Here is a 57671-nt window from a genome sequence, read left to right as displayed (position 1 = left end):
CCAGCTGGCGGAGGACGTCGAGGCCGGACCGCAGGCCCCGCACGCTGGGGATGTCCATGCCGCTTACCCACACCACGTCGGTGCACTTTTCCATTGCCGCCAGGCCGATTTCCGGCAGGCCCGGAGCGGTGTCCACCACAACGTATTGGAACTGCTCGGACAGTTGCTCGAGCAGCCGGCTGATCTGGTCCGGGGTGATCTCGTCCGCGTCCACCGGGGTGGGGGGAGCGCAGAGCGCGTAGATGCTCCCCGGGTGGACGGCGAGGAAGGCTTTGAGGACCAGGGAGTCCTGGCTTGCTGCGGGGGATACGGCGTCCGTCACGGTGTGCTCGGGATCCAGGTAAAGCCCGGAAGCGACGTCCCCGAACTGGAGGTCCAGGTCCACGATGACCACGCTCATGGGCGCGATCTTTCCCAGCCCGATGGCGATGTTGGTGGCAATGGTGGTTTTGCCCACCCCTCCCTTGGGTGAGAAGACGCCGATGACCAGGCCCTTGTTACTTTCGGCTGCCTGCTGGGGTGCAGCTGTGCGGTGGCGGCTTGCAAAGGACTGGCTGGCGCGTTCGAGGAGGACCCGCAACTGTGCGGCGTCCGCATCGGGGGAGACGATGTCCTTGATACCGGCCCGCATGGCGTGGAGAAGGAAATCGGGCTCGGGTTCGGCGGTCACAATCACGCTGAGCTCCGGGAAGCTGACGTTCAGCACGGTAGCGAAACGGAGTGCCTCGTCCAGCGGAACTTCAGGTCCCAGGATCAGGACCTCGGGCTGCTCCTGGTCCAGGCTGGCGAAAAGCTGGTGCGGGTCAGCGGGCAGCAGGCTGGTGGAGAAAGTTTGCACGCCGCCTGGCAGCCCGCCGGCGACGGCCTGGCGAAGGCGGGCATCGAAGTGGACGTCCGGGGTGATCAGGACGAAGCGGCTCATTTGTAGAGGTCCGTCCGGGTCATGATCCGGGGGCCGCTGTCCGTTGCGTCGAGGGGTTCGCGGCTTAGCCAGAGGGATGCGTACTCCGCGGCAAACACGATCTTGCCGGCGTTGATGTCATTGACGGCCACGGTGACCATCAGCAGGCCGGTGGGAAGGTTCACGTCGCGGGGATCAGGTTCTGCCGCTGCGCTCGCGGTGGGTGCCGGTTTTGCGGTTGCTCCCTCGGGAGCGCGCTGGACGGCTGTGACCAGGGCTTTGTGAATGGAGAGCTGGACGGTTTCCTTGTCCGCCTTCGCCTCGATGCCGCCGGTGGCCATGGAGATGAATATGCCAACGTTGTCGCCGGGTGCCAGGCGGCCGCCCACAACGCGCTGTGGTTCAAGCTGGAAAGTGACTTCCTGAAGGCCCGCAGGCACAGGCACCGAGCCGGATGTCTTGAGTTCCTCGGGGGAGACGAGGCGCTCGGCCAACAGTTGCTCGCCCGGGACCAGATCTGCAGCAGTGACTTTTCCGGTGGCTCCATCCAAGGTGTTCAGTGCTGTCTTGGCGACGGCGGTACCTGGCAGTTGTTGAACTGCCACGGCCGTCCTGAGCGTGTCAACGGATGAGCCTGCGGGCACAGCCTTGCTGACGACCAGCACTCCAACGGGGTCCAGGCCACTGACCGCCCGCTGGTCAGCGCCCTGGGCGTAGGACACAACAATGACCGCCCCGACGATGGCCAGCAGGACTGCCACCACTCCTGCCAACAAACGTGACTTCACTGAATGCTCCTTTATGTTTCTAAAATCACGGGGTTATTGGGACTGGTGACTGAAACGCGACGACGGTTGCCCCGTCCGGGTTGATGGGCCCCAGCTTGAACCCGTTGGCCAGGGAAACGTATTCGACGAAGGTGCCGATGATGCCGCGGCACGGTTCCTTGCACTCAAAGGCCGCCGGTACGTCCGGGGCCCGGTTGCGGAAGGTGTAGGGAAGTCCCGTGTTTCCGACTTTCCACCCTTCGACATTGAACGCGGCGAAGGTGGTGAGCCCGAAGACGGCATTTGTTCCGGTGCCGGTCACTGTGTTGAAGATGGGCAGCAGGATAATGACGTCCTTGCCTGCATTTATGTCCGCTGCCCACGAGTTCAGCGTGGCCTGGCAGTTTGGCGGGGCATTGTTTCCCGTGTCGCCGCCTGCGGTGCTGGTGGCAATGTTGACGATCGCGCCGCACTGGCCGGAATCCTGTTTGAGTTCGCCGAACCCTCCTTCCACTGCAGCGCCGGACGGCCCGTAGTGACAATCCGGGTTGGCGTTCTTCCCGTGTAATTGGAGGAGCTGCATGATGTCAGTCTTGTTGCGGACCTGACAGACCGAAACTGTGATGGGGAAGGGGGCGGGTCCTTTTTCAGGGCTGCCCCACTGGACGAAGGCCGGCGCGTTGACCTCCGCCGAATTTATTCCCAGGGCACGGGCGAAGAAGAGCGACACTTCATTGGGGCTGTGCCCAGCCTCCTGTGCTCCCGCGGTGACCTTGACCGTGCGGTCTCCCGTGCTGAGGGCAACTGATTTGAGGTTGCTGAGCCCGTCAGTCGCATTCCCATTGGCAAGCCCGGCTGCCAAGGGGGACGTAGCAGAGCAATTGGGATCGGCGGCGCTTACGGCGCAGCGTTGGGCAACTGCCAGCGCGGCGGCGTCGGCGCCGTTGCGGAGCTGGGCACGTTCGGCGTACATCATCCCTACGTCCACGGCGATGGCACCAAAGCCCAGAAGCGCCACGAGCATGAAGGCGACAATGACGCTCACGGCGCCGCGTTCGCCGTCGTTTTTAGCGCTGGTTCGATTCAGCCGCCGCACAGCATGGCCCCTTTCCCCGTCATGGGGAACGGACCTGCAATGCCCGTCATGGAGTTCAGGCTGTAGGTGATGGTGACGGACATGCGGTGGCCGGGGGAACATGCGGCTGTTCCGGAATCGAGGTTCTTGAATGTGATGTTGGAGTCCGCCAGCTGTGGCTGAAGCGAGACCGCTGTGTCCTTGGCTGCCTTGCGTGCCGCAATTACGTCATTGGAGATGGCCAAGACCCGGACGCCTTCGCGGGCGGCGGCCGCGAGGGAAGCCTGCGCGTTGTAGGCCCGGCTGAACTCCATGATCCCCAGTAGAAGCATCACAAGGACGGGCGCCACGATCGCAAACTCGACCGCAACGGCCCCGCGCTCGGATGTCCTGGACATGGTGGCGCCTCTCAGTACCTCAGATCGTGATTGGGAAAGCAGAGTGGCGGCGGCTTAGCCGCCGCCGCCACTCCTTGGCCCTTGTGGCGCGCCGGGTGTCTCTAATGAGATTGCGTGAGGGGACTCACGGGGTGGTGCAAGCGCCGTCTGCTCCGCCGACGCCTGGGACGAAAGCGCCCTTGCCTGCCACCTGGCACTGGATGTTGCTGAAGGCTTCATTAAGCGTGCCGCCCAAAAGACCTACGGCGACGATGATGACGACGGCGATAAGGGCGACCATGATGCCGTATTCGACGGCCGTGGCGCCCTTTTCGTTGCGCTGGAGGCGGACTGAGAGGTTCGTGTAGAGAGAAAGCATTTGAGACTCCTGAGCGAGTGGGGGAAGCTGGCCCTGCACCAGCTCAATCACGAAGTTAGCAAGGCTTGATGCCCTGTTGACGGAATCTTGCAGCACCCTGCGTAAAGGCTCACTTGGCCGTCCATTTCCTGCGCTTTTCCTTTGCTTACCCTTTGCCAGCGCTGTGAATAGGTGCGCCGGGCACACAAACGGACCCCCTCGGTTCTGGGTGCCGAGGGGGTCCGGTATTTGGGGCGCCGGGTGGCGCTGTCAGTGTGTTCTAGGTGAAGGCCTCAAGAATCTTTATGGCGGCGGGGCCGAGGAGGACCATGAACAGGACCGGGAATATGCATAGGAGGAGGGGGAAAAGTACCTTGACTGGCAGTTTCATTGCCTTTTCCTCGGCTCGCTGACGCCGCTTTACCCTGGCCTGTTTGGCCTGCGCTCGGAGTACTCTGGCTATTCCGATTCCGTATTTATCTGCCTGTACCACTGCTCTGACGAAGCTGCGGAGATCTTGAACGGATGAACGATCCGCCATCGCTTGGTATGCTTCTTGGCGCGGGCGACCCACCTGAATATCTTGGAGCGTTCGCACGAGTTCCTGCGCCAGCGGGCCACCACCGTTGCCTCCAGCTCTTGCCATGGCGGCTTCAAAGCCGAGCCCGGCCTCCACCGAGATCAACATCTGATCCAGAGTATTGGGCAGCTCCTGCTCCATCTCTTTTTGGCGCTTAGTCCCTTTGTTGTAGATCAACAGGTCGGGTAGAAAGTATAAGAGTGCTGTGAGGAAGAGTCCCAGGGCAATGTTTTGGGCCGTTGGAGATTTGGAAAAGAGGATCAGGCCGAAAATCACCCCAGCCAGTGCCAGGAGAGGCTTTGCAATGACCACCCTTTCCAGCGGCATCGAAGTCGGCCGCCCGGCCAGTGACAGCCATCTGTCGAGTTTGGCTTCATAACCGGTCGGCGTGAGTCTCTTGGAAAAGTCCAGAAGGAGTGGGGCGCGCCGTGCCGCGACGCTCCCTTCCTGGGCGAATCCTTGGGACAGGTTGTTTTGAACGGCCAGAAGTGCTTTCCGGTCTGAACTAACAAACGCCCAGATGAGATAAGACGAAGGCACTACGACGAGTGAAATGAGTAGCCAGGCAATTGGAGTCATGACGATTCCCTTAGAACTTGATCTTTACGGTGCGGCTCATCCAGAACCCGCCAACCGCGAACATTAGCAGGCCTCCCACGAGCATCAAGAGGCCGATTGGATGCTCCACGAAGACGTTGAGGTAGCCCGGATTGATGATTGCGAGGATGAACGCGACCCCAACTGGCATGGCCATCAATACGTAGGCCGACATCTTTCCTTCGGCACTCAAGGATCGAATCTGGCCCTTAATCTCATTGCGTTCACGAATGGTTCCTGCTACTTGGTCAAGTACTTCAGCGAGATCACCGCCGACTTCGCGGTTGATCTGGATCGCCTGCGAAATCCACCGAAAGTCTTCGCTGTCCATGCGATCGGCAACGTCTTCGAATGCTTGATTTGCGTCTTTGCCGATCCGCGTTTCGTTGACGATGCGCAAGAGTTCCTCTGAAGTAGGGGCATCAGCTTCTTGGGCTGCTGCTTCGACTGATCGCAGAACACTATGCCCGACGCGCAGACCACCAATGAGCATCTGGATCGTGTCTGTCAACTGAGCTTCAAACTTGGCCCGCCGCCTGTCCCTCAGCGCACTGAGCCCGACTTTTACTAGGAATGGCGTCGCGCCGCCTAGCATGATGCCGATTATGGGATGTGTCAGCAAGGCGCCAAAGGCGCCAAAAAGGATGGATGAAACGGCAACAGCTACTGTGAAGTCGGCAGGCGCCATCTTCACGCCCGCATTGTAGAGCACTTCTCGGTTGTATGGTCCTCCGGAATCACCGATGACACTGTCCACTGCCGTGACGGCAGTTTGCGACATTTTCGACATGGTGGACTTGTCCGTTTGCGTAGTCGGGCGCCTGCGCTCGGCGGGAATTGACCCGTACTGGGGCCTGAAGACGACAAAGATGACTAAAACAAGGGCAACGAGGCAAAGCGCAACAGCCACGATAAATACCAGAGGTGTGTCCACCGTTATCGCCTCCCCAAAGACACTGATGCAGCCCCGAATATCGTGGGAGAGACCCCAATCCCAAGCTCAGAGAATCGGTCAAGGAATCGTGGGCGGATGCCCGTGGGAACTGGCTTCCCCAGGAAACGACCCTGAGCGTCCACTCCCGCGGAGTAGTCGAACAGAAACGCATCCTGCAGTGTTACGACCTCGCCTTCCATCCCTTGCACTTCCGTGACATGGGTGACCCGGCGGCTTCCGTCGCGCAGACGGGTGACCTGGACGATCAGGTCCACGGCTGAGGAAACTTGCTCGCGAATGGCGCGAAGCGGCAGGTCCATCCCAGCCATTAGGACGAGGGTTTCCAGACGTGCAATAGCATCTCTGGGCGAGTTGGCGTGGACCGTCGACAACGATCCGTCGTGGCCGGTGTTCATTGCCTGGAGCATGTCCAGACACTCTCCACCACGAACCTCACCGACGATGATCCGGTCCGGCCTCATGCGAAGGGAGTTGCGGACAAGATCGCGTATGGCGATGGCGCCTTTGCCCTCAATATTGGGCGGGCGACTTTCCAAGCGGACCACATGTTCTTGTTGCATCTGCAGTTCGACGGCGTCTTCTATGGTCACAATGCGGTCATCCTCAGGGATGAAGGAGGACAGTACGTTCAGCAGGGTCGTTTTGCCCGTGCCCGTTCCGCCCGAAACGATGACGTTCAGGCGCGCCCGCACACACGCGCTGAGTAACTCGGCCATTTCCGGGGTGAGAGAACCCCAATCAATCAGATTCTGAACAGTCAAGGGCACATGACTGAACTTTCTTATGGTGAGAGAAGGTCCGTTAACAGCAAGCGGGGGAATGATCGCGTTGACGCGAGAACCGTCCTCCAGACGGGCATCCACCAAGGGCGAGCTTTCGTCGATTCGGCGACCCACGCGGGACACAATTCGCTCGATGACGGTCCTGAGGTGATCATCTGAGCTGAACCGCCCGCCGGTCAGTGTGAGACGCCCGTTGCGTTCTACGTAGATTTGATCAAATCTGTTGACCATAATTTCTGTGACGGACGGATCTTCTAGGAGCCGCTGCAGCGGACCATACCCCATTACCTCGTCCGCAATTTCGCGGATAAGCCGCCGGCGTTCTTCCGGTGATAATGGAACTTGTTCCTGGTCGATGACTGTGGAGAGTTCTTCAACGGCAGTGGCGCGGAGACTTTCTTCCGAGGACGCCGTATCACCAAAACGGGTACCCATACGTTCGAACAGGGCTTGAGCAGCCCGCTGCTTGAGCCCTGCAAGGGCGTCGACAGCAGGCGATGCAGGGGCGCTGCCTGAGGACAACGGCGTCGAGAGCACGGCACGAACCGGAGAAGGTGACAGGGGTGCTGCCCCCGGCGGTGCTATCGAAGGCTCCGGGTCGGAGCCCACTTGTGGTGAATCCGCGACCCTGCTGTTTGACCTGGAAAGACGATCTGAAAGTTTCACGAGACAACCACCCGTCGGTGCAGTTTATTGTGCGCGGAAGCAACCCATTGGGGATCGAATCGATCCACCAACTTCTTCAGCCCTTTCGTAGATGAATCTCTCATACCGCTCTGGAGTACAGGGACGCCACGGTTGGTCGAGAAAGGAAGGGTACGAGAACGGGGGATTACTGCGTCAATCGGTACGCCAATTGTTGCCTCAACGTCCTGTACAGAAATCCCGCTCTTGCGATCTGCAAAATTCAGCACGGTGTGACGGCCTTGCGGCAGGAGCTGAAGTTCCCTTAAGACACCGAAACACTTGTGGAGGCCGCGAATAGATGGCACGTCCATTCCGCATACCCAAACTCCGTCAGTAGCCTGCTCCAGGGTGGCCAGACAATGTTCGCCGAGTCCAGGTGCCGTGTCTACGATTACGTACTTGAATTCACTGGCGAGTTGAGTGAGGAGTCGGCTGACGTGGTCCGCAGTTATGTAGTCTGACTCGGCTGGCGTCCTGGGTCCACACAATGCATAGATCCCTGCAGGATGAACCGTAAGGAAAGCCTTCAACACCATGGAGTCCTGTGCCGCAGCGCCGTGGACTGCATCAGTGATCGAGTGCTCTGGCTCCAGCAGGAGACCCGAAGCTACATCCCCGAACTGAAGATCCAAGTCGACGATCACTACGCTCATCGGGGCTACTTTGCCCAAGCCGATGGCCAAGTTCGTCGCTATGGTGGTCTTGCCGACGCCTCCCTTCGGCGACATCACCGCTATCACCCTTCCCCGGTCCTGGCCCCCTTCTGCTGCTGGACTCATTCCGCGGCGCCGGCTCGCAGATGCAAGGCAGGCCCGTTCCAGAAGCACACGAAGGTCGTTAACCCCGATCTCGGACGTGACTACGTCCCTAATTCCCGAATGCATGGCACGTAGCACCAACTCCGGACTAGGCTCTGCTATGAGTAGCAGACTGATCTCGGGATACTGCAGATCGAAAACAGTTGCTAGTTTCAAGGCTTCGTCAGGGGCGACTCCCGGGCCCAGGATAAGTACTTCCGGCGGTGCCCCGCTGAGTTGCTTGAACACATCGTCGGGTCCACCTGACAGTATCTCGGGAGAAAGCGTCTGCAGCTCACCATGAAGCGCCCCCACGACGGCTTGACGAACACGTCCCTCAAAGTCACGTACGGCCGTGATGGCTACGAAGCGGCTCATCAGTACAGCCCACCGAAGGTTGTAACAGGCGGATCACTTTTTGCCGTGGTGTCGGTTTGCTTGGCGAGCCAGAGGGTACCAAACTCAGCGCCAAAGACCATCTTGGCGGCGTCCGCATCACTCCTAGCGACCGTTATAAATGCTGAGCCGTTCGGCATCTCGACGGACTTATCCGTGGAGCTTGAGCCTGAGTTACTTGTTGTTTCAGGGGCAGCCTTCTGGACGGCGGTAACAAGGACGTCGTGGAAAAGCAGTCCGGTGGACTGACTCCAGCCCCTGATCTCGGCGGGTACTGTCGAATCGGCGGGGAGCGCGGCGTCGCTCTCAAATGATGAGTAGACAGTGACGGTATCACCGGCCTCAATCCGGCCTCCCATGATTCGCTCTGGGCTGAGGAGGAACGTTAGCTCTTCCAGGCCGTCCGGTACAGGGACAGTTCCCGGCTGCAGATCGCGCGGATCGACGAGACGGACGGCGAGCAGTTGCTCTCCAGGCTCAAGGCCGGCCGCAGTGACTTTCCCGTCCTGCCCATCCAAACTTTGAAGAGCGCCGTCAGGCACTGCCGACTTCGGCAACGCCTCCGCGCGTACCTTGCCCGCCAGATCCGCGGTCTTTGTCCCTGCAGGAACGCGTTCCGTGACTACAAGAACATTCACGGGTTCGAGCCCAGCCTGAGCGCGGGCTGCCGCGCCTTGTACATAAACGAAGAGGAGAATCGCTCCAACTACTGCTAAGAGTAATGCAGCTAGGCCTCCCAGTAGGCGTGATTTCACTTCAGTTGCTCCTTAGTTAGTGACGGGTGAAGTGGTTACTGCTATTTCGATAGCGACACCGACAGTGCACCGAAGTTGGGGCCTCCCGATGGGGCGACTCCTTCCGCGAGGGAAACGTAACGGACGAAGTGGCCCTGGAGCCCGCGGCAGTTCTTGTCGCAGTCGGGCGCAAGATCATCGTCAATTTCAAGCGAGCCGCCGAACTTATAGCCGGTAACCTGAAATGCTGCGAATCCGACGAGGGTATATATGGTCTTGTCACCATTTCCAACTGCTGTGTCGTAGAGGGGGATAAGCGCAGGTTTCTCGAGGATGCCATCGAGGATGGCGTCGCACTCCGCGGCCGTCGGGAAGTGGTTGCCGGGTTGGCCTTTGACTTCAGCGCTTATGTCTATTTCGGCCGAACAGTCACTCGCGATCTGGAGCCAACCGAAGCCACCTGGCATGTATCCGTTGTCGTCGCCGCAGCCCGGGACTTCAGGCGCCTTCTCCTCGTATCTGAGGAGGATACGCGTCCCACTAGGATCGCCGCTGAAGTCGCCTGTTGTATCTAAGTCATGAAGTTGCGCAGGAGTCAGTGACTGCCTGAAGACACATTCACTGACTGTCCAGGGCAATGTGGAACCTTCATCCGGTGGTCCCCAGATGGCCTCCGCCACAGCACCGACGTCTGCGGTGTCTATGCCCAATGCCCTGGCGAAGAAGAGTGAAAAGTGATCCTTTCCCGATCCAGCCTCTCGGGTTTTCGTCTCAACCCGGACGGTATTTGCGTTCGGGAATGTAATTGATGCGATTCCGGTGGAATTATCGTTTGCGTTGCCATTGGCCAGTCCGTTTCCGGTTGCCAGATAGTCGCCGCAGTCGTCTTTTGCGCAATCGCCGGCGATGGCTAGAGCAGAAAAGTCAGCACCATTTTGCACTTGGGCTTTCTCCGAGTACACGGCGCCGACATCGACCGCCAGAGCTGCCATACCAAGGAGCGCCACCATCAGCACGGCGACCATGATGGTTGCCGCGCCCTCTTGGGAGTCTGCACCCTTGCTTGAAGACACTATGTTCGATAGATAACGCCGGGTCAGCCGCCGCATCTCATCACCCCTACGCCGGTCAATTTCAGTGGGAAGATGCCAGGGGCACCGAAGAAACCGGCGTCAAGAAATCCGGTCATGGAAGGCAACTTGACGGTCGTCGTTACACGGACGTCGGAGCCTGAGGAACAGCTGCTTGCATTGTCCGATACTGCAACACCTAGGCCGGCGAGAGAGGGCGCTGCTCCGAGTGCCGTTCCCGGTACGTCCAGGCCTGATTTGTGGTGGTAGATGGCTGCGTGGCGCGCGCCTTCACGGGCCGCCTGAGTCAGGGAGATCTGGACATTAAAGACCCGGCCGAACTCGATGATTCCCATGAGGATCAGCAACAGTAGCGGGAGAAGAATTGCCATCTCGACCGCTACAGCGCCCTTTTCTTTCATACCTGACTTCACGACGGTCTCCCAAGCATATCCAGTAAGAATTTGAGTAGCCCACTTGTGGCTCCGCAGTCGCTGATGGCCCGAGGCAATGGAAGTGATTGGTCGAAGGTTAAGTCCAGAATGAGGACTTCGCCACAGCGCCGACATCGATTACTCCCCAAACCAGGAGTGAATTAGAACGGCGAGAGCGTTGGTAGCGGATTTTCCGCCACCAACGCTCCCGGTGGATTGGTTAGCCGGCGGCAGGGACGGCCGGCAGTTTAGCGGATACACCAGTGAACAGGGCAGCAATCTGCGGGCCGAGGATGATAACCGCACCCATCACGACAACGGCGATGAAAGCGACCATGATGCCGTACTCCACCATCGTTGCGCCCTTCTCCTCACCCTTGAGGCGGCTCTTTACTCCGGAGACAAATGCGATCATTGAGACCATGAGAGAAGTCATTGTATTTTCCTTAATTCGATGAAAGTGATTTTTGTGATGTTTCAACGAATTTCCAGCTGCCCCCATATTTCTTAGCGGTTGCTGGACTTCGCTAAGAAGAGATTGGCATTGCCGGTTCTAGGCAACAATGCGTAGTTGTACTCGACTTTATTGCTGCCTGGTTCAGTGCGTACTTGGAACCCTGGCCTGAGTACTCAGGCGGATCGACTGAAGCACAAGGGACTACTTGGTTTTGCCATAAAGAGTGTGGCTGAAGGTGGCACTTTCGCGTAGGCAGAGCGCTAAACAAAAAGCAGGACGACGCCAATTGCTGCACCGAGCATCGACGGGCCATGAGCTACTTCAGCCTTGCGGTCCCTGCGTCCTATTGCCAGCACAAGCACTGTGACTACGCCGTTGAGTATGAAACCCAGAAGCCCGCCGTAAAGCAGTTGGCCCCAACCTAAGTACCCCAAGTAGAGGCCCACTGGAGCGGCGAGCTTAGCGTCGCCCATTCCAAGGCCAGCCGGGGAAATTAACGCCAAAATCAGGTAGATGACGAAGAGAATTACGGCGCCGGCGATTGCCCGCAAGAGAGTGGACCACCCTTGCCCGCCGACTGCGGCTGCGAAGAGGCAGGTCAGCCCTCCTGCTAACAGGGACAGAACCAGGGGATTGGGCAATAAATGGAGCAATATGTCAATTCGGGCCAGCTGCACGCTGAGGACGGCCAGGAGTATGAACGCTGGCAGGGAAGGCTCGGCGCCGAACCGGAGTGCGAAGGCGGCGAAGAGAATGGCGGTGACCGCCGCCGTCGTGATTCTGACTCGCATGGTCGGCAACGGACCGACGCGGGGTAGGAGCCTGGCGATGAGGAGCTCGGTTAAGGGTGAAAAAATTACACCCACGAGCCCGACGATAGTTACGAACAGTGGTCCGGCTGAGTCAACGTTGTCCCATGAAGTCACTGCGTCCCCCTGCATCGTCAGGCCGGCTTACCCGCGAAAGACTGTCCGGCTCACCCATTTTGACCCTGGGGCCCGGTTCAAGCTAGCATTGGTAGTCGTTGTGCGTGTCCTTTCTCGATGATGCGTGCCCGCTTGAGAATCCGGTTGCAGGATAACTACTCAACGTGCACATTCGGGACTCTAGGATGACTGGTTACATAGAGCCCTCACCTCTGTTCCGGTAGCGCATAGATAGTAGGTGCACACCTTAAGTGACGCCTAAACAAGAACGCCAGAACAAGAACGAGGCAAAAACCGTGCGTACGTACACCCCGAAGCCCGGCGATATCAACCGCCAGTGGCACGTCATTGACGCCACAGACGTTGTCCTTGGTCGTCTCGCGAGCCAGACCGCAATCCTGCTGCGCGGCAAGCACAAGGCCACCTTTGCGTCCCACATGGACATGGGCGACTTCGTCATCATCATCAACGCCGAGAAGGTAGCCCTGACCGGCGCCAAGCTGGAGCAGAAGCGCGCATACCGCCACTCCGGTTACCCGGGAGGCCTGACCTCCGTCAATTACGCGGAACTCCTGGAATCCAACCCGGTCCGCGCCGTTGAGAAGGCCATCAAGGGCATGCTCCCCAAGAACTCCCTCGCTGCACAGCAACTGGGCAAGCTGAAGGTATACCGCGGTGCAGAGCACCCGCACGCCGCCCAGCAGCCCAAGACTTTCGAAATCACCCAGGTCGCCCAGTAGTCCTGGCCACCAAACAACTTATCTATACAAGGAGAATCGTGGCTCAGAACGAAGAGACCACCGAAGCCGTTGAGGCTGAGGAAACCCTGACCAGCTACACCTCTGAAAGCGGAGCTGCTGAAGCTGCTGCGCCGAAGAAGGAGCGCCCGGCACTGACCGTTGCCGGCGCAGCTGTTGGCCGCCGCAAGGAAGCTGTTGCCCGCGTCCGCGTTGTACCGGGTTCCGGCAAGTGGACCATCAACGGCCGCGCGCTGGACAACTACTTCCCGAACAAACTGCACCAGCAGGACGTCAACGAGCCCTTCAAGATCCTTGATCTTGACGGCGCCTACGACGTCATCGCCCGTATCCACGGTGGCGGCATCTCCGGCCAGGCCGGCGCCCTGCGCCTCGGCATCGCCCGTTCACTGAACGAGATCGACATCGAGAACAACCGTGCCATCCTGAAGAAGGCCGGTTACCTGTCTCGTGACGCCCGCGTCATCGAGCGCAAGAAGGCCGGTCTAAAGAAGGCCCGTAAGGCTCAGCAGTACTCCAAGCGCTAAACCCGCTTACGCAGAAGCCCGTCCCGCCATTGGCGGGACGGGCTTCTGCCTTTAACCGCCCTGTTGCTAGGTAAATGAGTCTCCCGACCGATCCCTGACCAGTCGTTTCAAGTTCATATGGACTCATCCCCTAGACTTGACCGGTGTCTAGATTATTTGGAACTGATGGTGTCCGGGGTCTTGCAAACGGCCTGTTGACGGCGGAACTGGCGATGCAGCTGGCCCAGGCGGCCGCCGTCGTGCTTGGTCACGACCGCAATACGAACGGCACCAGGCCCCGCGCCGTGGTGGCGCGCGACCCCCGCGCGAGCGGGGAATTCATCGCCGCCGCCGTCGAGGCCGGGCTTTCCAGCTCGGGGATCGACGTCTACGACGCCGGCGTCCTCCCGACGCCCGCAGCGGCCTACCTCGTGGCCGACCTCGACGCAGACTTCGGCGTCATGATCTCGGCCTCGCACAACCCCGCTCCGGACAACGGCATCAAGTTCTTTGCCCGCGGTGGCCAGAAACTCCCCGACGACGTGGAGGATGCCATCGAGGCACAGATGGGCGGTGAGCCCGTACGCCCTGTTGGCGCTGACGTCGGCCGCATCCAGCGCTTCTCCGACGCCGAGGACCGCTATGTCGTGCACCTCCTCAGCACGCTCCCGCACCGGCTCGACGGCATCAAGGTGGTCCTGGACTGCGCGCACGGCGCCGCCAGCGGCTGCTCGCCTCAGGTCTTTAATGACGCCGGCGCTGAAGTCATCGTGATTGGCGCCGACCCTGACGGGCACAACATCAATGATGGTGTTGGCTCCACCCACCTTGGTCCGCTCAAGGAGGCCGTCGTCAAGCACGGAGCCGACTTGGGCATCGCCCATGATGGAGACGCCGATCGCTGCCTCGCCGTGGACCACGAGGGCAACGAGGTGGACGGCGACCAGATTATGGCCATCCTCGCTGTGGCACTGAAAGCATCCGGCAAGCTGGTCGACGACGTCCTAGTGGCGACCGTCATGAGCAACCTCGGCCTCAAGATCGCCCTCCGCGAAGCGGGCATCAGCATCCGGGAAACGGCCGTGGGGGACCGCTACGTCCTGGAAGGTATGCGTGACGGCGGATTCAACCTCGGTGGCGAACAGTCCGGCCACGTGATCTTCGCCGATTACGCCACCACCGGCGACGGAGTCCTCACCGGCCTCCAGCTCGCAGCGCAGATCGCCAAGACCGGGCGGCCGCTCAAGCAGCTTGCCACTGTGATGACCAAGCTCCCGCAGGTGCTCATCAACGTCAAGGGTGTCGACCGCAGCCGTGTTCACGATTCCGACGTCCTGGCGCAGGCCGTAGCCGTCGCAGAAGCCGAACTGGGGGCGACTGGACGTGTCCTGCTCCGCCCGTCCGGTACAGAGCCCGTGGTGAGGGTCATGGTCGAGGCTGCCTCGTACGAGACCGCTGAGTCCGTCGCGGAACGCCTGGCCCAGGTGGTCCGCACTGAGCTCGCGCTGGAGCTAGTCGCGGACTGACAGCGATAACAGTACAACCAAAAACTCGCGACATCATGCGGGACGAGAGTCGCTTATCGTGTGACCTTACGGGACGAGGCCCGGGCAGCGCCCCTAAGGGAGCGTCCCCGGGGAGGCGGTACTTGCAGCAGCCTGGTCAGAACAGGCCGGGAACGAACCGCTTAGTTCGCAGCTTGTATGCTGCATATTCGGGTAAGTTCTCCTCGAGTAGCAGCTCCTCCTGGGTTGCTCGGTAGGCCTGAATTGCGCCCAGTGCCAAAAGGATTACCCACTTTACCAACGTGGGACTGAAGCACACCGCGCCGGTAAGAGTCACCATCTCTCCGACGTAAAGGGGGTTGCGGATTAGCCGATAGGGACCGTGCTGCACGAGCGTTCTTACTTGGGGTTCCACGCCGAAACTCTTACCGAGCGTCATCAAGGACAAGACAGTGAAGGACATTCCCAATGCCATGAGCCCTACGGCAAAAAGAGCTAATCCCTCGGAAACTTCCGATCCGCCAGCATATGCGAACAGGAAGGGCAGGAATGTGCCCACATAGGCTGCGGCCGTGGGCGCAATCCGTCCGTTCCGGGCACTTGCAGGGTTCCTTGTGAGAAGGAAGTAGACCAGCATGAAATAAAAGACGGTCAGTAACACTTGGTATGTCAGGTGCAACGCTGTGACGAGGACAGAAGCCGACGCGAGATTTCCACCCGTAAATAGTGCGATCATCGTCGACAATAACAATAGTGCCATGACGGGGACCAGAATCACCCGTTCAATGTCAATTGATCTGAGCTGCGCGCGAACCTTCATCTACAAATATCCTTCCAGAGAGTTGCAGACCCATCCAAGAAATCCGCAGTCGCTATTCCGCGCTTCCCCGGTTGAGGTCGCGGTGCAATGAGCCTAATAGGCTTCAGGGAATCATCAGGGGAGACGCGCCTTAGTACAGAGCGCAGGCTGAAGCCGGATTGTCCAAAGATTTCGCGCTGAAAGGTGCTGGACTGGCAGCGCGGTTTGGTGCAGTTCATAAGTTTTTGTATCCCCCATTGCGTAATCATTCGGTGGGGTGGGGGACGATGTCAATGGAAAGCCCGAAATAAACAAGTGTGGCCCGCCTCCGTCAGGAAGCGGGCCACACTGAGTTGGTGCCGGTAGAGCCTAGCGGGAACGGTTCTGCAGCGAGTCGCGGATCTCGGTGAGCAGGGCGATCTGCGGATCTTCGTCCGCTTCTTCCTTGGTATCCGGGTTGATGCCGAGCCGGCGGTTCCGGAGTTCGATCATGTGGTTCATCGGCATGATGACCACGAAGTAGATGGCAGCGGCCACCAGCAGGAACGAAATGATGGAGGAGATGACGGATCCATACATGAATCCCTCCCACTGCATTTCTTCAATGCCCTTGGCATTGAACAGACGGCCGATCAGCGGTGTGAGCAGGCCCTCGACAATTGAGGTCACGACGGCGCCGAAAGCGGCACCCATCACGACGGCGACGGCAAGGTCTACGACGTTGCCCTTCATGATGAAATTCTTGAATCCTGTCAACATAGAACCAAGCTAGCGCACTAAAGTGAGCCGCATATGGCTGTGGTGTAAATTCCTGGGGCGTGTCGGGAACTAAGCAGGCGTAGCTTTCGTTCATTGGTGCAGCCCTAAAGTCACCGGTTTTGCTGGTAACCCCAGTCGAGGGCATCGTGAACGCAACGGGGACTGAAGCCGGGATGGTCCGCCGTCAGCCGTTCCACCTGTTGGTCTGTTTCCGCAGGAGTCCACGCGTACCGGCCACCATCCTGAATGAGCGTCCCTGCCCTGGCTATGGCATCGTCCAGGTCTTCGCGGGAGTACAGGTCGCCGAGTGTTTCGTGGATTGGGATAGCACCCAGAAACTGCGACTTTGAATAGCGCCAGTTGAAGTACAGCAGGGCAAACGTGCCGTCAAGAACGCCAGCGGACCGGGCCGATTCGATGCGTTCCTTGCGACGCCGCTCTTCGCCGTCCCGGAGGCCCTGGATCATCAACGTTCCGTAGGCAAGAGCCTTGCGGTAAGTATCGTGCGAGAAACCCGGAGCATCAGCACTCATTCGGCTGAGGACAGACTCACGTTTTTCGCCATCCGCGTGGGCCCGTCCATAGGTGGACGCATTGAACCCGAGCCTGTCTGCCCGGGTTTCCAGATCCTCCAGCTCAGCCGCCCGCGCCTCCGGGAACAGCTCACGGACAGACAGCTTCATGTGCTGGTGCATCGACAGCGTGGCGCGCCTGCGGTTGTGCAGGACGATGACGAAGACAGCTTCGGGCAGTTCCAGCCCCCAGGAATCCTCTAACGTTTGCCTGCGGATCGATGCCTCAGCCTGCTCTAGCTGGCTGTGATAGTTGGGCAGCCTGGATGCCCCGGGGTAACCGAACGAAGATAGCGTGTATGACTGGTCTTGGCCGCCGGCCAGGTCTTTGACGACAAAAAAGCCGTCGGGGTAAGTCAACCCGTCGTACCACCGGCCGTAGACGAGCAAGGCTTCAGCGGCGAGGCGATGGGCGGGGACAAGCTCCGCTTCCGCCAGCGTTGATGCCTTGAGTTGGCTGTTCGTCGCGAATCTGCTCTCGCCAACTGCCCTGATGTGAACATGGACCTGCTCCAGTCCCGATTCATGGTCCACCGTGTGCTGACTGAACGCCACAATGGGGATCGAACGGTCCTGCCAGGTCAGCAGAAAGAGGTCCTGGCCTGTCTGGGCGGAGCCGTTGACCAGTTGCAGCCGGGCGTCCCGGTCATGATCGATGACGTGGCGCTGCCCGTGATAAGCGCTGTAGCCAGAGTGCTTCTCAACCGTGAACATGTTCCCCCTGATCTGCGGCCGGATCTACCCGCCAATAAATGCATCATAGGGGTAACCGTCACGGATACCCCGGCGCTGCTTCCACCCCGAAGTATTCCTCCACGGTGCTGATGCCGCGGTTCGCCATGTCGGTGGCTGCCTCCACTCCGATGAACCGCAGGTGCCACGGCTCGTAGTAGTAGCCGGTGATCGGGTGGAACATCCACGGGTACCGCACCACGAACCCGAAGCGGTGGCCGTTCGCCTTCGCCCACACCGCTGCCGGCTGGTCGGCGAAGCAGGGCTGGAAGCCGCACGCCCCGCCGCCGTCGCCAATGTCGAAGGCCCACCCCGTCTGGTGCTCCGAGTAGCCGGGCCGGGCGCTGGACGTGTCGGCGTCTGCTTGGCCGCGGGCCGCCACGTAGCCGTTGTACGTGGCCACTTGCGTGCCGTACGAGCGGTAGCCGCTCGCCAGGGTCATGACCACGCCGTCCCGCGCAGCGGCGGCGAACATCGCTTCCGCGGCAGCCGCCGTCGTGCTGTTCAGGAGGGCAGCCTCACCGGACACCGCCAGCCGGACGTTGGGCTGGACCAAATCCGCCGGAACGTACTCACCCGGGACCAGCGGCCGGTGTTTGTTGACCACCAGCCAGGGGCTGGCCGGATCCGTCAGCGAGAACTGCCGCGGCAGCGCTGCCGACGGCGATGCGGGGGCCGGTGCAGGCGGCTCAACTGCCGCCGTCGTACTTTCCACCGGAACCGGCGAGGGGGAGGGAGACGCGGAAGTCACCGCGGGGGATGCGGATAAAGAAGCGGACGACGACGGCGCCACCGCCGGAGGCTCCGCAGGCGTGCACGCCGCCAGCACAGTCAGCCCGGCACCCGCGGCGAGGAAACGGGCGAAGGAGCGGCGGCTCGACCCGGACGGAAGAGGATCCGAAGCGCAGTCGTGGCACATCTGGGTTAAACCTTCCGCAGGAGCATGCGGCGGATGGAGTGGTCCCCGTCCTTGGTCAGCACCAGCTGCGCACGTCCGCGGGTGGGGAGGACGTTCTCCTCCAGGTTGGGCTCGTTGATGCGCTTCCAGATATCCCGGGCGGTGCGCTCGGCCTCGGTGGGGGAAAGCGTGGCGTAGCGGTGGAAGTAGGACTCCGGCTGCGCGAACGCCGTGCTCTGGAGCTTGCGGAACCGCTCCACGTACCACTCCTCAATGTAGGAGGTCTTGGCGTCCACATAGATGGAGAAGTCGAAGAAATCGCTCAGCGCCAGCCCCTGCCGGCCGTCGTGGCGGGGACGCGCGGGAGCCAGCACGTTCAGGCCCTCCACGATCAGCACGTCCGGTCGGCGCACCACCACTTCCTTGTCCGGAACGATGTCGTACGTGACGTGGTCGTACCAGGGCGCCCGGACTTCCTCGGCACCGCCTTTGATTTCGCTCACAAAACGCAGCAGGGCACGCCGGTCATAGGACTCCGGGAAACCCTTGCGTTCCAGCAGCTGGCGGCGTTTGAGCTCGGCCAGGGGGTAGAGGAAGCCGTCGGTGGTGATCAGCTCAACGTTGGGGGTGCCGGGCCAGCGCCGCAGCATCTCCCGGAGCACACGGGCAATGGTGGACTTTCCCACCGCAACTGATCCTGCAACGCCGATCACAAAGGGGGTGCGCTGGGTCTGCTCGCCCAGGAACGTGGTGGTGGCCGAATGGAGCTGACCTGCGGCTTCAACGTAAAGGTGCAGCAGGCGGGACAGCGGAAGGTAGACCTCGCGGATCTCCTTCATGTCCAGGGGATCGCCGAGGCCACGCAGGCGGACGATGTCCTCTTCGTTAAGGGGCTGCTCCATCTGGGCAGCCAGCCGGGACCAGGTTTGCCGGTCCAGCTCCACGAACGGAGAGACGCCCTCGCCGTTCGCGTCGTTGCGTTGCACAGTCACTATAGAGATTCTGCCCCGCCCGCGGCCTAGAGCGAAATGGGGCGCCGCCGGTTTAGATCTCAACCCGGCTGCCGATAAGCTGGAGCGCATGTGTGGAATCGTTGGATATGTGGGCCACGCTGATGGCCGTGTTAATGCCGGTCACAGTGCGCTGGATGTTGTCCTTGAGGGATTGCGCCGCCTGGAGTACCGGGGCTACGACTCTGCGGGGGTGGCGGTGGTATCCCAGGGTGCCATCGAATCCCGGAAGAAGTCAGGGAAGCTGAGCAACCTCCTGGCCGAACTGGAGGAGCGCCCGCTGCCGGATACGGTCACCGGAATCGGGCACACCCGCTGGGCCACGCACGGCGGCCCCACTGACCAGAACGCGCACCCGCACCTGTCCGACGGCGGCAAGCTCGCTCTGATCCACAACGGCATCATCGAGAACTTTGCCGAGCTCAAACTTGAGCTCGTGGAGAAGGGCTACGCCTTCGAGTCCGAGACGGACACCGAGGTTGCAGCCGTGCTGCTCGGCGACATCTTCCGCACCAAACTCAACGGTGACACGTCCGACGGCGGCCTGACCACTGCAATGCAGCTCGCCTGCCAGCGCCTTGAGGGTGCTTTCACCCTCCTCGCTGTGCACGCCGACCAGCCCGATGTTGTGGTTGCCGCCCGCCGCAACTCACCGCTGGTGGTTGGCCTGGGCGAGGGCGAGAACTTCCTCGGCTCCGACGTCTCCGGGTTCATTGACTACACCCGGCGCGCGGTGGAGCTGGGCCAGGACCAGATCGTTACCATCACCGCGGACACCGTGGAGATCACCGACTTCTTCGGCGCCCCAGCCCAGGGCAAGGAATACCACGTTGACTGGGACCCGGAATCCGCTGAGAAGGGCGGCTTCCCGTCCTTCATGGAGAAGGAAATCCACGACCAGCCCGACGCCGTGCTGCAGACCCTCCTGGGCCGCTCCGACGTCAACGGCAAGCTGACCCTGGACGAGCTCCGGATCGACCCGGAACTGCTCAAGCACGTGGACAAGATCATTGTCCTGGCCTGCGGCACGTCAGCGTACGCCGGACAGGTGGCCAAATACGCCATCGAGCGCTGGTGCCGGATCGCCACCGAGGTGGAGCTCTCCCACGAGTTCCGCTACCGGGACCCGATCGTCGACGAGAACACGCTGATCGTTTCCATCTCGCAGTCCGGCGAGACCATGGACACCCTGATGGCCGTCCGCTACGCCAAGGAACAGGGCGCCAAGACGGTCTCCATCTGCAACACCAACGGCTCCACCATCCCGCGTGAATCCGACGCCGTGCTCTACACGCACGCCGGTCCCGAAATAGCCGTCGCCTCCACCAAGGCATTCCTGGCGCAGATCACCGCTGCCTACCTGCTGGGCCTCTACCTGGCACAGCTGCGCGGCAACATCTTCCAGGGCGAGATCAAGGACATCCTGGCGGACCTAAACAAGATCCCGGCCAAGATCCAGACGATCCTCGACAACGAGGACCAGATCAAGGACCTCGGCGTGGCCATGAAGGACGCCAAATCCGTGCTGTTCCTGGGCCGCCATGTCGGCTTCCCGGTGGCCATGGAAGGCGCGCTCAAACTCAAAGAGCTCGCCTACATCCACGCCGAGGGCTTTGCGGCCGGTGAACTCAAGCACGGCCCCATCGCCCTGATCGAGGAAGGCCAGCCCGTCTTCGTGGTGGTCCCCTCACCCCGCGGCCGGGACTCGCTGCACGCCAAGGTTGTCTCCAACATCCAGGAAGTCCGGGCCCGCGGCGCCAAGACCATTGTGATCGCCGAAGAGGGCGACGAAGCGGTCAAGGCCTACGCCGAGCACGTCTTCTACATCCCGGAGACCCCCACCCTGCTGGCCCCGCTGCTCAGCACGGTCCCGCTGCAGATCTTCGCCCTGGCCCTCGCCTCGGCCAAGGGCTACGACGTGGACCAGCCGCGCAACCTCGCCAAGAGCGTCACCGTAGAATAACCAGCCTCGCTGGTCCGCTTTCGCTGCTTCGGCCCGTACCCGACGTTTCCAAACGTCGGGTGCGGGCCGAAGCCGTGTCAACGCTGTTGTGTCACGGGGGATGCAAAGCGTCACCGTAGAATAGCGCCATGATTGTTGGCATTGGCGTAGACGTTGTAGACATCGAGCGGTTCGGCCGCCAGCTTGAGCGCACCCCCGGGCTCCGGGACCGGCTGTTTGTGCCCGCGGAACGTGAGTTGAACATCCGTTCCCTTGCCGCCCGGTTCGCTGCCAAGGAAGCGGTGGCCAAGGTCCTCGGCGCCCCGGCCGGCATGAACTGGCAGGACTGCTGGATCGGGCTGGACCAGAACGGCCCCACCGTCCAGATCAAGGGCACCGTGCTGGCAGTCGCCGAATCAAAGGGCGTCAAGCGCTGGCACCTGTCCATCAGCCACGACGGCGGGATCGCCACGGCCACCGTCCTGGCCGAAGGCTGAGCCTCCCACGCGTAGCAATCCGGAGCCTCCGACGGATCTGACATGATCAGCGCCTACACCGGAACCCAGGTCAGGGCGGCCGAACAGCCGCTCCTGGCCGCCGGCATGGGCGCTGTCCTGATGCAGCGTGCCTCCCACGGCCTCGCCAACGCGGTGGTCCGCGAGCTTCAGGCCCGTGGCCAGCGCACGTACGGCGCCAGCGTTGCTGTCCTCGCCGGCAAAGGCAACAACGGGGGAGACGGCCTCTTCGCCGCGTCCTTTCTGGCCGCCAGGGGAATGCTTACGACGGCGGTACTCACCGGGGACGCGGCCCACCCCGAGGCTCTGGCTGCTTTTGAGCGCGCCGGCGGGCGCGTCCATCACCTCACTGACTCCAACGCCACCCAGCTGGCCGCTGACGTGGCGGGCGCCGGCGTCGTACTGGATGCTGTCCTGGGGACGGGCGCCCAGGGCGGGCTGCGGGGACCGGCTGCCGCCCTGATGACTGCGCTCTCAGCGCATCGCTTGGCTTCCGGCCGGCCGGCGATAGTGGTGGCCTGCGACATCCCCAGCGGTGTTGATGCCGACACCGGCGAAGCCCATGAGCCGGTGTTGTCCGCGGACCTGACAGTGACCTTCGGTGCAGCCAAAGTGGGGCTCCTGGCGGATCCGGGAGCCGATCATGCCGGCCGCGTCATCGTAGTGCCCATCGGCATCGAGGACGAACTGCCGTGGCCCGCCCTGCGCCGGTTAGAACAGCTGGACCTTGCCCGGCTGCTGCCCCGGCCGGGACGGCGCTCCCACAAGTATTCGCGCGGCGTCCTGGGCGTCGTGGCAGGATCGGCTGACTATCCGGGGGCAGCCGTGCTGGCCTGCCGTGGCGCGTTGGCCGCCGGCGTGGGAATGGTCCGCTATCTGGGCCCGCCGGAGGTGGCTGATCTGGTGCGGCAGTCCTGCCCAGAGGTGGTCTGCAGCACCGGCTCGGTTGCGGAGAGCCGCGTCCAGGCTTGGCTGGTGGGTTCGGGCATGGGCCCAGGGGACTACGAACAGCTCAGACGCGCCAACGACGCCGTCGAATCGGGGCTTCCCGTAATTGCGGACGCCGGTGCCATCCCCGCCCTGCCCGACGTCCTGGCCCCGCAGGTGGTGCTCACCCCGCACGCCGGCGAACTGGCGTCCCTGCTGCAGCGACTCGGCTTGTCCCCGGACAGCCCCGACTTCGATCCCGCGCCGGACCGCCCGGGAGTGGAGGCGGCCACGCTGAACTGGGTCCGGCACGCCGCGGTGCAGACCGAAGCCACCGTGCTGTTAAAGGGCGCCACCACCCTGGTGGCTTCGCCCTTCCAGGATTTCTACAGCCAGGCTGACGGCACGCCGTGGCTGGCCACCGCCGGCAGCGGGGACGTCCTGGCCGGGATCATCGGTGCGCTGCTCGCGCAGCTGGGTTCCGACGTCGGGCGCTTCCGTGACGCCGGCATCGATCCGGACGAGCGCTGGGCAGCGATTGCCGCCATGGGAGCCAGTCTCCACGGCCTCGCCGGGGCAGCCGCCTCCCGCGGCGGACCGCTCAGCGCAGGCGGAATTGCGGACGCCATACCAGAGGTCTGGAGTAAAGTCAGCATGCTTAGTAAACAGATGGTTCGGAAACGTAATAGTCACACCCACCCGTTACGGTAGGGATAAGCCCTGAATCGGCAGGGAAGGCCATGCCTTCATGCCTGCCGTTGAACAACAATGAGGAGCACTATGGAAATCTGGCCCGGATCGGCTTATCCGCTTGGCGCCACCTTTGACGGAACCGGCACAAACTTCGCCCTGTTCAGCGAGCACGCTGAAGGAGTCGAGCTGTGCCTCTTCGACGAGGAGGGCGTGGAAACACGGTTCCCGCTCGACGAAGTGGACGGCTATGTATGGCATGGCTACATCCCGCAGGTCCAGCCCGGCCAGAAGTATGGTTACCGGGTCCACGGTCCCTACGATCCTGCTTCCGGAGCCAGGTTCAACCCGAACAAGCTCCTCCTTGACCCGTATGCCAAGGCCGTGCACGGGCAGGTGGACTGGGACCCCTCACTGTTCTCCTACAACCTTGGCGAGCCTGACTCCGTCAACAACGAGGACTCCGCGTCCCACATGATGATGGGCGTGGTCATCAACCCGTTCTTCGACTGGGACGGCGACCACAACCTCCGGGTCCCGTACCACAAGTCGGTTATTTACGAGGCCCACGTCAAGGGCCTCACGGCGCTCCACCCCGAAGTCCCCGAGGAGCAGCGCGGCACCTACGCAGGCGTGGCGCACCCGTCAGTCATCTCTCACCTGCAGAAGCTCGGCGTCACGGCCATCGAACTGATGCCCGTGCACCAGTTCGTCAACGACGGCACGCTGCAGGACCAGGGCCTGAACAACTACTGGGGTTACAACACCATCGGGTTCTTCGCACCGCAGAACACCTACAGCTCCACCGGTGACACCGGCCAGCAGGTCCAGGACTTCAAGGCAATGGTCCGCTCGCTGCACCGTGCCGGCATCGAAGTGATCCTGGACGTGGTCTACAACCACACCGCAGAAGGCAACCACCTGGGTCCCACCCTGTCCTTCAAGGGCATCGACAACGCCTCCTACTACCGGCTGATGGAGGGGGACGAGAAGCACTACATGGACTACACCGGTACGGGCAACTCGCTCAACGTCCGCCAGCCGCACTCCCTGCAGCTGCTCATGGACTCGCTCCGGTACTGGGTCACCGAGATGCACGTGGACGGGTTCCGCTTTGACCTCGCCTCCGCCTTGGCCCGCGAGTTCTACGATGTGGACAAGCTGTCCACCTTCTTCGAACTCATCCAGCAGGACCCGGTAGTGTCCCAGGTCAAGCTGATCGCCGAGCCGTGGGACGTTGGCCCCGGCGGCTACCAGGTGGGCAACTTCCCGCCGCAGTGGACCGAGTGGAACGGCAAGTACCGCGACACAGTCCGCGACTTCTGGCGCGGCGAGCCGGCCACGCTGGGCGAATTCGCCTCACGCATCACCGGCTCTGCAGACTTGTACGAGCACTCAGGCCGCCGCCCCGTGGCGTCCATCAACTTCGTCACCGCCCACGACGGCTTCACGCTGGCGGACCTCGTGTCCTATAACGAGAAGCACAACGACGCCAACGGCGAAGGCAACAACGACGGCGAATCCCACAACCGGTCCTGGAACTGCGGGGAGGAAGGCCCCACCGACGATCCCACCGTCCTTGGCCTGCGTGCCCGCCAGCAGCGCAACTTCATCGCCTCGCTCCTCCTCTCCCAGGGCGTCCCCATGCTCCTGCACGGCGACGAACTGGGCCGCACGCAGCTGGGCAACAACAACGGCTACTGCCAGGACTCGGAGCTCACCTGGATCAACTGGGAGAACATTGACCAGCCCCTGGTTGAGTTCACGGCTGCGGTCAACGCACTCCGCGCCAAGCACCCCACCTTCCGCCGGAGCAGGTTCTTCGACGGGCGCCCCGTCCTGCGAGGCGAGGGCGAGCGGTTGCCGGACATCGTATGGCTCAACCCCGATGGCGAGACCATGAAGCCGGACGCCTGGGACAGCGGCTTCGGCCGGTCCGTCGGAGTGTTCCTCAACGGTGACGGCATCCAGGGCAAGGACACCCGCGGCCGCCGGATCACCGACGTGAACTTCGTGATGTTCTTCAATGCCCACGACGACATGGTGAACTTCACCCTGCCTTCGGACGAGTACGCTCCCGCCTGGGACATCATCATCGACACCGCGGGCCACAATGCGGACACCGAGCCGGTCAAGGCCGGCGAGGCCCTGGCAGTGGACGCGAAGTCGATGGTGGTGCTCCGTGCCCACAGCGTCCCCGATGTTGAGCCCGACCACTCTGTTGCCGCGTCGCTTGCTGCACTGACCCAGACCACCACCAGTGAAACGGAATCACTCAGCTCGCCCATGATCGCGGAACCGGGGCAGACCACCAAAGTGGGACAACGCAAGAAGAAGGACGACGGCAAGTGAGGGTCCCCGCCTCCACGTACCGGCTGCAGATCCGCAGCAGCTTCACGCTCTTTGACGCTGCTGCAAGGGTTCCGTACCTGAAGTCGCTGGGGGCGGACTGGGTGTACCTCTCACCCATCCTGACGGCGGAACAGGGGTCCGATCACGGCTATGACGTCACGGACCCCTCCGCCGTGGACCCGGAGCGCGGCGGGCCTGAGGGCCTGCTCGCGCTGTCCGAGGCCGCCCGCGAACATGGCATGGGCGTGCTGGTGGACATCGTGCCCAACCACGTGGGCGTGGCATCGCCTGCCCAGAACCCGTGGTGGTGGTCGTTGCTCCGCGAAGGGCAGGGCTCGCCGTATGCTGACGCGTTCGACGTCGACTGGGACTTCGGCGGCGGCCGCATCCGTCTGCCCATTCTCGGTTCGGATGAGGACCTGGAGAAGCTGGAGGTCAAGGACGGCGAACTGCACTACTACGACCACCGCTTCCCGCTGGCGGACGGCTCCTACTCGGACGGCGACTCACCGCAGGCCGTGCACAGCCGCCAGCACTACGAGCTGGTCTCGTGGCGCCGCGCTGACAGCGAGCTGAACTACCGGCGGTTCTTCGCCGTCAGCACGCTCGCCGGCATCCGCGTGGAGGACCCCCGGGTCTTTGACGAGGCCCACTCCGAGGTTGCCCGCTGGTTCAGTGAAGGGCTGGTGGACGGCCTGCGTGTGGACCACCCGGATGGCCTGGCTGATCCTGAAGGGTACCTGCGCCGGCTCAAGGAGATCAGCGGCGGAGCCTACGTCCTGGTGGAGAAGATCCTGGAACCGGGGGAGGAGCTTCCGGCCGAGTTCGACTGCGAAGGGACCACCGGTTACGACGCCCTGGCGGACCTCGACCGTGTGCTGGTTGATCCCGCAGGCGAGGCGCCGCTGAGTGCACTGGACGCGGAGCTTCGCGGCACCACCGAACCGGCCGACTATGCGGCAATGATCCTTGGTACCAAACGCGCCATCGCTGACGGGATCCTCCGCGCGGAGGTCCTGCGCCTGGCACGCCTGGTGCCCGCAGACGCCGGCCTGTCCGGAGACGCGGCTGCCGACGCCATCGCCCAGATCATTGCGGCTTTCCCGGTCTACCGCACCTACCTGCCCACGGGCGAAGACATCTTGCGCGAAGCCTGCGTGGTGGCGTCCAAGTCCCGGCCCGATCTTTCCGACACGGTGGACGTGCTGCTGCCGCTGCTGCTCAAGCCCGAGACCGAGCTTGGCCGGCGGTTCCAGCAGACCTCCGGAATGGTCATGGCCAAGGGCGTTGAGGACACGGCGTTCTACCGCTACACCCGGCTGGGAACCCTCACCGAAGTGGGTGCGGATCCGGTGGAGTTCTCGCTGTCCGTGGAGGAATTCCACGGGCGGATGCAGAAACGCCAGGCCGAGATTCCGCTGTCCATGACCACGCTGAGCACCCACGACACCAAGCGCAGCGAGGACGCCCGGGCGCGGATCTCTGTCACCGCCGAGCGCGTCCCGGAATGGACCAGCACGCTGAACGCGCTCCGCGCTGCGGCCCCCATCCCGGACGGCCCGTTCTCCACGCTGCTCTGGCAGGCCGTGGTAGGGGCCTGGCCCGCCAGCCGTGAGCGGTTGCGCGGCTACGCCGAGAAGGCTGCCCGGGAAGCCGGTAACTCCACCACGTGGACGGACCCGGACGAAGAGTTCGAAGCAGCTGTCATGAAGGCCGTGGACGCGGCATTTGATGACCCGGCTGTCAACGCCCTCGTGGTGGACTTTGTGAATGCGGTTTCGCCCTACGGTGCTGCCAACTCGCTGTCTCTGAAGTTGCTCCAGCTGACCATGCCGGGGGTTCCGGACGTCTACCAGGGCACCGAGTTCTGGGAGCGGTCACTGACCGATCCGGACAACCGGCGGCCGTTCGACTTTGGTGCGCGCGAATCTGCCCTGGCCGAGCTGGATAAGGGTGTGCTGCCTGCCGACTTCCAGGATGAGGTCACCAAACTGCTGGTCACCTCCCGTGCCCTGCGCCTCCGCCGGGACCGGCCGGAGCTCTTCCAGGGGTATCACCCGGTGGCGGCATCAGGTGCCGCTGCTGACCATCTCGTGGCTTTCGATCGGGGCGCCGTCAGCGGAACAGGTGCCGTAACTCTCGCAACCCGGCTTCCCTTCGGACTGGAACAGTCCGGCGGCTGGCGGGACACCGCTGTCGAACTTTCCACCGCTTTCCGGGACGAACTCACCGGGCGGACGTATGGCCCGGGACAAGTCCCGGTGGTCGACATTTTGCAGTCTTACCCTGTGGCGCTGCTGGTGCCCGTGAACGGAGAGAACGCGTGAGCCTGACCCACAACGGTTCCGGCCGGTTCGACGTCTGGGCGCCGAACGCCGCGGACGTCACGCTGCTCGCGGACGGGCAGAAGTACGCCATGGTCCAGTCGCCAGCGGCTCCCGGCGCGGACGGCTGGTGGTCCGCCCCGGATGCTCCCGCCGACGCGGAGCTGGACTACGGGTACCTGCTCGACGGCGATTCGCACCCGCTGCCTGACCCACGCTCCCGCCGCGTTCCGGACGGCGTCCACGCACTTTCCCGCACCTACGATCCCGCCTCCTACGCGTGGCAGGACTCCGGCTGGCAGGGCAAGGAGTTGCGCGGCGCGGTCATCTACGAACTCCATGTTGGAACCTTCACCCCCGATGGAACCCTGAACGCGGCTGCAGGCAAGCTCGGCTACCTGGCGGAGCTCGGCGTCGATTTTGTCGAGCTGCTGCCGGTGAACGGGTTCAATGGCACCCATAACTGGGGCTACGACGGCGTCCAGTGGTTCGCGGTCCACGAGGGCTACGGCGGCCCGGCTGCCTACCAGCGGTTTGTGGACGCGGCGCACGCGGCGGGCCTCGGGGTCATCCAGGACGTGGTCTACAACCACCTGGGACCCAGCGGCAACTATCTGTCCAAGTTCGGGCCCTATCTCAAGCAGGGCGACGCCAACACGTGGGGCGATTCAGTCAACCTCGACGGCCCGGCGTCCGACGTCGTCCGGGAGTACATCCTGGACAACGCCGCCCTCTGGCTGCGGGACTACCACGTGGACGGGCTGCGCCTGGATGCCGTCCATGCGCTGAAGGATGAGCGGGCCGTCCATCTCCTGGAGGACCTCGGCGCACTGGGCGACGCCATCGCTGCCGAAACAGGGCTCCCCAAGACCCTGATCGCCGAATCGGACCTGAATAACCCGCGCCTTATTTATCCCCGTGACGTCAACGGTTACGGCCTGGCCGGCCAGTGGAGCGACGACTTCCACCACGCCGTCCACGTCAATGTGAGCGGCGAGACCGAAGGGTATTACGGTGACTTCGCGTCGCTCGGAGTCCTGGCCAAGGTCCTCAAGGACGGCTTCCTGCATGACGGCAGCTACTCCAGCTTCCGCGGCCGCCACCACGGCCGGCCCATCAATACCTCGCTGGTCCACCCCGAAGCCCTGGTGGTGTGCAACCAGAACCACGACCAGATCGGCAACCGGGCCATCGGCGACAGGCTCTCGCAGTCCCTGCCGTTCGGGCCTTTGGCGCTCACCGCCGTGGTGACCCTGACCTCGCCGTTTACGCCCATGCTGTTCATGGGCGAGGAATTCGGTGCATCCACGCCGTGGCAGTTCTTCACCTCGCACCCCGAACCCGAGCTGGGCAAGGCGACGGCGGAGGGCAGGATCCGCGAGTTCGAGCGCATGGGCTGGGATCCCGCCGTCGTACCCGATCCGCAGGATCCGGAAACCTTCCGGCGCTCCAAACTCAACTGGGCGGAAGCTGAGTCCGGTGACCACGCGCGGCTGCTCTCGCTATACCGCTCGCTGACCGCGCTGCGGCGCAGTTACCCGGAACTGGCAGGGCTCGGCTTCGCAGACACTGAAGTGACGTTCAACGACGACGCCGGCTGGCTGCGTTTCCGGCGTGGCTCAGTGGAGGTGCTGCTGAACTTCTCTCCCGGGAAGGTCGCCTTCGGTAATGCCGACGGTACTGTGCTGCTCTCCACCGAGAACGTTGAGCCTGCCGATGGGGCTGCGCTGACACTGGGGCCGTGGAGCGCAGCGGTGGTTCAGTCCCGATAGGACTGCTCTGTGCGCCGCGGGCTGATTGTCAGCCCGCGGCGTAACCCGGCTGCGGAGCGGTGTTGCGCGCATCACAGGTGGCAGGATGGAACGTATGACTTTTTCAGCTGCGGACACCCGCTATGACTCCATGCCCTACCGCCGCGTCGGCCGCAGCGGACTGAAGCTGCCTGCCATTTCGCTGGGCCTGTGGCACAACTTCGGTGACGACAAGCCCTTCGAAGTGCAGCGGGCCATCCTGCGCCGCGCGTTCGATCTGGGCGTTACCCACTTCGACCTCGCCAACAACTACGGCCCGCCCTACGGCGCCGCCGAGACCAACTTCGGCCGCCACTTCAAGGACGACTTCACGCCGTACCGCGACGAACTCATCATCTCCAGCAAGGCCGGCTACGATATGTGGCCCGGGCCGTACGGCAACTTCGGCTCCCGCAAGTACCTGCTGGCCAGCCTTGACCAGTCGCTGGCACGGATGGGCCTGGACTACGTGGACATCTTCTACAGCCACCGCCCGGACCCGGAAACCCCCATGGAAGAGACCATGGGAGCGCTCGACCAGGCTGTGCGTTCCGGCCGCGCGCTCTACGCGGGCATCTCGTCCTACACTCCGGAGCAGACCCTGGAAGCGGGCCGGATCCTGAAGGAACTGGGTACGCCGCTCCTGATCCACCAGCCCAGCTATTCCATGCTGAACCGCTGGACCGAGAACGGCACGCCCAACCTCTACGAGGCGTTGGACCAGGTGGGCGCAGGCTCCATCGCCTTCTCCCCGCTGGCTCAGGGAATGCTCACGGACCGTTACATCAACGGCGTGCCGTCCGATTCGCGGGCAGCCCAGAACAAATCCCTGGACGAAGGCTCGATCGCCGGCGAGAACCTGGACCGGGTCCGCGGACTCCACAAGATTGCCGAGGGCCGCGGCCAGACCCTCGCGCAGATGGCCGTCGCCTGGATCCTCCGTGAGCAGAGCAAGGGCTCCCCGGTGACCTCGGCACTCGTTGGCGCCTCCAGCGTCAAGCAGCTGGAGGACACCCTGACCGCCATCAAGAACCTCGACTTCACGCCCGCGGAACTGCACGCCATCGACGAGTTCGCGGTGGAATCAGACATCAACCTCTGGAAGCAGAAGTAGGCAGGTCGTCACACATTGGCTGGTGGGGGCCGGGAACATTCCCGGCCCCTGCGCAGTTGGGTAAGATGAAAAGGCGCCGAATGGCGCACTGCCTGCCGTCCGCCGTCGTACTTTCCTGTACTTCTTGCCGGGATGGCTGAAGTTGTCTTCAAAGGAGTTCCGTGTCTTCAAATCCGATTCGTGTTGCAATCGTTGGTGTGGGTAACTGCGCCGCCTCGCTGGTCCAGGGTGTGCAGTATTACCGTGACGCCGATCCCCAGGCCACGATCCCCGGCCTGATGCACGTGGAGTTCGGCAAATACCATGTCAACGATGTCCAGTTCGTTGCCGCATTCGACGTTGATGGCAAGAAGGTCGGCGTTGACCTCGCAGATGCCATCCTCGCCAGCGAAAACAACACCATCAAGATCGCCGAAGTACCGCCCACCGGTGTGACCGTGCAGCGCGGCCACACCCTGGACGGACTCGGCAAGTACTACCTCGAGACCATCGAGCAGTCCACCGAAGAGCCCGTTGACGTCGTCGCCGCCCTGCACGAAGCCAAGGTTGACGTCATGGTCTGCTACCTGCCCGTTGGCTCGCAGGAAGCCGCCGAGTTCTACGCCCAGGCAGCGATCGACGCCGGTGTGGCCTTTGTCAACGCGCTTCCCGTGTTCCTGGCCGGCACCAAGAGCTGGGCCGACAAGTTCACCGCCGCCGGTGTCCCGATCGTGGGCGACGACATCAAGTCCCAGATCGGTGCCACCATCACGCACCGCGTCATGGCCAAGCTTTTCGAAGACCGCGGCGTCACGCTGGACCGTACGTACCAGCTGAACGTGGGCGGCAACATGGACTTCAAGAACATGCTGGAGCGCGACCGCCTCGAGTCCAAGAAGATCTCCAAGACTCAGGCTGTCACCTCCAACGTCGAGGCCGAGATTGCACCCCGCGACGTCCACATCGGCCCGTCCGACTACGTCCAGTGGCTGGATGACCGCAAGTGGGCCTTCGTCCGCCTCGAAGGCCGCAACTTCGGTGACGCGCCCGTGTCGCTCGAATACAAGCTGGAAGTCTGGGACTCACCCAACTCCGCCGGCGTGATCATCGATGCCATCCGCGCCGCCAAGATCGGCCTGGACCGCGGCATCGGCGGCCCCCTGCTCTCCGCCTCGAGCTACTTCATGAAGTCCCCGCCGGAGCAGTTCAACGACGACCTCGCCCGGGAAAAGGTTGAGGCCTTCATCCGCGGCGACCTGGAGCGCTAACCCCCTCCCGACGCTCTCTCACTTCCTGCACGTTTTCACGCGACGCTCTCTCACCTTTCGGGTGGGGGAGCGTTGTGCGTTGGGTGCACTCCGGTCCGGCGCTACACTGAACCGACCTCTGTGGTCGCTGACGTGGGGGGCAGCATGAAATGGTGGCTCAAATTTGGCCTGGTGGTGGCCTGCATCTTCGGCATTCTTGGTGCCATCTTCGCGGGGATCCTCTGGGTTGACTACAACAAGAGTGCGGCAGCGGTCCCGCGCGTCAGGGCGGCCGCGGACCAGTTCGTTCCGGGCGGTGGATGGACCTTGACCAAGACCACTTCAAGGGTCCCGGAGCGCATTGCGTCGCGGTACGCTGCCCCGGGATTCAACGGGTCTGGGAGCGCTACGATGCTCCCAAATCCCAAGACGTCATCCGGATGATCACGGCATCCGGCTACCTCCTGAAGTTCTCCGAATGCCTCGACGCCTCTGTCGACGAAGAGAGCGAGGTTGAGAACGGCATCAGGAACTACGGATGCCAGACGACGCCGATGGGGGACTTCCGCACGCGGGTGAGCGTCTACATCAGCCGCGGCTGGAATGCGGCGCCTGGTTCAGGGCTCCCTCCGTATGTGTACAAATTGACTCTCCTGGTCAGCAGGACCAGCTCCACTGACTGAGCTCTTGCGTCCGATTGCACACTGACCGCCTGCAGGTTTCCCGCGAACGCTCCCTCAGCCGACGATGCTGGTGGAGGAGTTACGCGCTCGAGCTTCCCGCTCGTAGCGGCGGATGGCGTGACTTGCCTGTACCAGCGCCCAGAGTCGAAGCAGTAGTTGGCTGTGCACGTGCTCACAGCTGGTTTGACAACGACTGTTAGGCCACAAGCCGTTTCTATTGACGGTAGGGCTCGACGGCGCCTATGATTCAGATCACAGCATTGTCTGAAACGATTCATTACGCATACACCCGGCCCCAAAGATGTGGTTAATATATGCAGCAGATAGACAGCTCCCGGTCCGGTCCCCAAAGCGAAGGACCAGGCCCGGTACTCTCCCTTTCCCACGCTGCCAAGACCTTTGGTCCCGTGGTCGCGCTGGCGGACGGAACGGTTGAGATCCAAGCTGGCGAAATCCATGCACTGGTCGGAGAGAATGGCGCCGGTAAATCTACCCTGGTCAAGATCCTCGCAGGCCTGCACCACCCGGATTCCGGCGACTTCCGGGTGGAAGGCGAGAGCGTCCAGTTCCGCAACGTGGCCGAGAGCAAGGCCGCCGGTATCTCCGTCATATATCAGGAGCCCACGCTCTTTCCCGACCTGAGCGTCGCGGAGAACATCTTTATCGGGCGCCAGCCCAAGGGCCGGTTCGGTTTGATCAGCAGGGCAACCATGGTCCAGGAGGCCAGCAGGCTCTTCGAGCGGCTCGGCGTCCCCATTGATCCGACGCGCATTGCCGAGGGCCTGTCCATCGCTGATCAACAGATCATCGAAATTGCCAAGGCCATTTCCTTGGATGCCAGGGTGCTCGTGATGGATGAGCCCACGGCCGCTCTCAGCGGTGTGGAGGTGGACCGGCTATTCGCCGTTGCCCGAGGCCTCCGGGATAAGGGGACCGGCATCCTGTTCATCTCGCACCGCTTCGACGAAGTCTTTGATCTGTGCGACCGGATCACGGTGATGCGGGACGGCCGGTACATCTCCACCCACAGGACCGCCGACGTGACCGTCGAGCAGATAGTCCGGGAGATGGTGGGGCGGGACATCGGCGCGCTGTATCCCAAGACGCCCACGGAGATCGGGGATGTGGTCCTGAAGGTGGACGGGCTCAGCCGGGCGGGGGTTTTCCGCGGCATCAGTTTCGAGGTCCGCGCAGGGGAGATTGTGGCACTGGCCGGTCTGGTGGGTGCCGGCCGCACCGAGGTGGCCCGTGCCGTCTTCGGAATTGACCCCTACGACGCCGGCGAAATCAACTTCGTGGGCAAAAAGCTCAAGCCGCGGGATCCACAGGCTGCCATTAGCGCGGGCATGGGCTTTGTGCCGGAGGACCGCCGCAAGCAGGGCCTGGTCATGAACCTTTCCGTCGCCAGAAACGTTACCCTCACGTTGCGCAACAAATTTGCGACTGCCGGCCTGATCAACGGCACCGCCGAACGCCGGGCAGCCCAGGACTGGAGCAAGCGGCTCCAAGTCAAAACGGGCTCGCAGGAGCACGCCGTCTCCACTCTTTCCGGCGGCAACCAGCAGAAAGTGGTGCTCGCTAAATGGCTGGCCACCGAGCCTCGGCTGCTGATCATTGACGAACCCACCCGCGGCATCGACGTCGGCACCAAGAGCGAGGTCCACAGACTTATCTCCGATCTCGCCGGCCGGGGGATCGCGATCCTGATGATCTCCTCTGAACTGCCCGAAGTCCTCGGCATGGCAGACAGGGTACTGGTCATGCGCGAAGGGCGGATTACGGCCGAACTTAACCGCGCCGACGCGAACCCCGAATCCGTCATGCACGCAGCGACTTCTTCCGCTGGGGGAACCCCATGAGCTCCACGCTGGACCACAAGGAAACAGGATCGGCGACAGCGCCCGCCGCCGGCAACGCCCGCGGCGTCCTTGCCTCGGTGTTGCGGCTGCGGGAGCTTCCTGTCCTGATCGCGCTGGTCCTCCTGGTACTCATCACCTACCTGAACAACCCGCTGTTCCTCTCGCCCCAGGGCGTGAAGGACCTCCTGCTGAACGCTACGATCATCATGATCCTGGCCGCAGGGCAGACCCTGCTGATCATCACCAGGAACATCGATCTTTCCGTCGGTTCCATGCTGGGCCTGGTTGCCTTCGGCACCGGGTTCATTTTCTCGGCGATGCCCGATCTGCCGATTGTCGCCGTCTTCGCGATCGGAATGGCATCCGGTGCATTGCTGGGGGCCATCAACGGGCTGCTTGTCACTATTGCCAAGGTGCCGGCGCTGGTCATCACCCTCGGAACCCTCTACGTGTTCCGCGGACTGAACAACGCCTGGGCGGGCGGCAAACAGTTCTTCGCGGGTGACCGTCCGGACGCTTTCGGCGCCCTCTCAGTGAACACCGTGCTGGGCTTCCCCATCATCACCCTGCTGGCCATCGTCGTCGTCATCGCCGTGGCCGTCTACATGTCCGGCACGCGTCCTGGCCGGGACCTGTACGCCATCGGCTCCGACCCGGACGCGGCCACGGCCTTCGGCATCAGGGTGTCCAAGCGCGTATTCCTGGCCTTCCTGGCCAACGGGGCGCTGGCCGGCCTGGCCGGTGTGCTCTACGCCAGCCGCTTCAACTCAGTGGGTGCCACCACGGGGACCGGCCTGGAACTGGATGTGGTCGCTGCAGCGGTCGTCGGGGGCGTGGCCATCTTCGGCGGCAGCGGGTCTGTGGCGGGGGCGGCCCTGGGCGCCCTGCTCCTGACAACCATCACCAGTTCCCTGACGGCCCTGCGTGTGGACAAGTTCTGGCAACAGGCCATCGTCGGCGTGCTGATTCTCACCGCTATCATCATCGACCGCGTGGCAAGTCTGCGCACAGCCAGGAAGCTGCGGATAAGCGAGGCGCGGAATGTCTGAGACCACAACACCGAGCAGCGGTGCACCAGCCCCGGCACCTGTTGCTGACATCACCAAACCGCTGGACTCCGAACCCAAGGGCAAAACCGGCGCCGCCAGGATCCTCGGCGGCCGGGACGCCATCACCATCTATGCCTTGGTTGCCTTTCTGATCTACGCTGCCCTTGCCATCCCGCGCTTCGCTTCGCCGGTCACCACCGGTTTCCTCCTGCTTGATGTCATTCCGGTACTGCTGATTGCGATGCCGATGACGCTGATCATCGTCACCGGTGAAATTGACCTCTCGGTGGCGAGTATCGCCGGACTGACCAGCGCCCTGATGGGCGTCCTGTGGGCGGGCGGCATGGACATCTGGCAAGTGTTGGCGATCAGCCTCCTGGCAGGGATCATCGCCGGAATGTTCAACGGCTTTTTGATCGCGGTGCTTGGCTTGCCGTCACTGGCGGTGACGATCGGCACCTTGGCACTCTTCCGTGGCCTGGCCCTGGTGGTCATCGGAGACAACGCTGTGGCCAACTTTCCGAAGGAGCTGACCGCCTTCTTCACCTCCAAACTTGGCGGCACCGGCATCCCGACGGTCATGATCGGCGTCGTCTTGGTGATGATTTTCTTTGCGGTTCTGCTCCACTTCACGCCCTTCGGACGCGGCCTTTTCGCGATGGGATACAGCAAGGAAGCTGCCAGCTTCGTCGGCATCAAAGTGGCGCGCAGTAAATTCTGGCTCTATGTGGGATCCGGCGCCGTGTCAGCGTTGGCCGGTATTTATTGGACGCTGCGCTACACGAGTGCCCGCAGTGACAACGCCTCTGGACTGGAACTGGCTGTCATCGCCGCCGTGCTGCTGGGCGGCGTATCGATCTTCGGCGGCAAAGGATCTATCCCCGGCGTCATCGCCGGCGTCCTCCTGATCGGGACTCTCAATTACGCCCTGCGGCTGGGACGGGTTTCCGATGTGGTCCTCATCACGGTGACCGGTCTGCTGCTGATCGTCTCCGTTGTGGCTCCGAGCATCGGCTCTGCCGTCAAGGAATGGCGGCACACCCGGCGCGTCCGTCGAAGCTTCAGCCAAAGACAGACCCGAACATCCACGCATTAGTCAGTCCGCATGTAACCGGTTGCGTCCAGCGCACGAGGAAAAGGAAAAACAATGAAGTTGAACCGCAAGAACAGCCCGAGTGCGCGTCTGGCGTCGCTGGTCGCAATTACCGCCGTGGCCGCGCTGGCCCTCACCTCCTGCGATAGCGGCTCGGGGTCTGCCGGCGGCGGCAGCCCCGCAGCGGGAGGGGACCAGAAGATCACCTTCATCCCGAAGCAGCTTAACAACCCCTACACGGACGTTGTCCTCGGCGGCGGCGAGAAAGGCGCCAAGGAGGCAGGCTTCGCCGCCTCGCAGGTCGTAGGCCCGCTGGAGGCCTCCGCCTCCAGCCAGGTCTCCTTCATCAACGCCGAGACACAGGCCGGCACGAATGTCATTGTGATCGCTGCCAATGACCCGGATGCGGTCTGCACAGCACTGGGCGAAGCACGTTCAGCGGGCGCCAAGATTGTCGCTTTCGACTCGGACGCCAACCCCGACTGCCGCGATGTGTTCATCAGCCAGGTGGTGGCAAAGGAAGTGGCTCTGATCCAGACGAAGCTCATCTCCGAGCAGATCGGCGGCAGCGGCGAAATCGCCGTTCTCTCCGCAACCGCGAACGCCACCAACCAGAACGAATGGATCAAGTTCATGGAGGAGGAGCTGGCGTCCAACCCGGCGTACAAGGACATCAAGCTTGTAGCCAAGGTCTATGGCGATGACGACGATACCAAGTCCTTCCAGGAGGCGCAGGGTCTCCTGCAGGCGCACCCGAACCTGAAGGGCATCATCTCTCCGACCACAGTGGGCATCGCGGCCACCGGCAGGTACCTTTCCACTTCCGCGTACAAGGGCAAGGTGGCGCTGACGGGGCTCGGCCTGCCCAATGAAATGCGGCCGTTCGTGAAGGACGGCACCGTCAAGGAGTTCGCGCTCTGGGACCCGGCCCAGCTTGGCTACGTTGCGGCCTTCGCTGGAAAGGCGCTGGTAGACGGCAAGATCACCGGAGCCGTCGGGGACAAGTTCACTGCCGGTGAACTCGGCGAACGCACCATCGAGGACGGCGGACTGGTAATCGTCGGCCCGCCGACGGTCTTCAACGCAGAAAACATCGATAAGTACGATTTCTGAGCCGGACCCCGTAGCCGGGCGGGCACTGACAGCCCGCCCGGCTCCTCCGCGAACCAAGAACTGCGATTTTTGTTCACCGTGCCGGAAGGCGCCCTCTCCATGAACCAGAAACAATCGGCTACCCGGCTGTTGAAACAGCACCGGCGGAGATCCACCCGGATCGGATTGGTCGCCGGCGGATTGGGCGCCTACTGGCCCCAGTTTCCCGATCTCCTGCCTCAGTTGCAGGACTCCGTCCGCTACGTCACGGGCCGTTTTGAGGGACTCGACGCCGAAGTGATCGACGCCGGCTTCGTCTCCGACCCGCGCGAAGCCGCCGCGGCCGGCGAAAAGCTGCGTGTCGCAGACTGCGATCTGATCGTCATCTTCCTGGCCACCTACCTGACCTCTTCCATGGTCCTGCCCATCGCCCAGCGGACAAAGACCCCGGTCCTGATTATCGACCTGCAGCCGACCGAAGCGATGGACCATGCCACCTTTGATACCGGCAAGTGGCTGGCCTACTGCGGCCAATGCCCGGTGCCGGAGGTCGCCAACGTCTTCCGACGGGCCGGGATCGACTTCCGCTCCGTCTCCGGGTACCTCAAGCAGGAATCCGCCTGGGAACGGATCACCCAGTGGGTCCACGCTGCCGGCGTCCGCGCCCGGTTGCGCAATGCCCGGCACGGACTCATGGGACACCTCTATCCGGGCATGCTGGATGTCTCAACCGATCTGACCACCGTCTCAACAACCTTCGGCTCCCATGTGGAAGTGCTGGAATTCGACGACCTACGTGAACGTGTGAACGCCGTAACCGAGGCACAGGTAGCCGAACGGCTCAAACTGGCCCGCGACCTTTTTGTGGTGGACAGCTCCGTGAACGACGACGACATCGCCTGGGGTGCCAAAGTATCGGTGGGTCTGGACCGCCTGGTGGAGGACTTCGATCTTGACTCCGTGGCCTATTACCACCGCGGACTGGCTGGGGAACAGCACGAACGGCTGGGGGCCGGGATGATCCTTGGATCCTCCATCCTCACGGCCCGGGGAATTCCGATGGCCGGCGAATTCGAACTGCGGACCTCCATTGCCATGCTCACCGCACAGGCCATCGGCGCCGGCGGTTCGTTCACCGAAATCCAGGCCCTGAACTTTTTCGACAATGTGGTGGAGATGGGCCACGACGGACCGGCACATCTCGCTGTATCGGCGCAGGATCCGCTGCTGCGTGGCCTGGGCGTTTACCACGGCAAACGCGGCTGGGGCGTTTCGGTCGAATTCGATGTAAGACAAGGACCGGTCACTACCCTCGGCCTTGGGCAGGACCCTGACGGCAGCTATTTCTTCGTCACCTCCGAAGGCGAAGTGGTTCCCGGCCCGCTGCTCGCAATCGGCAACACCACCTCCCGCGTCGATTTCGGCGGGGACCCGGGCCTTTGGGTGGACAAATGGAGCCGGACCGGCATTGGCCACCACTGGGCTCTTTGTATCGGGCACCGTGCTGGCGACATCGAGGCAGCAGCATCCCTGTTGGGCATCGAACACCGGCACGTGGCGCTCCCATAACACTGACGCGCCCATCACCGCCCCAAAGCCCCCTAGGTCAGGTGAGGCCTACGGGGTTGCCGGCGTCGTCCACGTCCATGCGCATCGCGGCCGGGGCGGCCGGCAGTCCCGGCATGGTCATCACCGCACCCGTCAGCGCCACGATGAAGCCCGCGCCGGTCTTGGGGATCAGGTCCCGCACGTGGATGGTGAAGCCCTTTGGCGCTCCCAGCCGGGCGGCCTCGTCACTAAACGAGTACTGGGTCTTGGCCATGCAGACGGGCAGTCCGGTCCAGCCGTTCTTTTCGATGTCGGCCAGCCGTTTAAGTGCAGGAACGGAGAAGTCCACGCCGTCGGCGCCGTAGATCTCCTGGGCAATGGTCCTGATCTTCTCCTCCACAGGCAAATCCAACGCATACAGATGCCGGAAACTGTTCGGCGCCGCCACCGCCGCCGCCACCTTGGCTGCCAGCTCGTCGCCGCCGTCCCCGCCGCCACCGCGGCCCCAGACATCGGCCACCGCTGCCTGCACCCCCTCCGCCCCGCACCACTCGAGCAGCCAGTTGAGCTCCTCCTCGGTGTCGGACGAGAACCTGTTGATGGCCACCACCGGCGTCACGCCGAACTTCTCCACGTTGTGGACATGCCGCCTGAGGTTCGCCACCCCGGCCTGCAGTGCTTCAAGGTCCGGTTCGCGGAGCCGGTCCACCGGCACACCGCCATGCATCTTCAGCGCCCGCACCGTTGCAACAACCACGACGGCGGACGGAGCCAGCCCGGCGACGCGCGCCTTGATGTCCATGAACTTTTCCGCCCCGAGGTCGGCCCCGAAGCCGGCCTCGGTGACCACGATGTCCGCGAGCCGCCGGGCCGTCTGGGTGGCGATCAGCGAATTGCAGCCGTGTGCGATGTTGGCGAACGGCCCGCCGTGCACCAGCGCGGGGGTCCCGGCGATGGTCTGCACCAGGTTCGGTTTGATGGCCTCCTTGAGCAGAAGGGTCAGCGCGCCCTGGACGCCCAAGTCCGCCACCGTGACGGGAGCCCGGTCATAGGTGTAGCCGAACGTGATGCGGCCCAGGCGCTCGCGGAGATCGGCCAGGTTCTCGGCCAGGCAAAATACGGCCATGATCTCGGAGGCCACCGTGATGTCGAAGCCGTCCTGCCGGGGGACACCCTGGGTGGGTCCGCCGAGGCCGATGATCACCTCGCGGAGGGCCCGGTCATTCATGTCCAGCACCCGCTTGAACGTCATCCGCCGCGGGTCGATGTTCAGTTGGTTGCCCTGGTAGATGTGATTGTCCACGAGGGCCATGAGCGCGTTGTTGGCCGAGGTGATGGCGTGGAAATCGCCTGTGAAGTGCAGGTTGATCTCGTCCATCGGCAGCACCTGGGAGTAGCCGCCGCCCGTTGCGCCGCCCTTCATGCCCAGGACCGGACCGAGGGAGGGTTCGCGCAGGGCAATCATCACCTTGTGGCCCAACCTGGCGAGCGAATCGGCCAGCCCCACCGTGGTGGTGGACTTCCCCTCACCGGCAGGCGTGGGGGACATCGCCGAGACCAGCACCACCTTCCCCGCCGGGGCGGGCGCCTCCAGCTGCTCGGGGTCGATCTTGGCCTTGTACCGCCCGTACTGTTCCAACGCCGAGGCGTTGATGCCCGCCGCCGCCGCGATCTCCTCGATGGGCCGGATGGTGGCCTGCCGGGCGATCTCGTGGTCGGTGAGCGTATTCCGTTCAGACATCCTTGTCCTTTGGTTGGGTGCAGCGGGCTGGTTTAGAAATCGTTGGGCAAAGGCACCGGAACAGAGGGAGTAGACGGAACACCCGGCAGCGCGGGGCTCAGCCGGCGTCCTAAAGAATCGACGACGGCGGCGCGGTACGTTTCCAGCGTGATGGCGGCGGTGTGCTGCCAGCCGGAGTTCTGTGCCTGGATGGCCGCAGCAAGGCCCATGACCTCGCGGGTTGCGGGATCGTCATACATGGCCTCAAGCGCATCTGCCCAGTCCGAAGCGTGGTGCCCGTCCACCAGGAGCCCGGTGCGGCCGTGGCTGATGGCACGCGAGAGTCCGCCCACCCGGGTCCCCACTACCGGCGTCCCGCAGGCCTGGGCCTCGAGCGCCACCAAGCCAAAGGACTCGCTGTAGGAGGGCATCACCACAACGTCGGCCGCCCTGAACCAGGACGCCAGCTCCGGTGCGCTGACCGGAGGAAGGTGCGTGACGACGTCGTCCATTCCAGCCTCGGTGATCAGCTGATGCAGGTTGAAGTCCTTGTTGCCGCTCAGCGCGCCCAGGATGGTGATCCGGAGTGCGATGTCCGGGCGCCGGGACCGCAGCTTGGCGGCGGCCTTGAGGAGGATCTGCGGTCCTTTCAGGCGCTGGATCCGGCCGGCGAAGAGGATGTGGAAGGTTTCCGGCGGGACGCCACGTTCGGCCCGGGACCGCGTCCGGAACGCGGGGGTGAACGTGCCGAGGTCCACCCCCGGCGGCGCGATGTCGATCCGGTCCGGGTCGGCGCCGTAGTGGGATTCGAGTTCGGTGGCCTCGGCGGTGGTGTTGGCGATCAGGCGGGCGGCGCCGTCGACGATCCGATGCTCGCCCTCCTCCCGCCGCCGCGGCTCGGGCTTCTCGCCGGATTCGAGTAGGAGGTTTTTGACCTTGGCCATGGTGTGCATGGTGTGGACCAGCGGCACGCCCCAGAGCCCGGAGAGTTCCAGGCCGGCGATCCCGGAGACCCAATAGTGCGAATGGATGACGTCATACCTGCCGTGTTTCTGGCGTTGGCGGATCTGCTCGATCTCAGCCACCATGCTGTGCAACAGCTCAGGCAGTTCTTCCTTGGGGATCTTCCGCGACGGCCCGGCCAGCACATTGTGCACGCACACCCCTGGATCCGGATGTTCGACGGCGGGCTGCTTGGCTGACGTGGCACGCGTGAAAATCTCAACCTCCACGCCCGTCTCAGCAAGCGCACGTGCCAGCTCCCGGATGTAGACGTTCATTCCGCCGGCGTCGCCGGAGCCAGGCTGCTCCATGGGGGAGGTGTGGAGGGAGAGTAGTGCGACCCTGCGGATCAGTGTCATCCCTTCCCCTTCCCGCTGCCGGAACGCGCGCCGGCCATGCTGTTGTCCACTCGGTAAAACACTACTCCTGCGGACGCCACAGCTCCCGCAGCGCCGGGAACGCCGCTTCATAGCCGGCAAGCAGGTCCGCCGCCAGTTCGGGCGGGCCCACCAGGGGGTGCCGGGCGAAAGCGTTAACGGCCGCGGCCCGGTCGCCGTGGGTAGCGGCACGGACGGTGAGCCGTTCCACCTCCTTGACCCGGCGCAGCAACGCCAGTTGCTCCGGTGCCGGGGCTGACTGGCGAAGCGGCACTGCGCCGTCGGGCGTTACAGTGCAGGGAACCTCGACGACGGCGTCCGCCGGCAACCCCGGAATGGCCGGTTCGCCAGGGGTACTTTGGGCCGCGGTGCTTTGGGCCGGCCCCAGCGTGTTGGGCGTGTTCAGGATCAGCTGCGCATCGCCCGCGCCTGCCAGGGCGCTCATCACCGCCAGCGCCACGCGTTCGTAGCCGCCACCGGCAAGGTCCGCCTCGTCGCGTTGCTCACCATGGGTCCGGGCCTCGGCGAGGTAGCCTTCCTCGCGTGATCGGCGGGCCGCGTCCCACAGTTGGAATGCCTCGCCGCCCGCCGCCGCGAGGCGCGGATACAGCTGGGCCTGCTGGTGGTGGATGGACTCGCCGCGGGTGGCAGGCATGGCCCGCATGGCCGCGGCGGCGCTGTCCCGCTGGTAGTAGTAATAGAGGTATTCGTTGGGCAAGGCGCCGAGCCCGGCCAGGAACGGCTGCGGGAAGAGCCTGCCCTCCTCGAACGTCTGCAGCGCCTGGGCGTCGGCGAGAAGTTCCGGGAGCACATCCCGCCCGCCGGACTCCAGCCGGTACAGCCAGCCGAGGTGGTTGAGCCCGTAGTAGCCCACGCCGTCGAGCCGTCCGTCCGCCAGCGGGACGCCCGCCGCCCGCGCCGCCCGGTGCACCAGGCCTCCTGCCGAATCGCAGATCCCGATGACCTTCCGGCCCAGGATTGGCACCAGCGCCTCCGTGACCATGCCTGCCGGATTGGTGAAGTTGATCAGCCACGCGTCCGGGCATAGCTCCCGCATCAGATTCGCCAGGTGCAGCATTTCGGGGATGGTCCGCAGGGCGTAGGAGATGCCGCCCGCGCCCGTGGTCTCCTGGCCGAGCAGGCCGAGGCCCTGTGCCACCCGTTCGTCGGCGATGCGGCCGGCCGTGCCGCCGGGCCGGATCGCCGCGAACACGAGGTCGGTTCCGGCCAGGGCCTCGGGCAGGGAGGCGGTGGTCCGGATGACGGGAGGATGGGCACCCGCTTTGGCGGCTCCCACCGGCGCGTTGGCACCCGCATGCCCGCCGCCGTCGGGCACTGGCATGGCCCGCAGCACCGCGGTGATCGCCGCGAGGCGGGCGGGGTCGACGTCGAACAGCACCAGCTCGCTGACCAGGCCCGCGAAGGGGCCGGAAGTGAGGGCCCGGTACACAAGCGGCACGCGGAACCCGCCGCCGCCGGCAATCATGAGACGCATAATCAGCAGTGTAGGCCGCCGGCTGGCCGGCCCCTACCGCCCCGCGGCGCCAGGGCGTAGTCTGCCGGACATGGACGCAATCCCGGACCGCCGCTTCGATCCGCTCTCTTTCGTCCGACAGCCAGCCGATGGGGAGTTCGATCTGATCCTCGCGGGCACGGTCTTCCAGGACATCATCTTCACCGGCCTGCCCCACGCCCCGGAACCGGGCACCGAAATCTGGAGCGAAGGCATGGGCAGCTGCCCCGGCGGCGTGGCGAACCAGGCCATCGCCGCGGCAAGGCTGGGCCTCCGCACGGGACTGGCCGCGGCGTTCGGGGACGACGGCTACGGGGACTACAACTGGAAGATCCTGGCCGGGCAGGAGCACGTGGACCTGAGCCTCTCGCGCCGGGTACCGGGCTGGCACTCGCCGGTGACTGTTTCACTCAGCGTGGCGCAGGACCGGTCCCTGGTGACGCATGGCCACCCCGCGCCTGTGACAGCTTCCGAGCTGATCGGGACGCCGCCGCCGGCGCTCGCCGGGATTGCCGAGCTGGGCCTCGAGATTGAGCCCTGGGCCAAGGAGGCCTACCAGTCCGGCGTGAAACTTTTCGGGGACGTGGGCTGGGACCCCAGCGGGGAGTGGAGTCCGGTCCGGCTTGAAAACCTGCAGTACTTCCACGCGTTCCTGCCCAACCAGCGGGAGGCCATGGCGTTCACGGGGAAGGACAACCCGTGGTCCGCGTTGTATGCGCTGGCGGACCGGGTTCCCGTGGCGGTGGTGACGCTCGGGCCGCAGGGTGCCATGGCCGTGGACTCCGAGACGGGGGAGGAGGAGTGGGTGCCATCCCTGCCGGTCACTGCGTTCGATCCCACCGGCGCCGGCGACTGCTTTGACGCCGCCTTCATCGTGGGCACCCTGGCGGGCTGGCCGCTGGGCAACCGGCTCCGCTTCGCGAACCTCTGCGCTTCCCTGGCGGTGCAGGAGGTGGGCGGATCGCTGGCGGCTCCCGGCTGGGGCGACATTGCCGACTGGTGGCAGAAGGCCAACTCCCGGCCCGAACGCCAGAGCAGCCAATGGCTCCGCCGGTTCGGGTTCCTCGCCGAGATCCTGCACGACGTCCCGATGGGGGCGCAGCGCCGGGCGACGGCTACGATCGCGCACCTGTCTGACGCCTGATTGCGGCGGCGGGACGCCTGGGGGCGGGGCGGGACGGCTGAGCGCAGCCCGTGAAAGCACTGCGATTATCCGGCCGCGAGCGCCAGCACTAGAATCACTAACGTGACTTACCCCGTAGCAACCGGTGACTGCAGCGCGGCCGCAGGAACTGATCCTCTGTACGAGCGGTCCGCCGTCATCGATCTGGACGCCATCCGGCACAACGTGCGGAGGCTGGCGGATGCTGCGTCACCCGCGAAAGTCATGGCAGTGGTCAAAGCCGACGCCTACGGGCACGGCGCGGTCCCCGTGGCGCGGGCGGCCCTCGAAGCCGGTGCTGCGTGGCTGGGAGTGGCGCACATCTCCGAGGCCCTGCAGCTCCGGGCGGCCGGCATCGAAGCGCCCCTCTTGGCCTGGCTGCACACCACGGAAAGCAACTTCGCCGCGGCGGTGGCTGCCGGCGTCGACATCGGCTGTTCGGGCTGGGAGCTCGACCGGATTGTGGCGGCCGCGCGCGACCAGGAACGTCCCGCCCGCATCCACCTGAAGGTGGACACCGGCCTGGGACGGAACGGCGTGACCCTGGAACACTGGGACCAGCTGCTGGGCGAGGCGATGGAGTACCAGGACGAGGGCCTCCTGCGGGTGGTGGGCATTTTCTCGCACCTCTCGGTGGCAGACGAACCCGAACGTCCGGAAACCGACGAGCAGCTGGCAGTGTTCCGCGAAGTGCTGGCAGCAGCCGAGGACGCCGGCGTGGACCCCGAAGTCCGGCACCTGGCAAACACGCCCGCCACGCTGTCACGGCCGGATACCCACTTCGACCTCGTGCGGGTGGGGCTTGGCATTTACGGCCTCTCGCCCTTCGAGGGCCAGACCTCCGCTGAACTGGGACTTCGCCCGGCCATGACGCTGCGGACCGTGGTGTCCCAGTGCAAGGACGTGCCGGATAGGCAAGGCGTTTCCTACGGCCTCCGCTACCGCACCCAGGGACCCAGCACCCTGGCGCTGATCCCGATGGGCTATGCCGACGGCGTGCCCAGGGTGGCTACCGGCGGTCCCGTCCGGATTGCCGGCAGGACGTACCCGGTGGTGGGCAGGATCGCCATGGACCAGATGGTTATCGACCTGGGCAACGTCGGCGCGGCCAGCGCGGGCCTCCTCGGCGCCGAAGCCGTGCTGTTCGGCAGCGGGGACGACGGCGGCCCCACCGCCGACGACTGGGCCGTCGCCGCCGGCACCAACAACTACGAGATCGTGACCCGGATCAGCCCCCGGGTGCCGCGCCGGTTCATCAACGATCATCCCGCCGTCGGCCTTTCCAGCGGCACTCCCAGCGACAGATCCCCGGCTAACGGCCAGGAGACGCCGTGAGTGTGCCGGCCGCCGCGGCGGCGCCGAACTGGGACCTGACACTGAAGGTCACGACGGCGGACCAGACCCATGCGCTCGGCGCGGCATTGGGGGCAGAGCTTGAGCGCGGGGACCTGCTGGTGCTGACCGGCGAGCTGGGTGCCGGTAAAACCACCTTCACGCAGGGGCTCGGCGAGGGCATGGGCGTGCGGGCCGGGGTCATCTCGCCCACGTTCGTCCTGGTGCGCATCCACCCGAACCTGCCTGACGGCCCCCGCCCCGGCGGCCCTGACCTGGTCCACGTGGACGCCTACCGGCTGGGTTCAGCGTCCGAGATCGATGACATTGACCTGGAGAACACCATGGACTCATCGGTGACCGTGGTGGAATGGGGGCGCGGGCGTGTGGAGCACCTGAGCGAGAGCCGGCTTGAGGTGGATCTGCACCGCGCCGTGGGGCTGGAAACGCCCAGGCCCGGTGCCGGCGGGCCACAACCCGACCACCCCGAAACACTGGACTTTGATACTGACGACGACGACGAACCCCGCACCATCGTGCTGCGCGGGTTCGGCCCGCGCTGGAGCGACAGGCCTTTTTGGGCCGACAGCGCCGGCGGCGCCTTCACCGGCAGCAGCGCCATCGAAGGGACCCCCTGATGCTTATCCTTGCCATCGACACCTCGGCCGTGGCCAGTGCCGCCCTGGTCTCGGACGACGCCCTCGAAGGCGTGGTGGCCAGCTTCTCCACCGAGGACACCCGAAGCCATGCGGAGGTGCTGGCCCCCGGGATCCAGGACCTGCTCGCTGGCGCCGGCGTCACGGGAAGCGACATCGACGCGATTGTGACCGGGGTTGGTCCCGGCCCGTTCACCGGCCTGCGCTCCGGGATCGCCACCGCCCGCACCCTGGCGTTCGTCTGGGATAAACCGCTGTACGGCCTCATGAGCCTGGACGCAGTGGCGCTGGAGGTGGCCGAGTCCACTGATGCACCGGCGGAATTCCTGGTGGTCACGGACGCCCGGCGGAAAGAGGTCTACTGGGCCCGGTACAGCCTCGCGGACGGGCAGTTGCCCCGGCTGGAGGACGGCCCGCACGTCAGCTTCGCCGCCGGCCTGCCGGACCTCCCGGCCTACGGGGCCGGCGCGGGACTCTACAGTGACGTCCTGCAGGCAGACCCGGACTTCGCCAATGAACAGCCGGACGCCCTGTACCTCGGCCAGTTCGCCCTGGCCCGGCTGGCAGCCGGCGGAAAGCTGCTGGACTCCACCCCCCTGTACCTGCGCGAATCCGATGCCCAGGTCCCCGGGCCGCGGAAGCGGGCACTGTGATGGCGGCCCAGTCCCCGCAGGCTGACGGCGTCGTCCTCCGTGACATGACCCTGGAGGACGTTCCGGCAGTCAACACCCTCGAACAAAGGCTGTTTCCGGCCGATGCCTGGCCGCTGCAGATGTTCCTGGCCGAACTGTCCCAGCCCGAGACCCGCCGCTACCTGGTGGCCGAAAGCGGCGGCGAGATCGTGGGCTACGCCGGCCTGATGTGCATCGAGCCGATCGCGGATGTCCAGACCATCGCCGTCGTGCCTGAATTCGAAGGGCGCGGGATCGGCTCGGCCCTCCTGACCCGGCTGATCGACGAGGCCCGCAGCCGTGGCGCCGCTGACGTCCTCCTGGAAGTTCGCGAAGACAATCCGCGCGCACAGCAGCTCTACGTGCGGTTCGGATTCGAAAAAATCCACGTCCGCCGCAAGTACTACCGAGACGGCGTTGATGCCCTGATCATGCGGCTGCAGCTGGTCCCGGACGGCGCCGGAACAGCCGCGGAATCCCCAACGGAAGCAGGCCAGGAATGAACACCACGCAGCCACTGGTGCTGGGCATTGAGTCCTCCTGCGACGAGACCGGCGTCGGGATAGTCCGCGGAACAACCCTGTTCACCAACACGGTGTCCTCGTCCATGGACGAACACGTCCGGTTCGGCGGAGTGATCCCGGAGATCGCCTCGCGGGCGCATCTGGACGCCTTTGTGCCCACCCTCCGGCAGGCACTGTCCGACGCCGGAGTGACGCTGGACGACGTGGACGCCATCGCCGTCACATCCGGGCCCGGGCTGGCCGGCGCCTTGATGGTCGGGGTGTGTGCCGCGAAGGCGCTCGCCGTGGCCACCGGCAAGCCGCTGTACGCCATCAACCACCTGGTGGCGCACGTGGGCGTCGGGCTGCTGGACGGAAAGCACGACGCCGGTGCTGCCGCCGGAAGTGCCGGCGCCTCCGTTGCGGCCGGGCTTGGTCACAGTGGCGTTCTCCCGGACCATCTGGGCGCCCTGCTGGTCTCCGGCGGGCACACCGAGATCCTCAAAATCAACAGCATCACCAGCGACGTCCAGCTCCTCGGGTCAACCATCGATGACGCCGCGGGGGAGGCCTACGACAAGGTCGCCCGCATCCTGGGCCTGGGCTACCCCGGTGGTCCGGCTATCGACAAGCTGGCCAGGGAAGGCAACCCCAAGGCCATCCGTTTCCCGCGTGGCCTCACCCAGCCCAAATACATGGGCACGGCCGAGGAACCGGGGAAGCACCGCTACGACTGGTCCTTCAGCGGGCTCAAGACCGCCGTCGCCCGCTGTGTTGAGCAGTTCGAGGCCCGCGGCGAGGAACTTCCGGTTGCGGACATCGCGGCTGCGTTCCAGGAAGCCGTGGTGGACGTGATCACCTCCAAAGCCGTGCTGGCCTGTGTTGAACACGGCATCAAGGATGTCCTTCTCGGCGGCGGCGTGGCGGCCAATTCCCGGCTTCGCGAGCTGACAGCCAAGCGCTGCGCGTCGGCGGGAATCACGCTTCTCGTGCCGCCGCTGGACCTGTGTACGGACAACGGCGCCATGGTGGCGGCCCTCGGTGCGCAGCTTGTCATGGCCGGGATCGGGCCGAGCGGCATCCGCTTCGCCCCGGACTCCTCCATGCCGGTCACCAGCGTGTCCCTCCCGGCCAAAAACACCGAACGAGGTGCCTAGGCCGTCGGGCCGTTCCGCATCTGCTTGACCAGGTCCAGGACCACGGCCCGCAGGTCGCCGCCGTGCTCGGCGGCCACCCGGCGCTGCCGCTGGTAGCCGGCGCCGCGGCGGATGATCTTCTCGACGTCGGCCAGTTCGTCGGGGCAGCCGAGCTTCGCTGCCACAGGTTCCAGCCGGTTGAGGGTTTCCATCAGGTGCTCGGTGACCAGTTTCTCGTTGCCGGCAGCGTCAAGGATGATGATCGCGTCCATACCGTAGCGGGCGGCACGCCACTTGTTCTCCTGGATATGCCACGGCGGCATGGTGGGGATGGTTCCGCCGTTGTCCAGGGTGGTGGAGAATTCGTCCACAAGGCATTGGGTGAGGGCAGCGATCGCGCCGACTTCCTCCAGGGTGGCCAGGCCGTCGCAGATGCGCATTTCAATGGTGCCGAAGTGCGGGACGGGCCGGATGTCCCAGCGGATCTCGGACAGCGAGTCGATCACCCCGGTGGTGAACATGTCCTGGGCGTAGAACTCGTATTCTTCCCAGGACCGGAACTGGAACGGCAGGCCAGCCGTGGGGAGCTGCTGGAACATCAGGGCGCGCTGGGATGCGTACCCGGTGTCCTCGCCGCCCCAGAACGGGCTCGACGCCGAGAGCGCCTGGAAGTGCGGGAAGTAGTTGACCAGTCCGTCGAGCACCGGAAGGGCCTTTTCGCGCCGGTCCAGCCCCACGTGGACGTGCACGCCGTAAATGACCATCTGCCGGCCCCACCACTGCGTGCGGTCGATCAGTTTGGCGTACCTGGCCTTGTCCGTGACCGGCTGGAGCTGCGGCGGGCTGAACGGGTGGCTGCCGGCGCAGAAGACTTCCACACCCATGGGATCGGTGACCTCGCGGACGGCGGCGAGTGAGCGGCTGAGGTCTTCCTTGGCTTCGCCGGCGGTTTCGCAGATGCCGGTGACCAGTTCCACCGTGTTCAGGAGCAGTTCCTGTTTGATGTGCGGGTGTTCGTCGTCTTCGTTCAGTTCGGGATGCTTGGCTGAAACGCCGCGGAGGACCTCGTTGGCTACCGAGGCCAGTTCGCCGGTCTCACCGTCAACGAGCGCCAACTCCCACTCCACACCAAGAGTTGATTGCTTCGATGAAGCGAAATCAATCTTCATGCGTTCCCCTAACTGTTCCCGTTGTGCCCGGCGCACGCCGCGTTCAAGTCTAGTGCAGGGGTAGCATGGTTCTGATGGCCTTGTTCCCGCGGACGTGTGACTCTTTTCATCAAACCACCCTTATTCTGGCTGCTGCCGCCACCGTAGCCGCGATGGCTGGTTGCTCGGCTGTCCCCGCCAACGCTCCGGTGTCATCCGGCTCCGTTCCGGCCTCGCCTTCAGCGTCCGCCACAGCCTCGAGCACGGGATCACCTAGTCCGACGGCGGCGCCCCCGCCCGCTTCCCCCTCACCGGACCCGGCGCTGCGTCCCTTGGGGTGGGGTCCTGAACAGCGGGACCAGGATGCCGCCGCGGCCGCCGTGGCTGCGATGTCGGTGGAGCAGAAGGCCGGCCAGGTGCTTATGCCGTTCTACACCGGCGGAAACGTGGAAGCACAGGCGGCCACCATTGAACGGCTCCACCTTTCAGGCTCCATCATCATGGGCGATAACGTCCCCCTTGATGCGACCGGCCGGGTGGACCCGGTTGCCATGACGGCGATCAACGCACGGCTCGCCCAGGCCTCCCGCGCTGACGGCAGGCCATGGCCGGGACTCATCGGCGTGGACCAGGAGGGCGGGATCGTCGCCAGGCTCGGCACCACCCTGACTGAATGGCCAACGCCCATGAGTTACGGGGCTGCCGGGAACGTGGCGCTCGCCAAGCATGCTGCGCAAGGCATGGCGGCCGAGCTGGCGCCGTTGGGCTTCAACGTGGACTTCGCCCCGGACACCGATGTGACCGTGGGCCCCGCGGATCCCACCATCGGAGCCCGGTCGATGTCCGGGAACCCTGACGCTGCCGGCGCCCTGGGCGTCTCGTTTTTCCAGGGCATGCTGGCCGCCGGGCTCCTCCCGGCCGTCAAGCATTTCCCGGGACACGGTTCCGTCAGCGTGGACTCGCACCTTGACCTGCCCGTGCAACCCGCGAGCCTGGACGAACTCAAAGCCCGTGACTGGAAGCCGTTCCAGGCCACCATTGCGGCGGGTGTGCCCATGGTCATGACCGGGCACATTGCCGTACCTGCCCTGGAACCCGGCGTCCCGGCGTCGTTGTCCAGGCCCACCTACGCCGCACTGCGGGGGCTGGGCTTTAACGGCGTCGCCATCACCGATGCACTCAACATGGGTGCGGTGCAGAAGCACTACCCGGGCGGTTCCGCCGCGCCGGCCGCACTGTCGGCCGGGGCTGACCTCCTGCTGATGCCGGCCGACGCGGGGCTGGCCCATGCCGCCATCGTGCAGGCCATTGCCAGCGGAAGCCTGCCGGCTGAGCGGCTTACCGAAGCGGCCCAGCGGGTTGCCACCATGATGGCCTGGCGCGGGCGGCTTGCCGCCCAACCTGCCCAGCCACCGGGAGCCGCGCCAGGCAGCGGCAACGCACTGTCAGCCAGTGTCTCGGCTGCCGCCGTCACGGTGATGTCCGGCCCGTGCAGCGGAGCCCTCGTCCCGGGCAGTGTCCAGCTTGCCGGCGGTTCCCCGCAGGACAGGGCACGGTTCGAGGCAGCCGCCGCAAAGGCCGGGCTGGCCACCGGTAGCGGCCCGCTGGTGACCCTTATCGGCTACAAGGGGCGGCCAGCCGGCGGCGACATCGCCGTGGCACTGGATGCCCCCTGGCCCCTGGCGGACTCCAGTTCCCCCACAAAAATCGCACTGTACGGCCGGACCCAGGGGGCCTTCGACGCCCTCGCGAACGTCCTGGCCGGAAAGGCAACAGCACCGGGGAAGCTGCCCGCCGCCGTCGGACCCTTTCCCGCCGGAACCGGCTGCCCCTAGAATCCGCCGCGGCTGATGACCGGGGCAACTCCATGAAAGGGGCAACCGGCGGTTTAATGGACGGGTGCCCATACTCAATAAAGACATGACCCTGTGTATCTCGCTCTCGGCCCGGCCCAGCAACAACGGGACCCGTTTCCACAACCACCTGTACGACCAGCTGGGCCTGAACTGGATCTACAAGGCCTTCGCGCCCACCGACCTTGCCCAGGCAATCGCCGGTGTCCGCGGCCTTGGGATCCGCGGCTGCGCGGTGTCCATGCCGTACAAGGAGGACGTGATCGCGCTCGTGGATGAGCTGGACCCCTCCGCAAAAGCCATCGATTCCGTCAACACCATCGTGAACACCAACGGGCGCCTATTGGCCTACAACACCGACTACACGGCCATCGAGCAGCTGCTGGCCAGCAATGCCGTTCCCACCAACTACTCGGTCCTGGTCCAGGGCGCGGGCGGCATGGCAAAAGCAACAGTCGCTGCCCTGCGGGACGCAGGGTTCACGGACGTCACCGTGATTGCGCGGAACGAGGCCACCGGGCGGGCGCTCGCAGAGCAGTACGGCTTCCGGTGGCAGGCCGAGCTCCGCGGCGGGACGGCCGACCTGATCATCAACGTCACCCCCATCGGCATGGCCGGCGGTCCGGAAACCGACTCGCTGGCGTTCCCCGAAACCGTGATCGCCGCGGCCAAGGTGGTGTTCGACGTCGTGGCGCTGCCGGCTGAAACACCCCTGATCACGGCGGCACGCATCGCCGGAAAACCTGTCATCACGGGCGCCGAAGTGGCCACCATCCAGGCGCTGGAGCAGTTCGTGCTCTACACCGGGGTCCGTCCCACCGACGAACAGGTCCGGGCCGCCGAAGAGTTCATGCGGGCGCAGTAGCGCCGGGCTGCCCTAGACGGGCTCCACCGAGATGGCCACCCGGTCCTCCCCGATGCGGGTCAGGACCAGGGTGGCCGTTTTACTGCCGGCTTTGGCTTTGCTCCCGCCTTTGACTCCGCTTTTGCCTCCGGCGAGGAGCTGCTTGCGCAGTTCCTCCGGCGTGACGGACAGGCCGCGCTTCTTGATGTCCAGCACACTGATGCCGCTGTCCTTGACCCAGGCTTTAAGCGCCTTGACGTTGTAAGGCATCACTTCCAGGACCTTGTAGGCCCGGGCGAACGGGGTGTCCACCAGTTCCGGCGCGCAGATGTAGGCGATGTGCTCGTCCAGCAGGTGCCCGTCCAGTTGGAGCGCGACGTCGGCCACCAGGCCCGCGCGGATCACCGCACCGTCGGGCTCGTAGAGGTAACCCTCCGGCGGACCCACCGGCGCTACCGGACCGCCGTCGAAATCCTCCGCGCTGGTGAGTTCCGCGGCGCCCTGCGGCCCCAGCAGCAGTGCCGCCCGGCGGATTCCCGGCCGGCGCACCGCGTTGAACCAGAGCGTCACCTCGGTGACGTCGCCGCCCACCGATACCCACTGCGCTTCGCAGTCCGCCGGCACCGATTCGTGCGGCATGCCGGGCCCCATCTTGACCCCCACAGCGCGTCCCGTGGCTGCCAGCGATTCCACAAAGGAAAGCGGCGGCGAAAACGCCTCAGGGTCCCAGATCCTCTTGGTGCCCGACGTCGAAGTGGTCCGGCGTGCGGGATCCAGCCAGACGCCGTCGACCCCTTCCAGGGACACAGCGGTGGCGTCCGAATGCACCACCGTGGCGTTGGGGAAAGGAATGAGATTCACCGTGGCGCAGGCAGCCGTGGTCTCGTCCATCTCCACGGCCGTGACGGTGATGTCCATCGAGGCGAGGGCGAGGGAGTCCGCGGCGAGTCCGCAGCCGAGGTCAGCCACGTGGCGAATGCCGGCCTGGGCGAAGCGTTCCGCGTGGCGGGCCGCAACGTTGAGCCGCGTGGCCTGCTCCAGGCCTGCCTGCGTGAAAAGCATGCTCCGGGCGAACTCACCGAATTTGAGTTCGGCCTTGGTGCGCAGTCTGGATTGGGTGAGGACCGCCGAGACCAGCTCGGGGGAGTGGCCGGCCTTCCGAAGTGCCGAATTCAGCTCAAAGGCCTTGTCCTCGCGGTACGGACCCAGGGACGCCAGCAGCTCCCAACCTTCGCTGGTGAGGAGCGGGGCGATCTGGTCCTGCGGTGCTTGAGCCATGGGTTCCAGCGTAGTGGAGATGGCCCGGCAGCCCGTTCCCGCTAGGGTTGAAGGCATGACAGACAGTGCAGGCAGCCAGCCGTCCGAACCGCCCCGGTCCAAGAATTCTGACCTGGTGAAGTTCGCCCGCCCGGCCCTGATTGCCGGTTCTGCCGTGGCTGTGGTCTGCATCGCGCTGCTGGTCATCATCTTCTTCCTGGACACCTTCAACGCCACGGTCTACTCGGTGGGCGGCAAGGATATCCAGGATGCAACGGACGAGGCACGGGACATCCGCGGCCTCTACACCGGGGCCCGCGTGGGCGGGATCATCCTGCTGGTCATCGCGCTGCTGGCCGCACTGGGCGGCGCCGTGGTGCTGTACCTCAAGCGCGGCAGCACCACTGACGGAAACGACAACGGCGACGAGGACGTTGATTTCGAGGACCTTACAGGGCGTTAGGCCTGTTCACTGGGGACATAATTCTGGCACTCGCCTTGACCGAGTGCTAACTACTTACATAGAGTCGTCATTGGCACTCTCCCTAGGAGGGTGCTAACACATGAAGAGCTTTCAGCCAGGCTGCTGCCGGCACCGCGACGACGGTCAGCCAGCCACCGGCAGAACAGTTTTCCAGTCCATAAATTTGCTGACGTAAAGGAGAGGTCCGAGTGTCGGTCTCTATTAAGCCTCTTGAGGATCGTATTGTTGTCCGCCCGCTCGAAGCCGAGCAGACCACGGCTTCCGGCCTGGTTATCCCGGACTCCGCACAGGAAAAGCCGCAGGAAGGCGAAGTTGTTGCAGTAGGCCCCGGCCGCTTCGATGACAACGGCAACCGCGTTCCCCTCGATGTTGCCATCGGCGACGTCGTTATCTACTCGAAGTACGGCGGAACCGAAGTCAAGCACAGCGGCACCGAGTACCTCGTGCTCTCCGCCCGCGACGTCCTGGCGATCGTCGTAAAGTAACTCTTTGGATCCCCGCGCCGCTGAACCTGCACTCTGCCGGTCAGCTGCGCGGGGTTCTGTCTTGAAAGGACAAAACCATGGCAAAGCAGCTTGCGTTTAACGACGCTGCCCGCCGGTCACTTGAAGCCGGCATCGACAAGCTCGCCAACACTGTCAAGGTGACGCTCGGCCCCCGCGGCCGCAACGTTGTTCTCGACAAAAAGTGGGGAGCACCCACCATCACCAACGACGGCGTCACCATCGCCCGTGAAGTTGAGCTTGATGACCCGTACGAGAACCTTGGCGCGCAGCTGGCCAAGGAAGTAGCCACCAAGACCAACGATGTTGCCGGCGACGGAACCACCACCGCCACCGTCCTCGCCCAGGCCCTGGTCAAGGAAGGCCTGCGCAACGTTGCTGCCGGCGCCGCTCCGGGCCAGATCAAGCGCGGCATCGAGGTTTCCGTTGAAGCCGTTGCCGCCCGCCTGCTCGAGAACGCACGCCCGGTTGAAGGCACCCAGGTTGCCAACGTTGCCGCCATCTCGGCCCAGAGCGACGAAATCGGCGAGCTCCTCGCCGAGGCATTCGGCAAGGTCGGCAAGGATGGTGTGATCACCATCGAGGAATCCTCCACCACGCAGACCGAGCTGGTCCTCACCGAGGGCATGCAGTTCGACAAGGGCTACCTGTCCCCGTACTTCGTCACCGACGCAGAGCGCCAGGAAGCCGTCCTCGAAGACGCCCTCATCCTGATCAACCAGGGCAAGATCTCCTCCGTCCAGGAATTCCTGCCGCTGCTGGAAAAGGCGCTGCAGAGCTCCAAGCCGCTCTTCATCATTGCTGAAGACGTCGACGGCGAGGCACTGTCCACGCTGATCGTCAACCGTATCCGCGGCACCCTGAACGTGGTTGCCGTCAAGGCTCCGGGCTTCGGCGACCGCCGCAAGGCCATGCTGCAGGACATCGCCACCCTCACCGGTGCGCAGGTTGTCTCCGCTGAACTGGGCCTGAGCCTGGACACCGTTGGCCTTGAGGTGCTGGGTACCGCCCGCCGCATCACGGTCACCAAGGACAACACCACCATCGTTGACGGCGCCGGTTCCGCAGAAGACGTCGCAGCCCGGGTTTCCCAGCTGCGCGCCGAGCTGACCCGCACCGATTCCGACTGGGACAAGGAAAAGCTCCAGGAACGCCTGGCCAAGCTGGCCGGCGGCATCGGCGTGATCAAGGTTGGCGCAGCCACCGAGGTTGAGCTGAAGGAAAAGAAGCACCGCATCGAAGATGCAGTGTCCTCCACCCGCGCCGCCCTCGAAGAAGGCATCGTGGCCGGCGGCGGTTCCGCGCTGATCCACGCACTGAAGGCCCTCGACGAGGATCCCGCAGTGAAGGCCCTCGAAGGCGACGCCGCCGCAGCTGTGGGCATTGTCCGCCGCGCGCTGGTCCAGCCGCTGCGCTGGATCGCCCAGAACGCCGGCTTCGACGGCTACGTCGTCACCGCCAAGGTTGCCGAACTCGAAACCAACAACGGCTTCAACGCCAAGTCGGGCGAGTACGAGGACCTGATCGCCGCCGGTGTCATTGACCCGGTCAAGGTCACCCGTGCGGCCCTCCGCAACGCAGCTTCCATCGCCGCGCTGGTTCTCACCACCGAGACCCTCGTGGTGGAGAAGCCCGCTGACGAGGACGAGCACGCAGGCCACAGCCACTAATCGGCTGAAGCTACGCGGGGTCACTCCCGGCTAAAAAACCGGTCCAGCATCTGCTGGGCCGGTTTTTTACTGTCGTGGCAGACTGGTGCCATGCTGCTCGACGAGCTCGTGAAAACCTCGGACACGGTCGCGTCCACCCGCTCCCGGCTCGCGAAAGTCGAGGCGCTGGCCGGCCTGCTGCGCAGGGTTGAGCCCGCGGACATT

At 64.2% G+C, this 57671-nt stretch carries 55 protein-coding genes (2 of these 55 cut by a window edge); 30 read left to right on the top strand and 25 right to left on the bottom strand.

Annotated elements, in window-relative coordinates; genetic code table 11:
• The 14 genes from ACP7AX_RS04950 to ACP7AX_RS04885 form a co-directional block, all read right to left on the bottom strand.
• A protein-coding gene (locus tag ACP7AX_RS04950) for an AAA family ATPase (protein ID WP_426225613.1) crosses the window boundary here: on the bottom strand, positions 1–922 show its 5' portion. 275 nt of this gene lie to the left of the window's left edge; 922 of the gene's 1197 nt are visible here — the first part of the coding sequence; the start codon lies at positions 920–922; its stop codon lies beyond the left edge, outside the window.
• The gene (gene cpaB, locus ACP7AX_RS04945) at positions 919–1689 is read right to left on the bottom strand and encodes a Flp pilus assembly protein CpaB (protein WP_426225612.1); all 771 of its coding nucleotides are present in this window, start codon (positions 1687–1689) and stop codon (positions 919–921) included. The genes ACP7AX_RS04950 and cpaB (ACP7AX_RS04945) overlap by 4 nt, the downstream gene beginning before the upstream one ends.
• 25 nt (positions 1690–1714) lie before the next feature.
• Positions 1715–2764 carry a pilus assembly protein TadG-related protein gene (locus tag ACP7AX_RS04940; RefSeq protein WP_426225611.1) on the bottom strand — a complete coding sequence of 350 codons (1050 nt, stop codon included), beginning with the start codon at positions 2762–2764 and terminating at the stop codon, positions 1715–1717.
• Positions 2752–3141, bottom strand: a complete 390-nt coding sequence (locus tag ACP7AX_RS04935; RefSeq protein ID WP_426225610.1) for a TadE/TadG family type IV pilus assembly protein — start codon at positions 3139–3141, stop codon at positions 2752–2754. Before ACP7AX_RS04935 ends, ACP7AX_RS04940 begins: the two co-directional genes overlap by 13 nt.
• A 124-nt stretch (positions 3142–3265) precedes the next feature.
• A complete protein-coding gene (locus tag ACP7AX_RS04930; protein ID WP_426225609.1) occupies positions 3266–3499 on the bottom strand; it encodes a Flp family type IVb pilin in 234 nt (77 codons plus the stop codon).
• A 259-nt stretch (positions 3500–3758) separates the two neighbouring features.
• Positions 3759–4637: a type II secretion system F family protein gene (locus ACP7AX_RS04925; protein ID WP_426225608.1), complete on the bottom strand. Its 879-nt coding sequence runs from the start codon at positions 4635–4637 to the stop codon at positions 3759–3761.
• A 10-nt stretch (positions 4638–4647) separates the two neighbouring features.
• The gene (locus tag ACP7AX_RS04920; protein WP_426225607.1) at positions 4648–5589 is read right to left on the bottom strand and encodes a type II secretion system F family protein; all 942 of its coding nucleotides are present in this window, start codon (positions 5587–5589) and stop codon (positions 4648–4650) included.
• Between the two features lie 2 nt (positions 5590–5591).
• Positions 5592–7058 carry a CpaF family protein gene (locus ACP7AX_RS04915; protein WP_426225606.1) on the bottom strand — a complete coding sequence of 489 codons (1467 nt, stop codon included), beginning with the start codon at positions 7056–7058 and terminating at the stop codon, positions 5592–5594.
• Positions 7055–8254 (bottom strand): AAA family ATPase, encoded by a 1200-nt coding sequence (locus ACP7AX_RS04910; RefSeq protein WP_426225605.1) that lies wholly within the window; start codon positions 8252–8254, stop codon positions 7055–7057. The genes ACP7AX_RS04915 and ACP7AX_RS04910 overlap by 4 nt, the downstream gene beginning before the upstream one ends.
• The gene (gene cpaB / locus ACP7AX_RS04905) at positions 8254–9027 is read right to left on the bottom strand and encodes a Flp pilus assembly protein CpaB (RefSeq protein WP_426225604.1); all 774 of its coding nucleotides are present in this window, start codon (positions 9025–9027) and stop codon (positions 8254–8256) included. The genes ACP7AX_RS04910 and cpaB (ACP7AX_RS04905) overlap by 1 nt, the downstream gene beginning before the upstream one ends.
• 41 nt (positions 9028–9068) lie before the next feature.
• Positions 9069–10115 carry a pilus assembly protein TadG-related protein gene (locus ACP7AX_RS04900; protein ID WP_426225603.1) on the bottom strand — a complete coding sequence of 349 codons (1047 nt, stop codon included), beginning with the start codon at positions 10113–10115 and terminating at the stop codon, positions 9069–9071.
• A complete protein-coding gene (locus tag ACP7AX_RS04895) occupies positions 10103–10645 on the bottom strand; it encodes a TadE/TadG family type IV pilus assembly protein (protein WP_426225602.1) in 543 nt (180 codons plus the stop codon). The genes ACP7AX_RS04900 and ACP7AX_RS04895 overlap by 13 nt, the downstream gene beginning before the upstream one ends.
• Positions 10646–10730: 85 nt before the next feature.
• Complete coding sequence (locus tag ACP7AX_RS04890) at positions 10731–10946, bottom strand: Flp family type IVb pilin (RefSeq protein WP_426225601.1); 216 nt, start codon at positions 10944–10946, stop codon at positions 10731–10733.
• A 281-nt stretch (positions 10947–11227) separates the two neighbouring features.
• On the bottom strand, positions 11228–11893 hold the full coding sequence (locus tag ACP7AX_RS04885; protein WP_426225600.1) for a prepilin peptidase: 666 nt from the start codon (positions 11891–11893) through the stop codon (positions 11228–11230).
• 296 nt (positions 11894–12189) lie between these two features.
• On the opposite strand from ACP7AX_RS04885, the gene rplM reads away from it, so the two are divergent.
• From rplM to glmM, 3 genes are all read left to right on the top strand, one after another.
• The gene (rplM, locus tag ACP7AX_RS04880) at positions 12190–12633 is read left to right on the top strand and encodes a 50S ribosomal protein L13 (protein WP_015937805.1); all 444 of its coding nucleotides are present in this window, start codon (positions 12190–12192) and stop codon (positions 12631–12633) included.
• Positions 12634–12671: 38 nt separating this feature from the next.
• Positions 12672–13178 (top strand): 30S ribosomal protein S9, encoded by a 507-nt coding sequence (gene rpsI / locus ACP7AX_RS04875; protein WP_131682862.1) that lies wholly within the window; start codon positions 12672–12674, stop codon positions 13176–13178.
• A gap of 143 nt (positions 13179–13321) precedes the next feature.
• Positions 13322–14683 carry a phosphoglucosamine mutase gene (gene glmM / locus ACP7AX_RS04870; protein WP_426225599.1) on the top strand — a complete coding sequence of 454 codons (1362 nt, stop codon included), beginning with the start codon at positions 13322–13324 and terminating at the stop codon, positions 14681–14683.
• A gap of 136 nt (positions 14684–14819) precedes the next feature.
• On the opposite strand, the gene ACP7AX_RS04865 is transcribed toward glmM, so the two are convergent.
• The 5 genes from ACP7AX_RS04865 to coaA form a co-directional block, all read right to left on the bottom strand.
• Positions 14820–15482 carry a methyltransferase family protein gene (locus tag ACP7AX_RS04865; RefSeq protein ID WP_426225598.1) on the bottom strand — a complete coding sequence of 221 codons (663 nt, stop codon included), beginning with the start codon at positions 15480–15482 and terminating at the stop codon, positions 14820–14822.
• A 348-nt stretch (positions 15483–15830) separates the two neighbouring features.
• A complete protein-coding gene (gene mscL / locus ACP7AX_RS04860; protein ID WP_426225597.1) occupies positions 15831–16220 on the bottom strand; it encodes a large conductance mechanosensitive channel protein MscL in 390 nt (129 codons plus the stop codon).
• Positions 16221–16330: 110 nt separating this feature from the next.
• Entirely contained in the window at positions 16331–17506 is a 1176-nt protein-coding gene (locus tag ACP7AX_RS04855) for a hypothetical protein (RefSeq protein WP_426225596.1), read from the bottom strand.
• Positions 17507–17564: 58 nt separating this feature from the next.
• Positions 17565–18443, bottom strand: a complete 879-nt coding sequence (locus tag ACP7AX_RS04850) for a M15 family metallopeptidase (RefSeq protein WP_426225595.1) — start codon at positions 18441–18443, stop codon at positions 17565–17567.
• Between the two features lie 5 nt (positions 18444–18448).
• A complete protein-coding gene (gene coaA, locus ACP7AX_RS04845) occupies positions 18449–19414 on the bottom strand; it encodes a type I pantothenate kinase (RefSeq protein WP_426225594.1) in 966 nt (321 codons plus the stop codon).
• 88 nt (positions 19415–19502) lie between these two features.
• Here coaA and glmS point away from each other — a divergent pair, with 88 nt between their 5' ends.
• The 15 genes from glmS to ACP7AX_RS04770 all read left to right on the top strand — a co-directional run bounded on the left by glmS (position 19503) and on the right by ACP7AX_RS04770 (position 39657).
• Complete coding sequence (glmS, locus tag ACP7AX_RS04840; RefSeq protein ID WP_426225593.1) at positions 19503–21395, top strand: glutamine--fructose-6-phosphate transaminase (isomerizing); 1893 nt, start codon at positions 19503–19505, stop codon at positions 21393–21395.
• A gap of 128 nt (positions 21396–21523) precedes the next feature.
• Entirely contained in the window at positions 21524–21871 is a 348-nt protein-coding gene (locus ACP7AX_RS04835) for a holo-ACP synthase (protein ID WP_426225592.1), read from the top strand.
• Between the two features lie 42 nt (positions 21872–21913).
• Positions 21914–23527, top strand: coding sequence for an NAD(P)H-hydrate epimerase (locus tag ACP7AX_RS04830; RefSeq protein WP_426225591.1), 1614 nt, complete (start codon positions 21914–21916; stop codon positions 23525–23527).
• Between the two features lie 69 nt (positions 23528–23596).
• Positions 23597–25858, top strand: coding sequence for a glycogen debranching protein GlgX (gene glgX, locus ACP7AX_RS04825; protein ID WP_426225590.1), 2262 nt, complete (start codon positions 23597–23599; stop codon positions 25856–25858).
• The gene (gene treY, locus ACP7AX_RS04820) at positions 25855–28185 is read left to right on the top strand and encodes a malto-oligosyltrehalose synthase (protein ID WP_426225589.1); all 2331 of its coding nucleotides are present in this window, start codon (positions 25855–25857) and stop codon (positions 28183–28185) included. Before glgX ends, treY begins: the two co-directional genes overlap by 4 nt.
• 2 nt (positions 28186–28187) lie before the next feature.
• The gene (treZ, locus tag ACP7AX_RS04815; protein WP_426225637.1) at positions 28188–29954 is read left to right on the top strand and encodes a malto-oligosyltrehalose trehalohydrolase; all 1767 of its coding nucleotides are present in this window, start codon (positions 28188–28190) and stop codon (positions 29952–29954) included.
• A 94-nt stretch (positions 29955–30048) separates the two neighbouring features.
• Positions 30049–31086 (top strand): L-glyceraldehyde 3-phosphate reductase, encoded by a 1038-nt coding sequence (gene mgrA, locus ACP7AX_RS04810; protein ID WP_426225588.1) that lies wholly within the window; start codon positions 30049–30051, stop codon positions 31084–31086.
• A 161-nt stretch (positions 31087–31247) separates the two neighbouring features.
• Positions 31248–32333, top strand: coding sequence for an inositol-3-phosphate synthase (locus tag ACP7AX_RS04805; RefSeq protein WP_426225587.1), 1086 nt, complete (start codon positions 31248–31250; stop codon positions 32331–32333).
• Between the two features lie 144 nt (positions 32334–32477).
• Positions 32478–32756, top strand: a complete 279-nt coding sequence (locus ACP7AX_RS04800) for a hypothetical protein (protein ID WP_426225586.1) — start codon at positions 32478–32480, stop codon at positions 32754–32756.
• Entirely contained in the window at positions 32753–32995 is a 243-nt protein-coding gene (locus tag ACP7AX_RS04795) for a hypothetical protein (RefSeq protein WP_426225585.1), read from the top strand. The genes ACP7AX_RS04800 and ACP7AX_RS04795 overlap by 4 nt, the downstream gene beginning before the upstream one ends.
• A gap of 314 nt (positions 32996–33309) precedes the next feature.
• Complete coding sequence (locus ACP7AX_RS04790; protein ID WP_131682846.1) at positions 33310–34854, top strand: ATP-binding cassette domain-containing protein; 1545 nt, start codon at positions 33310–33312, stop codon at positions 34852–34854.
• Positions 34851–35903: an ABC transporter permease subunit gene (locus ACP7AX_RS04785; protein WP_131682845.1), complete on the top strand. Its 1053-nt coding sequence runs from the start codon at positions 34851–34853 to the stop codon at positions 35901–35903. Before ACP7AX_RS04790 ends, ACP7AX_RS04785 begins: the two co-directional genes overlap by 4 nt.
• Positions 35896–36999 carry an ABC transporter permease subunit gene (locus ACP7AX_RS04780; protein ID WP_131682844.1) on the top strand — a complete coding sequence of 368 codons (1104 nt, stop codon included), beginning with the start codon at positions 35896–35898 and terminating at the stop codon, positions 36997–36999. The genes ACP7AX_RS04785 and ACP7AX_RS04780 overlap by 8 nt, the downstream gene beginning before the upstream one ends.
• Before the next feature lie 51 nt (positions 37000–37050).
• Positions 37051–38109, top strand: coding sequence for a rhamnose ABC transporter substrate-binding protein (gene rhaS, locus ACP7AX_RS04775; protein ID WP_131682843.1), 1059 nt, complete (start codon positions 37051–37053; stop codon positions 38107–38109).
• 99 nt (positions 38110–38208) lie between these two features.
• Positions 38209–39657 carry an arabinose isomerase gene (locus tag ACP7AX_RS04770; RefSeq protein WP_426225584.1) on the top strand — a complete coding sequence of 483 codons (1449 nt, stop codon included), beginning with the start codon at positions 38209–38211 and terminating at the stop codon, positions 39655–39657.
• A gap of 37 nt (positions 39658–39694) precedes the next feature.
• Here ACP7AX_RS04770 and ACP7AX_RS04765 read toward each other — a convergent pair whose 3' ends face one another.
• From ACP7AX_RS04765 to ACP7AX_RS04755, 3 genes are all read right to left on the bottom strand, one after another.
• Complete coding sequence (locus ACP7AX_RS04765) at positions 39695–41377, bottom strand: formate--tetrahydrofolate ligase (protein WP_426225583.1); 1683 nt, start codon at positions 41375–41377, stop codon at positions 39695–39697.
• Between the two features lie 32 nt (positions 41378–41409).
• Positions 41410–42717 (bottom strand): D-inositol-3-phosphate glycosyltransferase, encoded by a 1308-nt coding sequence (gene mshA / locus ACP7AX_RS04760; protein WP_426225582.1) that lies wholly within the window; start codon positions 42715–42717, stop codon positions 41410–41412.
• A 61-nt stretch (positions 42718–42778) separates the two neighbouring features.
• Positions 42779–44230 (bottom strand): 6-phospho-beta-glucosidase, encoded by a 1452-nt coding sequence (locus ACP7AX_RS04755; RefSeq protein WP_426225581.1) that lies wholly within the window; start codon positions 44228–44230, stop codon positions 42779–42781.
• Between the two features lie 70 nt (positions 44231–44300).
• On the opposite strand from ACP7AX_RS04755, the gene ACP7AX_RS04750 reads away from it, so the two are divergent.
• The 6 genes from ACP7AX_RS04750 to tsaD all read left to right on the top strand — a co-directional run bounded on the left by ACP7AX_RS04750 (position 44301) and on the right by tsaD (position 49729).
• On the top strand, positions 44301–45392 hold the full coding sequence (locus ACP7AX_RS04750; protein WP_131682839.1) for a PfkB family carbohydrate kinase: 1092 nt from the start codon (positions 44301–44303) through the stop codon (positions 45390–45392).
• Between the two features lie 102 nt (positions 45393–45494).
• Complete coding sequence (alr, locus tag ACP7AX_RS04745) at positions 45495–46745, top strand: alanine racemase (RefSeq protein WP_426225580.1); 1251 nt, start codon at positions 45495–45497, stop codon at positions 46743–46745.
• Positions 46742–47380 carry a tRNA (adenosine(37)-N6)-threonylcarbamoyltransferase complex ATPase subunit type 1 TsaE gene (tsaE, locus tag ACP7AX_RS04740; protein WP_426225579.1) on the top strand — a complete coding sequence of 213 codons (639 nt, stop codon included), beginning with the start codon at positions 46742–46744 and terminating at the stop codon, positions 47378–47380. The genes alr and tsaE overlap by 4 nt, the downstream gene beginning before the upstream one ends.
• Positions 47380–48051, top strand: coding sequence for a tRNA (adenosine(37)-N6)-threonylcarbamoyltransferase complex dimerization subunit type 1 TsaB (tsaB, locus tag ACP7AX_RS04735; RefSeq protein WP_426225578.1), 672 nt, complete (start codon positions 47380–47382; stop codon positions 48049–48051). The genes tsaE and tsaB overlap by 1 nt, the downstream gene beginning before the upstream one ends.
• A complete protein-coding gene (rimI, locus tag ACP7AX_RS04730) occupies positions 48051–48572 on the top strand; it encodes a ribosomal protein S18-alanine N-acetyltransferase (protein ID WP_426225577.1) in 522 nt (173 codons plus the stop codon). The genes tsaB and rimI overlap by 1 nt, the downstream gene beginning before the upstream one ends.
• The gene (tsaD, locus tag ACP7AX_RS04725) at positions 48569–49729 is read left to right on the top strand and encodes a tRNA (adenosine(37)-N6)-threonylcarbamoyltransferase complex transferase subunit TsaD (protein WP_426225576.1); all 1161 of its coding nucleotides are present in this window, start codon (positions 48569–48571) and stop codon (positions 49727–49729) included. Before rimI ends, tsaD begins: the two co-directional genes overlap by 4 nt.
• Here tsaD and ACP7AX_RS04720 read toward each other — a convergent pair.
• Both ACP7AX_RS04720 and ACP7AX_RS04715 read right to left on the bottom strand, forming a co-directional pair.
• Positions 49726–50877: a glutamate--cysteine ligase gene (locus ACP7AX_RS04720; protein ID WP_426225575.1), complete on the bottom strand. Its 1152-nt coding sequence runs from the start codon at positions 50875–50877 to the stop codon at positions 49726–49728. The genes tsaD and ACP7AX_RS04720 overlap by 4 nt on opposite strands.
• Positions 50878–50986: 109 nt before the next feature.
• Entirely contained in the window at positions 50987–51121 is a 135-nt protein-coding gene (locus ACP7AX_RS04715; RefSeq protein ID WP_426225574.1) for a hypothetical protein, read from the bottom strand.
• A 124-nt stretch (positions 51122–51245) separates the two neighbouring features.
• Between ACP7AX_RS04715 and ACP7AX_RS04710 the strand changes: the two genes are divergently transcribed.
• Both ACP7AX_RS04710 and ACP7AX_RS04705 read left to right on the top strand, forming a co-directional pair.
• On the top strand, positions 51246–52691 hold the full coding sequence (locus ACP7AX_RS04710; RefSeq protein ID WP_426225636.1) for a glycoside hydrolase family 3 N-terminal domain-containing protein: 1446 nt from the start codon (positions 51246–51248) through the stop codon (positions 52689–52691).
• A 64-nt stretch (positions 52692–52755) separates the two neighbouring features.
• A complete protein-coding gene (locus ACP7AX_RS04705) occupies positions 52756–53574 on the top strand; it encodes a shikimate 5-dehydrogenase (protein WP_426225573.1) in 819 nt (272 codons plus the stop codon).
• Between the two features lie 12 nt (positions 53575–53586).
• Here ACP7AX_RS04705 and ACP7AX_RS04700 read toward each other — a convergent pair whose 3' ends face one another.
• Positions 53587–54831: a THUMP-like domain-containing protein gene (locus ACP7AX_RS04700; RefSeq protein WP_426225635.1), complete on the bottom strand. Its 1245-nt coding sequence runs from the start codon at positions 54829–54831 to the stop codon at positions 53587–53589.
• A 55-nt stretch (positions 54832–54886) separates the two neighbouring features.
• Here ACP7AX_RS04700 and ACP7AX_RS04695 point away from each other — a divergent pair, with 55 nt between their 5' ends.
• The 4 genes from ACP7AX_RS04695 to ACP7AX_RS04680 form a co-directional block, all read left to right on the top strand.
• Positions 54887–55273: a hypothetical protein gene (locus ACP7AX_RS04695; protein ID WP_426225572.1), complete on the top strand. Its 387-nt coding sequence runs from the start codon at positions 54887–54889 to the stop codon at positions 55271–55273.
• A 209-nt stretch (positions 55274–55482) separates the two neighbouring features.
• Positions 55483–55779 carry a co-chaperone GroES gene (gene groES / locus ACP7AX_RS04690; RefSeq protein WP_108598130.1) on the top strand — a complete coding sequence of 99 codons (297 nt, stop codon included), beginning with the start codon at positions 55483–55485 and terminating at the stop codon, positions 55777–55779.
• Between the two features lie 77 nt (positions 55780–55856).
• A complete protein-coding gene (groL, locus tag ACP7AX_RS04685; protein WP_131682831.1) occupies positions 55857–57467 on the top strand; it encodes a chaperonin GroEL in 1611 nt (536 codons plus the stop codon).
• Positions 57468–57557: 90 nt separating this feature from the next.
• On the top strand, positions 57558–57671 hold the beginning of the coding sequence (locus ACP7AX_RS04680) for an ATP-dependent DNA ligase (protein WP_426225571.1). 1407 nt of this gene lie beyond the right edge of the window; the window shows 114 of its 1521 coding nt (coding positions 1–114); it begins with the start codon at positions 57558–57560; the stop codon falls past the right edge of the window.

The organism is Pseudarthrobacter sp. DSP2-3-2b1, from assembly GCF_049895945.1.
Classification (GTDB): Bacteria; Actinomycetota; Actinomycetes; order Actinomycetales; family Micrococcaceae; genus Arthrobacter.
This window is presented reverse-complemented; position numbering and strand designations above follow the sequence as displayed.

Coding starts and splice junctions, on each gene's coding strand:
- ACP7AX_RS04755 (WP_426225581.1), bottom strand. CDS start 44,230: ATGCGTCTCATGATTGCCGGCGGCGGCGGGTTCCGCGTGCCGCTTGTG.
- rhaS (WP_131682843.1), top strand. CDS start 37,051: ATGAAGTTGAACCGCAAGAACAGCCCGAGTGCGCGTCTGGCGTCGCTG.
- tsaB (WP_426225578.1), top strand. CDS start 47,380: ATGCTTATCCTTGCCATCGACACCTCGGCCGTGGCCAGTGCCGCCCTG.
- ACP7AX_RS04865 (WP_426225598.1), bottom strand. CDS start 15,482: ATGAAGGTTCGCGCGCAGCTCAGATCAATTGACATTGAACGGGTGATT.
- tsaD (WP_426225576.1), top strand. CDS start 48,569: ATGAACACCACGCAGCCACTGGTGCTGGGCATTGAGTCCTCCTGCGAC.
- ACP7AX_RS04700 (WP_426225635.1), bottom strand. CDS start 54,831: ATGGCTCAAGCACCGCAGGACCAGATCGCCCCGCTCCTCACCAGCGAA.
- ACP7AX_RS04800 (WP_426225586.1), top strand. CDS start 32,478: ATGAAATGGTGGCTCAAATTTGGCCTGGTGGTGGCCTGCATCTTCGGC.
- mshA (WP_426225582.1), bottom strand. CDS start 42,717: ATGACACTGATCCGCAGGGTCGCACTACTCTCCCTCCACACCTCCCCC.
- ACP7AX_RS04925 (WP_426225608.1), bottom strand. CDS start 4,637: ATGACTCCAATTGCCTGGCTACTCATTTCACTCGTCGTAGTGCCTTCG.
- ACP7AX_RS04910 (WP_426225605.1), bottom strand. CDS start 8,254: ATGAGCCGCTTCGTAGCCATCACGGCCGTACGTGACTTTGAGGGACGT.
- glmS (WP_426225593.1), top strand. CDS start 19,503: ATGTGTGGAATCGTTGGATATGTGGGCCACGCTGATGGCCGTGTTAAT.
- ACP7AX_RS04750 (WP_131682839.1), top strand. CDS start 44,301: ATGGACGCAATCCCGGACCGCCGCTTCGATCCGCTCTCTTTCGTCCGA.
- ACP7AX_RS04695 (WP_426225572.1), top strand. CDS start 54,887: ATGACAGACAGTGCAGGCAGCCAGCCGTCCGAACCGCCCCGGTCCAAG.
- ACP7AX_RS04930 (WP_426225609.1), bottom strand. CDS start 3,499: ATGCTTTCTCTCTACACGAACCTCTCAGTCCGCCTCCAGCGCAACGAA.
- glgX (WP_426225590.1), top strand. CDS start 23,597: ATGGAAATCTGGCCCGGATCGGCTTATCCGCTTGGCGCCACCTTTGAC.
- mgrA (WP_426225588.1), top strand. CDS start 30,049: ATGACTTTTTCAGCTGCGGACACCCGCTATGACTCCATGCCCTACCGC.
- ACP7AX_RS04795 (WP_426225585.1), top strand. CDS start 32,753: ATGATCACGGCATCCGGCTACCTCCTGAAGTTCTCCGAATGCCTCGAC.
- rimI (WP_426225577.1), top strand. CDS start 48,051: ATGGCGGCCCAGTCCCCGCAGGCTGACGGCGTCGTCCTCCGTGACATG.
- ACP7AX_RS04710 (WP_426225636.1), top strand. CDS start 51,246: ATGTCGGTGGAGCAGAAGGCCGGCCAGGTGCTTATGCCGTTCTACACC.
- ACP7AX_RS04855 (WP_426225596.1), bottom strand. CDS start 17,506: ATGTTCACGGTTGAGAAGCACTCTGGCTACAGCGCTTATCACGGGCAG.
- ACP7AX_RS04770 (WP_426225584.1), top strand. CDS start 38,209: ATGAACCAGAAACAATCGGCTACCCGGCTGTTGAAACAGCACCGGCGG.
- mscL (WP_426225597.1), bottom strand. CDS start 16,220: ATGTTGACAGGATTCAAGAATTTCATCATGAAGGGCAACGTCGTAGAC.
- ACP7AX_RS04895 (WP_426225602.1), bottom strand. CDS start 10,645: ATGTCGGCGCTGTGGCGAAGTCCTCATTCTGGACTTAACCTTCGACCA.
- ACP7AX_RS04720 (WP_426225575.1), bottom strand. CDS start 50,877: ATGAAGATTGATTTCGCTTCATCGAAGCAATCAACTCTTGGTGTGGAG.
- ACP7AX_RS04900 (WP_426225603.1), bottom strand. CDS start 10,115: ATGCGGCGGCTGACCCGGCGTTATCTATCGAACATAGTGTCTTCAAGC.
- ACP7AX_RS04790 (WP_131682846.1), top strand. CDS start 33,310: ATGCAGCAGATAGACAGCTCCCGGTCCGGTCCCCAAAGCGAAGGACCA.
- ACP7AX_RS04765 (WP_426225583.1), bottom strand. CDS start 41,377: ATGTCTGAACGGAATACGCTCACCGACCACGAGATCGCCCGGCAGGCC.
- ACP7AX_RS04835 (WP_426225592.1), top strand. CDS start 21,524: ATGATTGTTGGCATTGGCGTAGACGTTGTAGACATCGAGCGGTTCGGC.
- groL (WP_131682831.1), top strand. CDS start 55,857: ATGGCAAAGCAGCTTGCGTTTAACGACGCTGCCCGCCGGTCACTTGAA.
- ACP7AX_RS04830 (WP_426225591.1), top strand. CDS start 21,914: ATGATCAGCGCCTACACCGGAACCCAGGTCAGGGCGGCCGAACAGCCG.
- ACP7AX_RS04780 (WP_131682844.1), top strand. CDS start 35,896: ATGTCTGAGACCACAACACCGAGCAGCGGTGCACCAGCCCCGGCACCT.
- ACP7AX_RS04850 (WP_426225595.1), bottom strand. CDS start 18,443: ATGTGCCACGACTGCGCTTCGGATCCTCTTCCGTCCGGGTCGAGCCGC.
- ACP7AX_RS04935 (WP_426225610.1), bottom strand. CDS start 3,141: ATGTCCAGGACATCCGAGCGCGGGGCCGTTGCGGTCGAGTTTGCGATC.
- ACP7AX_RS04785 (WP_131682845.1), top strand. CDS start 34,851: ATGAGCTCCACGCTGGACCACAAGGAAACAGGATCGGCGACAGCGCCC.
- ACP7AX_RS04890 (WP_426225601.1), bottom strand. CDS start 10,946: ATGACTTCTCTCATGGTCTCAATGATCGCATTTGTCTCCGGAGTAAAG.